Here is a 55,022-nt window from a genome sequence, read left to right as displayed (position 1 = left end):
GGCGGTCGCCCTGACCGGACGCTCACCGGATTCGACGGCGGCGGCCAGTTCGGGGGCGACGAGGTGGGTGATGCCGCCCTGGAAGATCGGCGACGGAGGGAACGTCGGCGACCAGGCCCAGGACAGATCGAGCAGCTTCGCGCCCTGGGCGGTGTGGACGCCGTGAGCGGGTTGGAGGTCGCCGTGGACCCATGCGGCGGAGTGCAGTTCGGCGACGGCCCGGCACAGGGCGATGGCTCCGGCGAGGGCCTGCGCGGGGTCGCCGCCGTCGGCGCGGATGGGCTTGAACAGGTCCCAGGTGGACGGTCCCGCGAGCCAGGGGGTGACGTACCAGACGCCACCGGCGTAGCGGCCGGCGATGACGGTATAGCCGGGCAGCTGGTCCAGGACGGCGCTTTCCCGGGCAGTGATCTCCTCGCCCTCGCCGTGGCCCGCCTTGATCGCCACGGAGCCCCGGACACCGGTCGCCTTCCAGACGGCCGAGCCTCGTCGGTCGGTGATCCCGGTGAGAGTGACCGGACCGAAGATCGACTCGGCGGCCTTCACCGCTTCGCCGGGGCAGAGCGTGAACTCGCCCATGCCTGTACCGCCTTCCTAGTTACAGGGGATGCGCTCGAACGCGTCGCGGCCGTCGTCGGTCGCGGCAGCGAGGGCCCGTGCTGTTGCGAGCGCGGAGCGCCCCGGCCGTGTGCCGGGGCGCTCCGCTGATCCGGGTCATGGTCACGCGGTAGCCTCGCCCGGGACGACGGCTTCGTGGTCCGGTCACCGGCCCAGGGCGCCGACCGGGCTGCTGGGGTCGTCCAGCCAGACGGTGTTGGCCTCCGGGGTCACCGTGAGGCCGTAACGCTCAAGCACGGGACGGCCGTTGGAGATCCACGCCGTGGCCGCCGCCTCCAGCTCGGACCAGAGGGAGCGCGGGCCGCCCTGGAAGGCGCGCGTGGTGCCGTCGGGTCGGCTCTCCAGGACCGCCCATGATCCGTCCGCATGGAGGAACCACCGGCCCGCGACGCCGTCGGCCACCAGGCGCAGCCGGGTCGTGCCGGGCATGGCGATCTGGGCGGTCCACAGGAAGGACGGGTCGTCCAGGGTGTCGGGACGGACGGTGGTGTCGAGGCCGGCGGTGTCGTGGCGGGCTCGGACGGCGGCGCGCATGAGGGGACCGATCGGGGGCCGCCGGGTCTCGCGGGAGAGCATGAACGAGACGTCGGAGTCGATGAACCGGCCCTGCGCTTCGCCGCCGTCGCCGACCCGCAGCTTCACGTACCCGTAGGCGTCGAGGCCGCCGACCAGCGACACCAGGATGATGGCACCGGGCCGAGCCTGGGCCGGCCAGGCGGGCGGGACGTGGTCGGGTGAGTACGTGGCGATGATCCGGTCGTACGGTCCGCCGTCCGGGCAGCCCTTGGCGCCGTCGCCGACGACCAGGCGGGGCCGGTGGCCGAGGGAGGCGAGCCGTTCGCCGTCCGCGGCGGACAGGACGGCGTCGTGCTCCACGCTGGTCACGTACCGGTCGCCGAGCCGGGCGCACAACAGCGCCGTGGAGTAGCCGGTGCCGGTTCCGACTTCTAGTACGTTCGCGCCGTCCGGGACGTCGAGGTCTTCGAGCATCCGGACGACGACGCCGGGGAGGGTGGAGGAACTGGTGGGCGTCCCGGTGCGGGGTTCGGCATGCGGCCGGGGGAGGGTGCCGTGGTCGAGCTGGGTGACCCACGTGGTGTTCTCGTAGGCCAGCCGCAGCCACCGTTGCGGGTCGGTGTCCCGGCTGACGGCGGTGTAGCGGGTGATGCCGTCCGGGCCGTCCGCGGCGGTGTAGAAGGTCGGCAGGAAGACGTACCGGGGCACCGCCAGCACCGCGTCCCGCCACTGCGGGCTGCGCAGCGAGCCGTCGCGCGCCAGTTCCTCGGTGAGTTCGGCGCGCAGTCGGTGCGCCGTCCCGTCGGTCCCGTCCAGGTTCTCACTCACCTGTGCTGCCCTTCTCCAGAAGATCCGCGATGGCGCGCGAGACCGGCACGCCGGTCCTGTGCTCGATCCACGACCACTGCCCGTTGGGGTTCACTTCGAGGAACCGCCATTCCCCGGCCGGGGTCACGATGAAGTCGAAGGCCCCGAAGACGAGCCCGAATTCGCGCATGAACGCCGAGACGCGGTCGCGAACCGGGCCGGGGACGGTCGTCGGCCGGTAGGTGAGGCTCTTGTAGTCGGTGCGCCAGTCGATGCGGGCGGCCTCCGAGCCGGCGTGGATCTCGACGGGGAAGAAGTGGTCGCCGACCACGGTCAGCCGGACCTCGTGGGCCTTGTCGATCCACTCCTGGAAGAGGTGGGCGCACAGCCGCACCGAGTCGTCCAGGGCCGCGGGGTCGATCACGACGGTGTCCACGGGGGCGCCCAGGCTCTTGGTGATGACCGGGACACCACCGAGGTCGGCGGCGAAGCGCCGGCCCGCCTCGGGGTCGTTGGTGATGATGCTGCGCGGTGGATTCAGCCCCAGCCGCCGGGCGACCGCGAGTTGCCACGGCTTGTGGTTGGCATCGAGGTCCCGCGCGGGGTGGTTGATCCACAGGCAGGGAAGAGAGACGGCGACACCGACGAAGCCGGCCCGGGACTGGGCGGCGGCGAACCGCCGCCCAGCCTCGGACATGCCGTCGGGCAGCCGGAACTCCTCGGGCCTGCGGAAGTACACCGACCGGACCCGGGACAGGTCGAGCGTGCGGTGCCCGTTGTCGAGCACCCCGGCCCAGCCGTCCTCCAGGGTTGCGGCCAGGGTGAGTTCGGTCGGGAACTCGGCGGTGTCGCAGCGGAACACCGGGACGCCCCGGTCGTTCAGGTGCTCGACCACCAGATCCGCAGTGGAGTCGAGGCGGTTGGTGAGAACCAGCACCGCCTCGCCGTCGGGTTCCGTCACCTCGGTTCTCCTAGTAGAAGTCGGTGCCTTCGTCGTTCTTGCTGTCGGAGTTGGTGTTGCTGCTGGTCTCGCCGCTGGCGGTGTGCGCCCAGGGGTTGCCGTCGGAGGTGACGGCGATCTGCAGGGCGTGGTCGTACGTGACGCCGGCGGCGTCGGCCGGCTCGCTGGTCTGGCGAGCGGCGAAGCGCATGGCGAACGGCTGTTGGGCCGTGGAGGCGGTGGGCATGGAGGTCTCCTCTCGTGCTCGAAGCGGTGGATGCTGCCGGCGCCGGTGTCTGCGGGGATCGGTGTCCTCGCGCCGGGCGGCATCACCGACGGTATGGAGTAATTGACCCGGTACTCAACGTACTTGCGGCTTCTTGCGCGGATTCACCCAAGTGCAGCGAGCGCGGATGCGATCAGCGTTCTCACGTCGTTGCCGTGGACAGCCATCCGGTTCAGCTCGGCGAACGCTCGTGCGTAGTCGGCGACTTCTCGCGGTTGGGTGACGTCGATTCCTGCCGTCAGAGTCTCCACCATGACGTGCTCGTCGTTGTGAAGGTAGAAGGCTTCCAGGGGCCAGACGGTTCGTTCCGCGCCGAATGGGATGACCCCGAGCGAGACGGAGGCGAGCGGCAGGACGGCAAGCAGATGCCGCAACTGGCCGGCCATCTCTTCTGACCTGCCGATCCGATGCCGCAGGACGCCCTCTTCCATCACCACGGCGAAGCGGTGTCCGCCCTCGTAGAGGAATCGGCTGCGGGCGATCCGGGCTGCGACCGCTTCGGTGACGTCGTCGGGGTGGCCCTGGAACTGGCGGATACTGCGCATCAGCGCGGTGGCGTAGGCGGGTGTCTGGAAGAAGCCCGGGACTACGTTGGAGACGTACACCCGTGTCAGCGCCGTCCGCTCGTACAGGGCGTTGATGGTTTCCTGCGCCTTGCGCATTCCATTGCGCTGGATACGCCGCCACTCCATGTACATCGACTCGACAGCGCGGGTGGTGGCGACGAGGTCGGCGGCCTGATCGTCGGCGCCGCAGGCAGCGCACCATGCCCGGATGTCAGCGTCGGACGGCGGCATCTTGGCGTTGATGATGCGGGAGGTCTTGGACTCGTGCCAGCCACACCGGACAGACAGCTCCTGCCCCCGGAGCCCCGCGTCCAGCATCAACTCCCGAAGCCGCGAAGCGACTGCGCGCCGGGCGGCCTGGGCGCTGGAGGACGGAGAGGAGGGCATGGGTGTCTGACCTGCGAGTTGGCGCTACACCGTGTATTCGTCGTGGTCGATGCCGCGCTCCCATACGGCCTCGAAAGCCGAGGCGCAGAGTTTCACCACAGCCGGGTCCTCGGTGAACGTGAGTCGCGGCTCCGCCCACGCGCCATCGCCGGCGAAGTGGTTGAACAGCACGGCGGTGCCGTCGAACAGCCAGAAGTCGTTGCCCGGCAGGGCGATGTCGGAGGAGCCGCGGCGGGGAAGCCAGCGGACCTGCTCGCCCAGTGCCAGGTTCGCGACGGTCAGGGCATGCTCGTAGCGGATGTAGTCGGTGACCGGCTCGGACACGATCCGGGCTCGACGCATCTGCACACCACGGTTGGTGGCCGCACGTACCATCGCCCCCCACCGGGTCCAGTGCTGTGACTCCGGATCGTTGTCGGCGTACCCGCTGCGAAGGTACTCGGCGAAGCCGCCGCTGTCCTGGCCGGCGTAGGTGTCCCGCATCTCCAGGTGAACTGCCGAGTGCTGAGCGCCCTCCAGCAGGTCGGCGAAATCCGGCACCTTACTGGCGCTCCGCGTCATCGCATGCCTTCCTCAAGATCGGAACCATCCTGGCCGGGATACGGACCACGGCTTCGGGGTCGGGAATGCCCTTGGCATGGCCGGGTGCCCACTCGGTGTCGATGATCTCGCTCAGCAGGGCGGCATCCGGGCGCCATCCCTGGATCACGATCTCCCGCGTCTCGTTGTCCACCCACACCGTGGGCGATCCCTCGTGCTCGGTGTTCGGATCAATGCCCGCGAACTGTAGCGCCATGGTGGTGCCCTCCTGTAGCGAGCCACACTTGCCGGTACTTGCGCGACGGTTTCGCGGAGTTGGCGACCAGTCAAGAGGCGTACGGGAGCGCACGAGCGGAGCGCTCGCACTGGTAGGCGGGCGGCCCCGCGTGGTGCGCGGGGCCGCCCGGGAGGTGCTTCAGAGGGTGGTGGGGAAGTCGTCGGAGCGGATGCCGGCGAGGAAGGACTGCCAGGCCTCGGGGGTGAAGGTGAGGGCGGGGCCGTGGGGGTCCTTGCTGTCGCGGACCGGGATGATGCCGGTGATGCCGTCGGCGACTTCGACGCAGTTGTCGTTCGGGTTGCTGGCAGTTGCTTTCTTCCACTGCACGGGGAGTGCGGAGGCGACTTCGATGCAGTTCCCGCCCTCGCTGCCGCTGTAGCTGCTCTTGCGCCATGTCGGGTCAGCTAGCACGTGGACGACCTCCTGCAGTGGCCAGTTGGTTGTGGGCTGCCCCGCGCGGCGCGGGGCAGCCCACGGTACTGGCCTAGCTGGAGACCGGGAACTCGCCGGCTTGGATGCCGGCGAGGAAGGACTGCCAGGCCTCGGGGGTGAAGGTGAGGGCAGGTCCGTGGGGGTCCTTGCTGTCGCGGACCGGGATGATGCCGGTGATGCCGTCGGCGACCTCGACGCAGTCGCCGCCAGCGGCGTTGCTGTAGCTGCTCTTGCGCCACTTCATGCTTCGTACCCTTCTGTTGCCAGCTGGCGCATCCAGGACAGGGAGTCGTCAGGAGTCATCGCCAACGAGGCCAGTTGGTTGAAGACGGTCTCGTGCCGAGTGATGTCAGCCTCCTTCTCGATGTAGATACTGCTGGTGACTGACTCGGAGAAGGCGATCTCACCCGGCACATCCGAGAAGGAGAGGATGCGGAAGTTCGTGCCCATTGCCGCGTGAGCGCCCGCGCTGAACGGAAGGACCTGGATGGTGATGTTGGACAACTGAGCAGCATCGATCAGCTTGCTGACTTGCTCAGTCATCACGTCGGTTCCGCCGACCGCGCGGCGGAGGACCGCCTCGGAGAGCACGGCGTGCACAGCGAGTGGTTCCGGGTTCCGGATGAGTTCTTGGCGTTGGAGTCTGAGTTTGACCCGGCGTTCGATGACCTGGTCACTGTCCGAGTGGAAGGTTCGGAAGATTTCGCGTGCATAGCCAGCGGTTTGAAACAGCCCAGGAACCAACTCGGACTCATAGGAGCGAATCCGGGCGGCGTCGGCCTCCAGGCCCACATAGGTCTGGAACCAGTCCGGCAAGGTATCGCCGTAGTCGTGCCACCATCCGCGCTGTGTGCTGCGACGGGTCAGGGAGATGAACTGGTGAAGTTCGGCCTGGTCGCCGACGCCGTACAGTTCGAGCATCGCTCGGACGTCGGATTCCTTGAGCGTCGTCTGACCTGACTCGATGCGCGACACCTTGGTCGCGCTGAACCCGAGCGCATCTGCTGCGGACTTGGCCTGCATCCCGGTCCGTTCGCGCAATCGTCGCAGCTCGGAGCCGAGCCTACGGCGCAGCACGGTTGGACTGTCCACGCTCGTCGCTCCCTCTTGGTTGACGTCGGGTCACAGTCTGCCACCTCCCTTGGTGATCACAAGAGTCTTGCGGCGCCACGCAATTGCGCGGAGATGCGCTTGCGCGATGTAGCTATTGCGGAGCATCCTACAGAGAGTAGTCCGGCGGATCGCCTGAGTGATCAAGATCGGATCTGCGACCGGGCATCCCCATGCCGTCGCCCGGTCCTCGCATGGCTTCAACCCCTCTCCCCGGAAGGTGAATTCGCCATGTCATCCACCTCCTCCACCATCTGGTTGCCGCGTAGCCGTCGATCCCCGGCCGAGGCCCGCCGCCGGCTCTCCTCCCTCCTCTCCGCCGTCCCGGACGGGGAGCGGTTCCAGGACTCCGGGCTGCTCGCCGTCTCGGAGCTGGTCACCAACGCCGTCCTGCACGGGACGCCGCCCGGCTACCTCATCTACCTCTCGCTCGACGTCGACCCGACCCGCCTCCGGATCGAGGTGCACGACGCTCGGCGGGACCGCGTGCCCGTCCTCTCTGCGCCCGGCCTCGCCTCCGAGGCCGGGCGCGGGCTGCACCTCGTGACGTCCGTCGCCAAGCGCTGGGGCTGCTGCCCGCGCGAGCCCCGGGGCAAGATCGTCTGGTGTGAGGTGGCCGCGTGAGGGCCGATCACGACGTCCTCGTCGAAATCCCGGGCGTCAGGCCGCCGGTCGTCGTCACCCTCGATCCCAGAGCTCTGGAGAGGATCTGGGCGGTGATCTGCCACCTCCCGATGCCCAGACCCCAGCACCACGCCCTGGAGCGCCGCCTCACCGGCCCCTGCGCCAAGCGCGACGTGATCCGGGATCTCGCCGCCGACCCCGTCCTCGTCCTCCCCGCCGGCGACCGTGAAGTCCGCATCCGCTGGGCGAACCCCTCCGAGGAGCCCGCGTGATCCGGGACTGGTGGTTCCTGCACTGCTCCCGCAGTCGCCTCGCTCGACTCTTCCGTGCCGAGCGGCGCCGCCTCGACGCCGAGCTGGCGTGCTGGCTGGCCGAGGCGTCGGCGGCCGTTCGGCGACGCGTCCTGGCCGGGATCGTGGGCGAGCGGCCGCCGGGATAGTGGCGTGTCGGACGATCCCCTGCATGCTAGGTTCGAACGCGTTCAAAAGTTCAGGCGCGTGCAGGGGGAGTCATGGATGCGGTGCCGGTGAGTGCCCGGTGGCTGTCCGGGCTGGGGTGCGTCGCGTTCCTGCTGCCGGTGGTCGCCGTCGCGGACGGGTTCGGTACGGCCGGAGTGTTCCTGTACGCGGCCGGGCTGCTCTGTGTCGTCGCCTGTGCCGTGCCGCCCTTCTTCCGCGACCCGAAGCGTTTCCGGGTCGCCTGTGCGGCCGCCGGGATGGGCGTCGCGGCGGTGTCGATCCCCTCGGGCCTCGTCGGCCTTCTGTTCGCGGTGACGATCGAGGCCTGGCCCCTGTACCTGGCCTTCCTCGCCCTGCCAGCCACGGCGATCGCCGGCCTGATCGCCGCGTTCCAGCGCGCCCGCGGCCGCAGTCGTGGCCGCCGGGCCGCTGTGGTCGCCTGGGGGTGTGCGGCGGCCACAGCGGCCGGCTGGTCGGCCGTCACCCTGTGGGCGCTGTCGGTCTGAGAGTCAGCCCGCGAAGCGCTCGCGCAGGGCGGCGAGGCCGGACGCGAAGACGCCGCGCACCAGGTCGCCCGACTCCTTCCGGTGCGCGGCCTCCGCGTCGTACCTCGCGTACCACTCCACGAAGCTGGCGCCCAGCTCGGTGACCGGGGTGACCCTGAGTGTCGCCCGGTAGCCGTCCAGGTGGAACGTCCCGTCGGGGAAGCTGTACGTGTAGCTCCGGGCGTCCTCGTCGTAGCCGAGCAGGGTCTCGTGCAGCACGGTGCCGTCGAACTCGAACACCCGCACCGCGCCGATCGCGTTGCCCGTCAGCTCGTTGCCGAGGCTGCTCTCGGGCAGGTCGGGGTGCCAGCCGCCGAGGCCGTGAAAGCTCCCGATCAGCTTCCACACCCGCTCGGCCGGGGCCTCCACCACCGTGCTGACCTTCGTCTCCGCCATGGTCGTCGCCACCCTTCCGATGTTCCGCCAGGACGGAACTCATCCTCGGGCGCGTGACGGGGCGGGCGCCAGTGGGGCAAGCCGTAGGATCGCCGGATGATCACCGTACCGGCCGGCCGGGTCACGCTCTCCGACCGTCGCACCCAGCGCAGTTGGGCCGTCGACGTCGCCTCGTTCGAGCTGGCGGCCTGTCCGGTCACCCGTGAGCAGTACGAGGGCGTGGCCGGTGACCGCCACCCAGCGCACAGCGTGTCGTGGCACGACGCCGTCCGGTACTGCAACGAGCTCTCCCGCCGCGAAGGCCTCACCCCCGCCTACGAGTCGGACGGCGAGGACGTGGTCTGGGACCGCGCCGCCGACGGCTACCGGCTGCCCACCGAGGCCGAGTGGGAGCACGCCTGCCGCGCCGGTACGGACGGCCCGCGCTACGGCCCGCTGGACGAGATCGCCTGGCACCGCGCGAACTCCGGCGAGCGCCCGCACGAGGTGGGCGAACTCCTCCCGAACGCCTACGGGTTGTACGACCTCCTCGGCAACGTGTGGGAGTGGTGCTGGGACCTGTACGACCCCGAGGTGTACGGCAGCTACCGCGTCCTGCGCGGCGGCGGCTGGTTCGACGAGCACTGGAGCTGCCGCGCCTCCGTCCGCCGCCGCAGCCACCCGATGCTGGGGATCGACGACGTGGGATTCCGGGTCGCCCGCTCGATTCGCGCGTGCAGCCCGACGTCAGGCGCAGTAAAGGGAATTCGGGCGCGGTAAAGGGGCTCCAGCGCAGTAAAGAGAATGTCAGCGCAGTAAATCCGCGACGAAAAGAGATCTGCCGGAATTCCTCGGCCAATTGCGGAACCGCCGCGCCCGAGCGGGCGTTCTCGCAGGCATGAACCAGGAACAGATCGCCCTGCGCCCGATATCCGAAGCCGACTTCCCGCAGTTCCTCGCCCTCCTGAACGACCCCGAGGTCATGGGCGAGCACCTGTGGTCCGGCTGGCGGCAGCCGGACCGCATCCGCCGGGTCTGGGGTGAGAACGGGCTGCTCACGGACGAGCAGTGGACGCTCGCGGTCACCGCCGACGGCGAATTCTGTGGCTATGCCGCCGCCATGCGGGAAAGCGCGTCCCCGGCCGCCCCGTACTGGAATCTGGGCGCGCAGCTGCTGCCCGGGGCGCGCGGCCGGGGTATCGGCACCCGGGCCCATCGGCTGTTCGTCGATTACCTGTTCGCGCATTCGCCGGTGATGCGGCTGGAGGCGGAGACCGAGTCCACCAACCGTGCCGAGCAGCGCGTGCTGGAAAAGGTCGGCTTCACCCGCGAGGGCGTGCAGCGGGCGCAGACCTTCCGCGACGGCGATTGGCGGGACGTGGTGCTCTACAGCCTGCTGCGCACCGACCCCCGGCCCGCGCGCTGAGGAACCGCTGAGGAACCGACGTACGGGTGAGGGCCGTTGGGGTCGGTATGACCGACGAACCGACCGCCCTCAGCCCGATCGCCGAGACCGACCTCCCGCAGCTGGACGCGCTGGTCGCCGGCCCCGAACAGTTGGCTCCGTTCCAGTGGTTCGGCTGGCGTGACCCCGGCCGGTTCCGCCGGATCTGGGCCGAGAACGGCCTGTTCTCCGACGAGCAGTCGGCGCTGGCGGTCCGGGCCGGGGGCGAGTTCGCGGGCTTCGTCTCCTGGCGTCGGGTGAACGCCGGGCCGAACACGTCCTACTGGAACATCGGCATCCAGCTCCGCGCGGAGTTGTGCGGCCGGGGTATCGGCACCGAGGCCCAACGGCAGCTGGCGCGCTACCTGTTCGCGCACACGACGGTGATGCGGCTGGAGGCGGACACCGAGGTCACCAACGTCGCCGAGCAGCGCGCCCTGGAGAAGGCCGGCTTCACCCGCGAGGGCGTGCGGCGAGGCGCCACCTTCCGGGACGGCGAGTGGCGGGACGGGGTCGTCTACAGCCTGCTGCGCACCGATCCGAAGCCTTGAGCCACCCCGAACCACTCCTCGGCGAGGTCGTCCAGCGTGCGCGCCGTCGGCTTCAACTCCCGTAGGTACCACGGCAGATTGCTGTAGACGTGGAGCAGGGTGTACGCCATCAGCAGGCGGGGGTCGAAGGGGCGGCCGTACGCGGCCAGCAGTCGGCCGAGCAAGCCCGGGTCGGCGCGGGTGGTGAAGAGGCCGACGGCGACCAGGTCGTAGGCCGGGTCGCCGATCATCGCGGGCTCGAAGTCGAACAGGCCGGTGAGGCGCCAGCCGGCGGCCGGGTCGGTGAGCAGGTGCTCGCGCATGAACTCGGTGTGCAGCAGGGCGCGTCCGGGGGCCGCCGGGAGCGGGGCGGCGGCGAGGAAGTCGGGGATCTGCTCCGCCCAGGCCTCCGGCAGGCCGCGCTCGCGCTGCCGGGTGACGGCGCCGGCCCGCTGGCGGGCGAGGAAGGCGGGCCAGTCGCCGGGGCCGAGCGCGTCGGCGAGCGGTTCGGGGTCGAGGGCGTGCAGGGCGGCGAGCGCCTCGCCGCAGTCGTGGGCGATCCGTTCGCGGTCGGGCCGCGGGATGCGCGGCCAGGCGGGTGCGAGGCCCTCGCCGGGCAGCCGGGACATCAGGACGTAGTGCCAGCCGTTGACGTACGCGCCGGCCGCCCGGACCTCCGGGGTGGGGATCGGCAGCGCTCCCCGGAGGTGGCCGAGGACGCGCTCCTCGGTGCGGCCGTCCCGGGCGCTGGGGGCGGGGAACAGCTTGAGGACGTGCTCGTCGCCGACGGCGTAGACGGGGACGGAGCCCTCCGCGAAGCGTTCCAGCGGCAGGCCGCCGACGCCGAGCCGGGCGCAGAGGGTCGCGGCGCCGGGGCGCATCACCGCTTCGTCGGGGACGACCGCGTCCCAGTCCTCGTCCGTCTCCACCAGGGGCAGCATGGGCGCACGGTAGGCGGGGCGGGGCCGGCGCGCCAAACCGTTTTCACCCGCGTTCACCGGCTCCGCAGGCGTCGGCGTCGGGGGAGACCGGCTCGGGCCCGCCGGCCGGGTCGCGGGTGAGCAGGTAGCGGGCGCCGGGGCCGGCCTCGGCGGCGCGGTCGCCGGCGTTGTAGAGGGCGCAGCGGGACAGTGAGAGGCAGCCGCAGCCGATGCAGCCGGACAGCTTGAGCTTCAGCAGTTCGAGTTCGGCGATCTGTTCGTCGATCCGGCTCTGCCAGGACTCGGCGACCCGGTCCCATTCGGCGCGGCTGGGCGCCGGGCGGTCGGGGAGGCGGTCGAGGGCGACCCTGGCCTCGTCCAGGGAGAGGCCGACCCGTTGGGCGGCGCGGACGAACGCGATCCGGCGCAGCGTGCCGCGGGTGTAGCGGCGCTGGCCGCCGGAGGTGCGGGTGGCGTGGATCAGGCCGAGGGTCTCGTAGTAGCGCAGCGCCGATGCGGCGAGGCCGCTGCGGTCGGCGAGTTGGCCGATGGTGAGCAGGTCGCTGTGGTGCGGGCCGGGGGCTCGGTGGCTGTCCGGAAGGGTGGTCATGGGCACCCACTGTAACCGCTTGACCTCAAGTCGGCTTTAAGTTGCACCATCGTGGTCATGACGACGAACGCAACCGCGGACACCGTGACCGACGCCCGTTCCGAGGACCTGCCGGAGGCCCGTCCCGGCACCCGGTTCGAGGACCTGCCGGCGCTGATGGGCCGGATGACCGGCGCCGAGAAGCACGGGCCGGCCGCCACCTCCACCCTGGACGTGCTCTGGGTGCTGTACGACCGGGTCCTGCGCGTCACCCCGGCCACCGCCGAGGACCAGGACCGCGACCGCTTCCTGCTCTCCAAGGGCCACGGCCCGATGGCGTACTACGCGGTGCTGGCGGCCAAGGGCTTCATCGACCCCGAGGTGCTGGCGAGCTTCGGCGGCTACGACTCGCCGCTCGGCCACCACCCGGACCGCACGCTGGTCCCCGGCGTGGAGATCTCCTCCGGCTCGCTCGGGCACGGGCTCCCGCTGGGCGTCGGCACGGCACTCGGGCTGCGGGCGCAGGGCCTGGCCGACCCGGCGGTGTGGGTGCTGGTCGGCGACGCCGAGTTCGACGAGGGCTCCAACCACGAGGCGGTGGCCTTCGCCGGGGCGTCCGGGCTGGACCGGCTGCACGTGGTGGTGATCGACAACACCTCGGCCACGCACGGCTGGCGGGGCGGCATCGCCCAGCGCTTCGCGGCCGAAGGCTGGTCCACCGCGACGGTGGACGGCCGCGACCACGAGGCGCTGCACCGGGCCTTCACCGCGGAGCACCCGGGCCGCCCGCACGTGGTGGTCGCCCGGGTGGAGCCCAAGGAGAACCACTGAGCGTCCGGCCGTAACCCGCACGCCAAACCGAGAGCCCCGAAAGGAACTTCACCGATGGACACCATGCGCGACCGCTTCGTCGACGTCACCTCCCGCCTGCTGGACGAGGACCCCCGGCTGGCCGTGGTGCTCGCCGACATCACGGCGGCCGCCTTCACCCCGGCCCAGGAGCGCCATCCCGACCGGGTGGTCAACGTCGGCATCCGGGAGCAGCTGCTGATCGGCGCCACGGGCGGCCTCGCGCTCACCGGGATGCGCCCGATCGCCCACACCTTCGCCAGCTTCCTGATCGAACGGCCCTTCGAGCAGGTCAAGTTGGACCTGACCCACCAGGGCGTCGGCGCCGTCCTGGTCAGCGCGGCCGGCTCCTACGACTGGCCGGCCGGCGGCCGTACCCACATGTCCCCGGGCGACGTCGCCCTGCTGGACACCCTGCCGGACTGGACCGTCCACGTCCCCGGCCACCCGGACGAGGCCGAGCAACTGCTGCGGCACGCCTACGCGGACGGCGACCGCAATGTGTACGTCCGGCTCTCGGCGCACCAGAACGCGGAGCCGGTGGCGGTCGAGCCGGGCCGCTTCACCACCGTCCGCACCGGCTCGCGCGGTGTGGTGCTGGCCGTCGGGCCGATGCTGGACGCGGTGCTCGCGGCCACCGAGGGCCTGGACGCCACCGTGCTGTACGCGGCGACGGTGCGCCCCTTCGACGCGGCCGGGCTGCGTGCGGCGGTCGGGGACCGGGCCGACGTGGTGCTGGTCGAGCCGTACCTGGCGGGCACCTCGGCGAACGCGGCGCACGAGGCGCTGGCCGACCGCCCGCACCGGGTGCTGGGACTGGGCGTGCCGCGCGAGGAGCACCGGCACTACGGCTCGATCCCGGAGCACCTGGCCGCCTACGGCCTGGACGCGCCCGCGCTGCGGGAGCGGATCGGCACCTTTCTCTGGTGAACCAGTCCTGCGTGGGCTACACCGCGACCACGGCCACGGCGTCCGCCGCCAGCCGTACCGCGGTGCCGTCCAGCGCGGCCGGGCCGAAGGCCGCGACCAGCTCCCGCCCGGCGGCCCCGAGCGGCAGCGCGGCCTCCCGCGGCCCGAGGTTGACCGCGACCCGGTACGGTCCGCGGTGCACCACCAGCCAGCCGGCCGTCTCGTCGAAGTCCGCGCGCACCGCGCCGAGGTCGGGATCGGAGAGCTCCGGCCGGTCGCGCCGCAGCCGGATCAACGTCCGGTACCAGTCGAGCAGTTCGGCGTGCGGGGTGCGCCGGGGCTCGGTCCAGTCGAGGACCGAGCGCAGGACGGTGGCGGGCTCCTGCGGGTCGGGGACATCCTCGGCGGACCAGCCGTGTTCGGCGAACTCCCGTCGCCGGCCCTGTCGGACGGCCTCCGCGAGGCCGGGGTCGGTGTGGTCGGTGAAGTACTGCCAGGGGGTCGCGGCGCCCCACTCCTCGCCCATGAACAGCATCGGGGTGAACGGCGAGGTGAGCACCAGGGCGGCGCCGCAGGCGAGCCGGCCGGCGGGGAGCGCGGGGGAGAGCCGGTCGCCGAGCGCCCGGTTGCCGATCTGGTCGTGGGTCTGCAGGTAGCCGAGCAGCCGGTGGCCCTCGCCGGTGGGGAACGGGCGTCCGTGGCTTCGGCCGCGGAAGGAGGACCAGGTGCCGTCGTGGAACCAGCCCCGGGTGAGCGTCTTGGCGACGGCGGCGAGCGGCTCGTGCGCGAAGTCCCCGTAGTAGCCCTGGGATTCGCCGGTCAGCGCGCAGTGCAGGGCGTGGTGGAAGTCGTCGCTCCACTGGGCGGTGAGGCCCTGGCCGCCGGCCTCGCGGGCGGCGGTGGTGCGCGGGGTGTTGAGGTCGGATTCGGCGACCAGGAACAGCGGGCGGTTCGTGGCGACGGCCAACGTCCGTACCTCGGAGGAGAGTTCCTCCAGGAAGTGGACGGCCCGGTCGTCCGCGAGGGCGTGCACGGCGTCCAGCCGCAGGCCGTCGATCCGGTAGTCGCGCAGCCAGGCGAGCGCGCTGCCGATCAGGTAGGCGCGCACCTCGTCCGAGCCGGGGGCGTCCAGGTTCACCGCGGAGCCCCACGGGGTGTGGTGCCGGTCGGTGAAGTACGGCCCGTACGCGGGCAGGTAGTTGCCGGACGGGCCGAGGTGGTTGTGCACGACGTCCAGGACGACGCCGAGGCCCTTGCGGTGGGCGGCGTCGACGAAGCGCTTGAGTCCCTCGGGCCCGCCGTAGGGCTCGTGGACGGCCCAGAGCGAGACCCCGTCGTAGCCCCAGCCGTGCCGGCCGGGGAACGGGCAGACTGGCATCAGCTCGACGAAGTCGACGCCCAACTCGACCAGGTGGTCCAGGTGTTCGGCGGCCGCGTCGAAGGTGCCGCGCGCGGTGAAGGTGCCGATGTGCAGCTCGTACAGCACCGCGCCGGGCAGCGCGCGGCCGCGCCAGCCGGTCCGGGACCAGCGGAACGCGGCGTGGTCCACCGGGCGGCTCGGGCCGTCCGGGCCGGCCGGCTGCCACGGTGAGCGCGGGTCGGGCAGCGGCGGGCCGCCGTCCAGGCGGAAGGCGTAGTCGCCCGCCGGGGCCTCGCCGGACCACCAGCCGGACCGGTCCGCGCAGCGGGCCAACGCGTGTGCCACACCGTCGACTTCGACGTCGACCCGGGATTCGGCGCGGGGTGCCCACACCTCGTAGGCCGGCATTCAGCCCCTCCTCGTCAGCAGTGCCACCGGGAGGGTCGCCAGCAGCTCGGCCACCGGCACCGGGCCCGCCGGGAAGTTCCGCAGGGTCAGCTCGTCCGTCCACGGCCCGCCCGCCGGCAGCTCCAGCTCGGTGCCCCGCCAGCCGCCGGCCCGCTCCAGCCCGTACGGCAGCCGGGTGACGGCGGTGACCACGTCCTCGCCCCGGGCGAAGGCCGTCAGGTGGTCGGCGGCGGGGCCGACGGCGGTCAGCGGCCGGTACGGGCCGAGAGGGCGGGCCCGGCGCAGGTGCAGCGCGGCGGCGGTGAGGTGCAGCTTCTCGCGGGCGAGGTCGCCGGGCCGGGGGGTGGCCGAGTCGGTGAGCCGCACGGCGAGCGCGCCGAGGTCGACCAGGCCCCGGTTGTCCGGGTCCACCAGGGTGTACAGCGGCTCCTCGCTGCCCTGGTAGAGGTCGGGCACGCCCGGCACGGTGAGGTGCAGCAGGGCGGCGGCGAGGGTGTTGGCGCGGGCGTAGGGGGCGAGGGCGCGCACCGTGCCCTCGATCCGGGCGAGCAGCCCGGCGTCGTCGTGGACGGCGCGGGCCCGGGCCTCCAGGGCGCGTTCGTAGGGCGGGTCCGGCTCGGTCCAGGAGGTGTGCAGCTTGGCCTCGCGGACGGCCTTGAGGAGGGCGGCGACCAGCCGGTCCGGGGTGATCGGCCAGGCGGCGACCAGGGTGTGCCACAGCAGCCAGTCGGCGTCGCGGTCGAGTCCGGGGGCCGCCGGCCCTGCCGCGGCGGACCAGGCGGTGGCCTCGGCGGCCCAGGCCTCGGGCTGCTCGGCGAGGACGGCGAGCCGGGCGCGGGCGTCGGCGCTGCGCTTGGTGTCGTGGGTGGAGAGCACCGTCATGCCGTGCGGCCAGTCCCGCTCCTGCCGGCGGCACCAGTCGTGGAACTCCGCCGGGCTCAGCCCGGGCCGGGAGGGCTCGCCGCCGACCTCGTTCAGCCCCGGCAGCGCGTTCCAGCGGTAGAACGCGGTGTCCTCGACGCCCTTGGCGGCCACCGCCGCGGCGGTCTGGGCGAAGCGCACGCAGAACTCGTCGTGGTCCGGGCCGCGCCCCAGTTCGCCGAGCGCCAGGGCGGCCACCAGCCGGTCGGTCGGGTCGGTGGAGCCGTCCAGGGCCGCCCGCAGCTGCTCGCGGGAGACCGCCGGCGGCGTCTCGCCGGGCCGGGCGTACGGCCGGTACGCCGGGTAGCCGGTGAGCAGCCGGCCGAGCGCGGCGCGCAGCTGCCAGGGCGCGTGGTCGGCGTGCGCGGGCTCGGCGGCGCCGATCCGCAGGGCCGTCCGCACCAGCCGCTCGACCTCGGCGGCGAGCTCGCCGTGCGGCCCGGTCATGTCGGCCCGTCCGCGCCGGGCCTCGGCCACCGCCGGGTGCGGGTCCGCCGAGAGGTCCCGGTCCGGCTCCTCCGAGAGGTCCCGGTCCGGGCCGCCGCGCAGGAAGGACTCGTACGCCCCGGCCAGCCTCCGGGCGCCCGCCGGGTCGGTGAGCAGGCCGTCGATCCGGCGCAGCGCGTCGTAGCCGGTGGTGCCGGCGACCGGCCAGTCCTCGGGCAGCCGCTCCTCGCCGGTGAGGATCTTCTCGACCACGATGTACGCGCCGGGGGCGGTCACGGACGCCCCGCCGGTGGTCCCCGACGCCCCGCCGGTGGCCGCGGCGAGGCGGCGCAGGTAGCCGCGCGGGTCGGCGAGCCCGTCCGGGTGGTCGATCCGGAAGCCGTCCAGGACGCCGTCGGTGTGCAGCCCCAGCAGCACGGCGTGGGTGGCGGCGAACACCACCGGGTCCTCGACCCGCAGGGCGATCAGCTCGTTGACGGTGAAGAAGCGCCGGTAGTTGAGCTCGGTGCGGGCCAGCCGCCACCAGGCGAGCCGGTACCACTGGCGGCCGAGCAGCTCGGGCAGCGGCAGGTGCTCGGTGCCGGGCCGCAGCGGCAGCTCGTGCCGGTGGTAGCGCAGGACGGCGCCGTCCACGGTGAGCTGGTCGAGGACGGCGCCGAGCCGGTCGCCGAGCAGCGGCAGCAGCACCCGGCCGCGCCCGGGGGCGTCGGCGGGGCCGGGCTGGGCGGTCCAGTCGATGTCGAACCAGCGCGCGTACGGCGAGTCGGGCCCGTCGCGCAGCACCTGCCAGAGCGGCCGGTTGAGCCGCTCGGGGACGGGCACGGCCATGTGGTTGGGCACCACGTCGGCGATCAGCCGCAGGCCGTGCGCGTGCGCGGCGGCGGCCAGCGCGCGCAGTGCCGGCTCGCCGCCGAGCTGCTCGCTGATCCGGGTGTGGTCGACGGTGTCGTAGCCGTGGGTGGAGCCGGGGACGGCCTCCAGCAGCGGGGAGAGGTGCAGGTGGGAGACGCCGAGGGCGGCCAGGTAGGGGACGGCGGCGGTGGCGTCGCGCAGGGTGAAGCCGGGCTGGAGCTGGAGGCGGTAGCTGGCGGTGGGCGGGCCGTCGGGAGGGGCGGGCGGGCCGCCGGGGCGGGGGGCGGCCGGGCGGGGCTGCGCGGGCTCGGCGGCGGAGGTCATAGCTCCATAGGTACCCGGGGGAGCCCGCCGCCAAGACCCGCTGCTGATCCGAACAGGTGAACGCCCGGCCCCCGCGCCCGGCCCCCGCGCCCGGCCCCCGCGCCCGGTCACCCCGGCGGGCCTCAGGCCGGCCGCTGCAGCACCATCAGCGAGCGGTCGGTGAGCCACAGCGTGTCCCCCGCCTTGACCCGGGCCCCCGTCCCCGGGGCGGGCAGCCGGGGCTCGGCGGTGTCGACCACGACCTGCCACTCCTGCCCGTGGCCGGCCGGCACGGTGAACTCCAGCGGCTCGAAGTGCGCGTTGAACATCAGCAGGAAGGAGTCGTCGACGATCCGCCCGCCGCGCCGGTCCGGCTCGGAGATGGCGTAGCCGTTCAGGAAGACGGTCAGCGACTTGGCGTAGCTGGCGCCCCAGTTGCGCTTGGTCATCTCCTCCCCGGTCGGGGTGAACCAGGCGATGTCGGTGAGGTCGTCGAAGCCGCCGGAGGCCGACACCGGCCGCCCGTGGAAGAACCGCCGCCGCCGGAACACCGGGTGGTCGCGGCGCAGCCAGATCATCCCCTGGGTGAACTCCAGCAGCCGGGCCGCCGGCCCGTCGCCCTCGGGCCAGTGCACCCAGGAGAGTTCGTTGTCCTGGCAGTAGGTGTTGTTGTTGCCCAGCTGGGTGCGGCCGAGTTCGTCGCCGTGCGAGAGCATCGGCACGCCCTGGGAGAGCATCAGGGTGGCGATGAAGTTGCGCTGCTGGCGGGCCCGCAGCTCCTCGACGGCCGGGTCGTCGGTGGGGCCCTCGACGCCGCAGTTCCAGGAGCGGTTGAAGGATTCGCCGTCGCGGTCGTCCTCGCCGTTGGCCCGGTTGCGCTTCTCGTTGTAGGAGACCAGGTCGCGCAGGGTGAAGCCGTCGTGGCAGGTGACGAAGTTGATGGAGGCGATCGGCCGGCGGCCGTCGTCCTGGTAGAGGTCGGAGGAGCCGGTGAGCCGGGAGCCGAACTCGGCGAGGGCCGCGTTCTCGCCGCGCCACAGGTCGCGCACGGTGTCCCGGTACATGCCGTTCCACTCCGTCCACAGCGGCGGGAAGTTGCCGACCTGGTAGCCGCCCTCGCCGAGGTCCCAGGGCTCGGCGATCAGCTTGGCCTGGGAGACCACCGGGTCCTGCTGGACCAGGTCGAAGAAGGAGGAGAGCCGGTCCACCTCGTGGAACTGCCGGGCGAGGGTGGCGGCGAGGTCGAATCTGAAGCCGTCCACGTGCATCTCGGTGACCCAGTAGCGCAGCGAGTCCATGATCAGCTGGAGCACGTGCGGGCTGCGCATCAGCAGGCTGTTGCCGGTGCCGGTGGTGTCCTCGTAGAAGCGCTGGTCCTGGGCGAGGCGGTAGTAGGAGACGTTGTCCAGGCCGCGCAGCGAGAGCGTCGGGCCGAGGTGGTTGCCCTCGGCGGTGTGGTTGTAGACGACGTCCAGGATCACCTCGATGCCGGCCGCGTGCAGCGCCTTGACCATCGACTTGAACTCCTGCACCTGCTGGCCGCGGTCGCCGGTGGAGGAGTAGGAGGAGTGCGGGGCGAAGAAGCCGACGGTGTTGTAGCCCCAGTAGTTGGCCAGGCCGAGGTCGCGCAGCCGGTGGTCGCGGACGAACTGGTGGACCGGCATCAGCTCGATCGCCGTGACGCCGAGCTTGGCCAGGTGCTCGATCACCGCCGGGTGGGCCAGGCCCGCGTAGGTGCCGCGGATCTCCTCGGGGATGCCCGGGTGCAGCCGGGTGAGGCCCTTGACGTGGGCCTCGTAGATGACGGTCCGGTGGTAGTCGGTGCGCGGCGGCCGGTCGGTGCCCCAGTCGAAGTACGGATTGATCACCACAGAGTGCATGGTGTGCGGGGCGGAGTCGAGGTCGTTGCGGCGCTCGGGTGCGCCGAAGTGGTAGCCGTAGACCGACTCGTCCCAGTCGATGTTCCCGCTCATCGCCTTGGCGTACGGGTCCAGGAGCAGTTTGGCGCTGTTGTGCCGCTGGCCCAGGCCCGGGTTGTACGGGCCGTGCACCCGGAAGCCGTAGCGCTGGCCGGGCTGGACGCCGGGCAGGTAGGCGTGCCGGACGAAGGCGTCCGTCTCGCGCAGTTCGACGGCCGTCTCGGAGCCGTCCTCGTCGAGCAGGCACAGCTCGATGCGGTCCGCGCTCTCGGAGAACACGGCGAAGTTGGTGCCGGCCCCGTCGTAGGTGGCGCCGAGCGGGTAGGGCGTACCGGGCCAGACCTGCATGACTCCTCAACTTCCTTACTGCAGACGGAAACTGACAGGTAGTCCGACTAATGGTCCGACCGTCTGCCCGGACCCGGACGCTCTTCTGCCCGGCCGGGCGGCCGGGCACGCGCGCCGTGACGCACGGCACAGCCCGCATACTCCCCGAGCCCTTCCCCGGCGGCCGGGAGAACCGGCCCGGGTTGGTCCGAACGAGTGTCCGGCGGGCATTCGTGTGAAGAGTGATGCCGCTGGTGCGGGCGCGGGCGGGCTTCGGCGTGGGGCCCGGCCGTCGACCATCCGGCTGCGGTCGGCTCTCGACGGGCAGTACCCTTGATCGTCCGGCCGTCCCGGCCGACCCGGTGCTAGTCAACGGCCCGTCAACGGTCCCCGCGTCCGCGGGGGTCAGCCGCAGATGAGGTGGCGCATGGTGTTCCCCGCTGGCGGCCGTGGCTCCGGTCCCGACGGCCCCCACCGGGGCGCGGCCCGCAGCGAGGCGCCCACGGTGGTCATGCGCCCCACCCTGACCGGCCGCGCGCTGGTGCCCGCCCAGAGCGGCCCGGTCGAGATACCCGCGCTGGCCTGGTCCGCCGCCGAGTGGGAGGACGCCTACCAGCGGGTACGGCTCTCCGGCCGCGCCTACGTCTGGCTCAACCTGGTCGAGCAGCGGCTGCGCTCCCTGGTGGACGAGGTGCTGCACCCGATCTACGCCCCCGCGCACGGCGAGGACTGGGTCACCGCCGCCGCCGGGCCGGCCGGCGAGGAATGGGCGCACCGGGCCGGCGCGGTGCGCGAGGTCAGCCGCCGCAAGGGCTACCTGCTCGACCCGGCCGACGACGACCCGCTGGTCTTCCTCACCCTGCCCCAGCTGCGCGAACTGATGGTCCAGCACTGGCCCTGCTTCGAGCCGTACCTGGCCGACCGGCGCGAGATAGAGCTCGCCCTCGACGAGCTGGAGGTGGCCCGGCACGTCGTCTCCCGCAACCGGGTGCTCACCCAGACCGTCCTCGCCCAGACCGAGCGGGCCGCCGCCCGGCTGCTGGCCGTCCTGGACGGCGGCGCGGGCGGGGTGCCCGCCGACGTGGTCGAGTCCCTGGTGGCCGGGCGGTACGCGGACGTGGTCGCGGTGCACGCCGACCGGGTCCGGCTGCAGCGCGACCTGCCCGTGGAGGACCTGCTGGACGGCGCCCGGCGGCTCGACGCGCTCGGCATCGGCCTCGGCATGCTCTGCCAGAACTACACCGGCAAGCGCCTGGTGAAACTGGCCGGCGAGGGCTGCCGGGTACGGCTGCTGTTCCTCAACCCGGCGAGCAGCGCGGTGCGCCGCCGCGAACGCGAACTCGGCCTCGGGCGGAACGAGTTGTCCCGCTCGATCGAGATGAACATCATGCACGTGCGCCGGGTCCGGGCCCGGCTGCGCGACCAGGGCGGCTTCGAGATCAGGGTCTTCGACGAGACCCCGCGCTTCACCGCCTACCTGGTCGAGGGCCCCCGCACCACCGGCCAGGCGGGCGGCCGCCGGCAGGGCCGCGACCTCGGCGTCATCCAGCCCTACCTGCGCCGCGCCCGCGGCATGGAGTCCCCGGCGCTGGTGCTGCGCGGCGGCGCCGGCCAGCAGCCCGGCGGCACCGAGCCGGGGCTGCTGGAGGTCTACCGCGAGGAGTTCGAAGGGGTCTGGGCGGACTCCCGGCCGGTGTCCTGAGGACCGCACCCCGGGAACTGCGTCCTGAGGACCGTCCAGGGGACCGCATCCTGAGAAAAGGCCTGGTCGCGGCGGTGACGGCGCTGCCAGACTGCGGGCCGTGAACAGTCTTCCCGCCCTTCCTGCCCTTCCCGCCTGGACCCTGGAACCCGCCGCGCCCGAGGACCTCGAACGCGTCACCGACCTCAAGAACCAGGTCATGCGCGCCGACCTGGAACGCCTCGGCCGCTGGCACCCGGACCGCTCCCGCCGGCGGGTCGCGGACGCCTTCTCCACCAGGTGGACCTCCCTGCTGCTGGTCGAAGGAGCCTTCGCGGGCTCCGTCACGGTCCGCCCCGACGGGCACGGCGGGCGCCACCTGGAGATGTTCTACCTCGCCCCGCACCTCCAGGGCCGCGGCCTCGGCACCGACGTGCTGCGCCACCTCCTCGCCGAGGCCGACGCCGCCGGGGAGCCGGTGCACCTCGTCGTCCTGCGCGGCAGCGCCGCCCAACGGCTGTACGAGCGGCACGGATTCACCGTCACCCAGCAGGACCAGATCGACGTCCACCTGTCCCGCCCGGCGCCCCGGCCCGTGCCGTAGCCGGACCGCCCGCGACCGTTCCGCGACCGTTCCGCGACCGCCTCCCGACCGGGGTGCGGTGGGCCTGCGGACCGGGTTGTCGGTGGGGCGGGTGATGATAGGGGCTGTTTCGAGCCGTAGGACGGAAGGACACACCTGATGAGCTGGTGGCAGCAGCCACTGGTCGGCTTCGACCTGGAGACCACGGGCACCGACCCGGCCGTGGACCGCATCGTCACGGCCGCGCTCGTGGACACGGTCGGGGCCGCCCGGGTGGGGGCCGCGCACTGGCTGCTCGACCCCGGGGTGCCGATACCCGCCGAGGCGGAGGCGATCCACGGGATCGGGGACGAGGTCGCGCGGGGCAAGGGCCGGCCGGCCGCGGAGGCCGTGGAGGAGATAGCCGCCGGGCTGTGCGAGCGGATCGCCGCCGGGCGGCCGGTGGTGGCGTTCAACGCGCCGTTCGACCTGTCGCTGCTCGACGCCGAGCTGCGCCGGTACGGGCTGGCGACGCTCGCCGAGCGCCTGGGCGGGCCGGTCGGGCCGGTGCTGGACGCGCTGGTGATCGACCGGGCCGTGGACAAGTACCGCAAGGGCTCGCGCACCCTGCAGCGGGTCTGCGAGGTGTACGGGGTGGAGCTGACGGACGCGCACGAGGCGGGCAGTGACGCGCTGGCCGCCGTCCGGGTCGCCGTCGCCCTGGCCGGGCGCTACCCGGCCGAGGTGGGGGAGGTGGCGCCGGGCGAGCTGCACCGGCGGCAGATCGACTGGTACCGGGACTGGGCGGAGGGCCTGCAGGCCTGGCTGCGCCGCGGCAAGGACCCGCAGGCGGTGGTCGACCCGCGCTGGCCCGCCCGCTAGTCGGCCCGCCCGCTAGTCGGGCGGGCGGGCCCCGGCCCGGCCGGGCCGGCGCTACTGCAGGTCCAGGCCCACCGGGTGCGCGAGGTCCGTCGGGCAGACGAAGACGCGCAGTTCGCCGAAGCGTCCCACGGACACGTCCGGGGCGAGGCCGCTGTCCACGGTCAGCAGGTGGACCATCCGGGCGCCGCAGCCGCAGTCGACCGGCGCCAGGTCGGTGGAGTGCCAGGACGGCCAGCCGCCGAGCTTCCAGCCCTCGGCGCAGGACAGCGCGCGGTGGTACTCCAGGCCGTACCGCTGGGCGAACTCCTCGGCGGCCTCGTGGAGTTCTTCCGGCAGCTCGTCCTGGTCGGGCAGGTCCAGGATCTGCTCGGGGCGCAGCGCGCACGGCGTGGGCAGGTATCCGTCATCGCTGCGCCGGGGCGCCGGGGGCGTGACCGGGGCGAGGTCGGCGGCGCGCTGCCAGTGGAGTTCGACGTTCGGGCCGTAGTAGTAGCGGGTGTTCGGGAGCTCCCGGTGGTCGTTGGGGCACCAGAGCACCTGGAGCCGGTCGGCGTCCTCCGGCCAGGGCAGGTGCGGGGCGTCCTCGGCGCGGACGTGCGCGAGCGGCACCAGGGCGGTGTCGGCGGCGGGCCGCTCGGCGACCTTCCGGTGGGTGTGCCACGCGATCAGGTCGATGCTGTCGGCACCGTCCATGATCCGGCGCTGCTCGGCGGCCTCGTCGGGGGTGACGACGTGCACGCCGCCGTTGCTCCGGGCCCGTTCGCGCTCCGCCCGGGCGATGGCCTCCCAGATCGCGCGGTCGGCGGCGGAGACGTCCCGGTACTCGTCGGCCAGGTGCTCGGCGGTGCACCGCGGCCAGGGCGCGCCGGCCGGCCACAGCGCGGGGCCGCCGATCCGGCTCGCCCGCGGGTCGGGTGTCGCGGCGTACGGGTGGAGCAGGGTGGCGGGCCGCAGGTACGGGGCCAGTCCCGGTACGGCGGCGACGAGTCCGGTGGTGGTGGGGCCGGTCATGCGGGCCACCCTACGGTCGGCCCCGGCCGTCGGGGAGGGCCGGCCTTTCAGGAGACGGGCTTCAGGCCGCCGGGAAGTCGAAGGCGTACCCCTGGGCGACCAGCCAGGGCAGCAGCTGCTTGAGCGCGGCCACGGTCTGGCCGCGGTCGCCGCCGCCGTCGTGCAGGAGGATCACGCCGCCCGGCTTGAGCTGCTTCTGCACGGTGGAGACGATGGCCGGCACGCCGGGGCGGGACCAGTCGCGAGGGTCGACGGACCAGCCGAGCGAGGCCATCCCGAGGCCCGCGGTGATCTGCTCGTTGTCGGCGTTGAAGCCGCCGCCGGGGGCGCGGAACCAGTGGACCTCGGTGCCCGGGCCGCCGGCCTGGACGATCATGTCCCGGGCCGCGGTGATCTCGTACACGGCCTTGTCGTGCGGGAGCTTCGCGAACGGCTGGGGGTGGTGGACGCTGTGGTCGCAGAGCCGGTGCCCGGCGGCCAGGACGCGCTTGACCAGGGCCGGGTTGGCGGCGGCGTTCTGGCCGATCTGGCAGAAGGTCGCCTTGGCGTGGTACTGCGCGAGCAGGTCGAGGATCTGGCCGGTCGCGGGGCCGGGGCCGTCGTCGAAGGTGAGCGCGACGGTCCGGCCGCCGGAGGCGGTGGAGCCGATCACCGGGCCGGCTCCGGGGTGCGCGGGCGGCGGGGCGGGCGAGGAGGACGCGGCCGGGGCGGTCGGCGACGCGGGGGCGGAGGGGGCGTTCTCCGGCGAGGGGGTGCCCGTCGGCGAGGGCGTGCGCGGCTTCACGGGGGCGGCCGGGGCGGACGGCGTGGCCGGGGTGGTGGCGGGCGCGGAGCCGGTGGCCGGCGGGATCCCGTCGGAGCCGGGGGCCGGGGCGATGGTGGTGGCCGCGGTGCCGCTCGGCTGCGTGGCGCCGCTCGGCTGCGCCGCGGTGCTCGGCGGCTGGAGGGCGCCGCTGGCGGTCCCGCACGCGGTCAGTCCCAGGACGGCGGCCACCGCGACGCAGCCCGCGATCAGCCGGCGCCGGGAGCGGGACGTGGGCGGGGTGGAGGGGCGGCGGGAGGTCCGGTGCATGGCGGCGGCTCCTGAGGTGCGCGGGCGGTGCCGATCTCTCGGGGCGGGGCTCTCGGGGTCTCTCGGGCGGGATGACTGTCCGATAGGACGCCCACCGTACGTGCCCCGGTTGCGGGCCGGAACGCTCCCGCCCGGGAGACTTCTCACACCCGCCCCGGGAGGCGCCCGCGCGCCGGAACAGGTACGGGCCCGCCGTCAGAACGGGTACCAGCGCACCTCGGTGGCCCCGTCCCGCAGGGAGTCGACCCGCCGCCGGAACTCCGCGAGCGCGGCCAGGTTGCTCGCCGCCTGCTGCGCCACCCAGGAGGCGCTGGCGGTCTCCCGGGCCCCGCGCAGCACGGTGAACCCGGGCCACTCGCGCACGTCCCAGCCGTACGCCTCGGTGAACGCCTCGTACTCATCGCCGGGCACGCCGTAGCGGTCCTGGGCGAGGGCGAGGACCACCAGGTCGTGCTCGCGCAGGTCGTCCGCGACGAATTCGAGGTCGAGCAGGACCGGCCCGTCCGGGCCGACGTGGACGTTGCGCGGCAGCGCGTCGCCGTGGATCACGCCGGGGTCCAGCCGCGGGGCGAGGCCGGGCAGGGCGGCCTCGAAGGCGTCCCGGCGGTCGCGCAGGAAGGCGACGTCCGCGGGGTCGACGTGCCCGTCGGCGGAGGCCAGCCAGCGCTCGACCGGGGCCAGCAGGTCGCGCCGGCCGAGCGGCACGGGCGGCACCGGCAGCCGGTGCAGGGTGCGCAGCAGCGGGGCGAGGTCGACCGGCCGGGCGGGGCGGACGGCGGGCGCGAGCCGGTGCCAGAAGGTGACCGGGTGCCCGTCGGCGAGCCGCGGCTCGGGCGCCACCGCGTCGTACGGGCGCACCACCGGGACGTCCTGCCCGGCCAGCCAGTGGGCGACGGTCAGTTCGCGGTGCGCCCGGTCGGACAGCTCGGGGGCGCGGCCGACCTTGGCGACCACGGCCGGGTCGCCGAGGTCGAAGACGGCGTTCTCGCCGAGCGCGAGCAGCCGGGCGTCGCCGGGGGCCGGGAGTCCGGCGCTCTCGCAGGCCAGGGCGAGCAGCAGCCGGGCGCGGCCCTCGTCGAAGGGGGTCATGACTGGGCTCCGTTCCGGCGGTGTCCACCCGGGGGCCCGGGCGGTGATCATCATGCCGCACGGACGCCGGGCCCCGCTCGCTGCGGGGCCCGGCGTGGTTCGCGTCACCGCGGTCGGGTCACACCTCGATCCTGCGGTGCCGCGCCCCCTCCGGCGCGGGGGCGGGGGTGCCGGGCTGCCCCGGCAGGGTGCTCGCGGCGCCGAGCGGCGGCACGGACTCGCCGTGCGAGAGGTCCGGCAGCCAGCCCAGCCAGCGCGGCAGGTACCAGTTGCGCTCGCCGAGCAGGGTCATCACCGAGGGCAGCAGCACCGCGCGGATCACCGTGGCGTCGATCAGTACGGCGACCGCCAGGCCGACGCCCATCTGCTTCATCGCCTGCATGGACAGGGTGCCGAAGACCGCGAACACCGCCACCATGATCACCGCGGCGCTGGTGACGACCCCGGCCGTGGAGCGGATGCCGTGGGCGATCGCGGCCCGGGTCGGCAGCCCGCGGTCGCGGCCCTCCTTGATCCGGGAGACCACGAAGACGTGGTAGTCCATCGAGAGCCCGAAGAGGATCACGAAGAGGAACAGCGGCACCCAGGACTCCACCGCGCCGACCCCGGCGGTGCCCAGCAGTGAGGCGCCCACGCCGTGCTGGAAGACCAGCGTCAGCACCCCGTACGCGGCGCCCACCGAGAGCAGGTTGAGCGCCACGGCGGTGCCGGCCACGGCCAGCGAGCGGAAGGAGGTGAGCATCAGCAGGAAGGCGAAGAGCACCACGAAGCCGAGCACCAGCGGCATCGAGCCGGTCATCTGGGCGTTGAAGTCGTACGACCCGGCGGTGCGCCCGGTGACCGGGGCCTCGGTGCCGGGCACCTTGAGGACGGTGGCGGGCACCAGGTCCTCGCGGAGGGTCTTCAGCGCGTCGTTGCTGGTGGCGTCGTTGCCGGTGCCGTTGAGCGGGATGTCGACGGTGGCGATGTTCTTGTCGGCGTGCACGGCGACCTCCACCGGGCCGTGCATCCGGCCGCTGGCCAGCGCCTTGGCCTTGAGGTCGGCGATCGCGGCGGTCATCGCGGGGGAGTCGATGTCGGCGGCCTTGATGACGACGGTGGCCGGGGCGGGGCTGCCGGGGAAGGCGGCCTCGATCTTCTGCGAGGCGGCGACCAGCGCGTTGCCCGCGGGCAGCTGCTGCCGGAAGGTGAGGTTGGCGGTGTGCATGGTGAGCAGCGGCGTGGCCAGGGCCAGCAGGAAGGCCCCGGCGAGCAGGGTGGCGGCCAGCGGGCGGCGCAGCACCGGGGTCAGCACCGCGTTCCAGAAGCGTCCCCCGGTCTGGGCGGCGTCCGGGCGGCGGAGCTTGCCGAGCAGGGGCAGCCGGCCCTTGTCGACCCGGTCGCCGAGCATGGACAGCAGCGCGGGCAGCACGGTGAGCGAGCCGAGTACGGCGGTGATCACGACCAGGATGGTGGCGAAGGCCATCGCCCGGAAGTCGGCGATCCCGGTGAGGAACATGCCGGCCATGGCGACCACCACGGTGACGCCGGAGACCAGCACCGCCCGGCCGCTGGTGGCGGCGGCGACGGCCAGCGCGGTCCGCGCGTCGCGCCCGGCGGCCCGCTCCTCGCGCTCGCGCCGCAGGTAGAAGAGGCAGTAGTCGACGCCGACGGCGAGGCCGACCAGCAGCATCACCGAGCTGGCGTCGTCGCTGGTGTGCAGCAGGCCGCTGGTGAGCGCGACCAGCCCGCCGGCCGCGATGAAGGCGGTGAGCGCGAGCACCACCGGCAGGACGGCGGCGACCAGCGCGCCGAAGGCGACCAGCAGGATGCCGAGGGCGAGCGGCACGGCCGTCCACTCGGCGCGGGCGAAGTCGTTCTTGAACTGGTCCTTGATCCACTTGCCGGAGCTGGCGTCGCCGAGCTCGACCACGGTCAGTCCGGGGTTCTGCCTCTGCACGCCGGCCACCGCGTCCAGCACGGCCTGGACGTTCTCGACCGCCTCGTCCTGGTCGCCCTTGAGCGTCACCAGCACGAGCGCCGAGTGGCCGTCCTGGGAGACCGCCTTGGTCTCGTACGGCGAGCGGACCTCGGCGGCCTTGCCGGTGCCGTTCACGGCGGCGGTCACCTGGCCGACGGCGGTGCGGAACTCGGGGTCGTCGGCGCTGCGGGTGGGGCTCTGGACCAGGACGGTCTCGCTCGCCGGGCTCTTCAGCCCGGCGTCGTCGAGGATCCGCGCGGCCCGGGCGACCTGCCCGGGCATCGACTCGGCCTCGGTCACCTTGGTGCTGCCGTGCGCGCCGCCGAGCACGGTGGCCAGCACGACGAAGAGCAGCCAGCCGAAGACGGCGGTCTTCCGGTTCCGGGCGCTCCAGGCGCCCATCGCGGCGGCCATGCCGAGTCCGGGTTTCGCGGGTCTGGCCTGTACGGGCTTCACGGGTGCTTCCCCCCTGGGAGTACGGCGTTCGTCGCCGGACGGGAGCGGTGGCGGCGGTGGTCGCGGAGGCCGCCTCCGCTGCGCGCCGGCTGCGGTCCCGGCGTCCCAACAGACATTAGGGAGAAGGGGGTTGGGCGGTAATCCGGCTGGCGGGTGACCCGTCCCTGGGGCTTCCCTCGGGGGCGGGGTGGGGTTTTCCCTACCCCTCGACCCCGAGAACTCCACCTAGGGGGTAGGGGACGCGACTCCACCCTGAGGGGGAGATGACTCCACCCGGAGCACGAGGTCAAGCGGGGTGCGTTCGGGGGAAACTGGGCCGGGGCCGTTTCGGGGCGGTCCTGTACCGGGGGTTGGAATACGGGGGCTCCTTGCCGGGCGGCAAGCAAGTACTCGTAAGATGATGCCCGAACCTACTTACCTGCCGACCGGCAAGGGCGTGCGTCCGTGTACGCCCGGCCGGTCCTGCCGTCGCCCAGCGTCCCGTCCCCCAAGGGCTGCGGTGAACCATGCCCAGGAGGCACACGAGCATGTTCCACCGACTAGGACACTTCGTCGTTCGCCGTGCCTGGTGGGTGATCCTCGCCTGGGTCGTCGCGATGCTCGCCATCGTCGCGTCGGCCCCGAAGGTCACCTCCCAGACGGACGAGTCCGCATTCCTGCCCAAGCACTACGAGTCGATCCAGGCGGCGCAGCTCCAGGAGCAGGCGTTCCCGTCCAGCTTCACCCCCGCCGCGCTGCTGCTCTTCGAGCGCAACGACGGCCAGGCGCTGAACGACGCAGACCAGGCCTCGATGGACAAGGTCGTCAACGGTCTGACCGCCGCGCACATCCCCGCGGTCGAGAAGATCCTGCCGGTCGACGCCAAGGCCTCGAAGTCCAAGGACGGCAAGTACGCGCTGTCCATGGTCGCCATCGACAAGACCAAGATGCAGACCGAGGAGTACCCCGACGCGGCCAAGAAGCTGCGTGAGGAGGGCTCCAAGCTCGCCGACGGCACCGGGCTGAAGTTCCAGGTCGGCGGTCAGGCCGCCAGCTCCCTGGACCAGAAGGACGCCTCCGGCTCCACCGACGCCATCGTCATGGGCCTCAGCCTGGTGCTGGTCATCCTGATCGTCGGCATCATCTTCCGCAGCATCCTGGCCGGCCTCCTGCCGGTCCTGCTCTCGCTGGTCATCGCGATGCCGGTGGCCAACGGCCTGATCGCCGACGCGATCAAGATCTTCGACCTCAAGTCCTCCCCGATGACCTCCGCGATCCTGATCATCGTGGTCCTCGGCGTCGGCACGGACTACTTCCTCTTCCTCGCCTTCCGCTACCGCGAGCGGCTGCGCCTGGGCGAGGACCGCAAGACGGCCGTGGCCAACGCCGTCGGCCGGGTCGGCGAGGCGATCGCCTCCGCCGCCGGTGCCGTCGCCGTCGCCTTCGCCGTGCTGATCCTCTCCAGCCTGGGCATGTTCACCGCGCTCGGCCCGGCGCTGGCCATCGCCGTCATCGCGACCGCCCTGGTCTCGCTGACCCTGGCCCCGGCCGTGCTCGCCGTCATCCCGTCCAAGGGCGTCTTCTGGCCCGGCAAGAAGTGGATGCAGGAGCCGAAGAACGCCCGCTTCGCCGCGTTCGGCCGGATGACCGGCAAGAAGCCCGGCCTGGTCGCCCTGGTCTCCGGCGGCATCCTGCTGGTGCTGACCCTGGCCGGCGTCAACTACAACGGCACCTACGACCTGGCCGGCAGCTCCATGCCCAAGGGCAAGGAGTCGATGGTCGTCCAGGACAAGCTGATGACCGCCTTCTCGGCCGGCGCCGCCGACCCGAGCCACGTCTACCTGACCAGCACCAACGGCGCCAAGCTCAGCGACTCCGCGATCAAGGACTTCGCCGGCAAGCTCCAGGGCGTCCCCGGGGTGGCCTCCGTCGTCACGCCGAGCACCGAGAACAAGGCGATCAACGCCGAGGGCACCACCGGTGACTTCACGGTGATGCTGAACGACGCGCCGGCCTCCAACAAGGCCATCGACACCATCGAGAAGGTCCGCGACACCGCCCACGCCTCGGCCCCGGCCGACAGCAAGGCCCTGGTCGGCGGCATCACCTCGGTGTACAAGGACATCAACACCGCGATGGTGCACGACTACACCCTGGTCTTCCCGATCGCGGCCCTGATCATCATGCTCATCCTGGGCCTGCAGCTGCGCAGCGTGGTCGCGCCGTGGTACCTGATGGCCTCGGTCGGCCTCGGCTTCGGCGGCACCCTCGGTGCCACCACCCTGGTGTTCCAGAACATCAAGGGCGAGCAGGGCCTGATGTTCATGCTGCCGATCTTCATCTACCTGTTCGTGGTGGCGATCGGCACGGACTACAACATCCTGATCATCTCCCGCCTCCGCGAGGAGGCCCGCGAGGGCCGCAGCCCGCGCGAGGCGGCCAGCGAGGCCGTCAAGCACGGCGGCCCGACCGTCGCGGCGGCCGGCTTCATCCTGGCGGCGTCGTTCGCGACCTTCATGCTCGCGGGCAACGTCCTCTTCATGGAGCTCGGCTTCTCGCTGGCCTTCGGCATCGTGCTGGCGGCCTTCGTGATGGCGATGTTCTTCACCCCGGCGCTCACCGCGCTGCTCGGCCACCGCGCCTGGTGGCCCGGCCACGCCGACGAGCCCGGCCACGGCCACGGCCACGGCGACGGTCCGGCCCCGCTGGCGGGCACGCACGGCGTCCCGGAGCCGGCCGGCCGGCACTGACCGCGGCCGTCCCGGAACGATCCCCGGCCGGTACCGGAGGGATCCCGGACCGGCCGGGGATCCACAGGCGGCGCCCCGCTTCGGCGGGGCGCCGCCTGCCCTGTTCCCGGGGGCGCCAAACGTGATCTGTTCGGCGGAAAATCCCCGGTCGCCCGGGGTGTCACCGTGCTACAGTCGACTCAGTTGCAGTTTTGGTTCCCATGAACGTGTATGTGCGCCTGCTGGTTCCAACCAACAGGCGCATTTGTTTTGTCCGGTGTTTCAGTCTCCGGATGGGGATCGCGGCTACTTGGGGATCCACGAGGTGTGGGTCCCTGATGCCCCAGTATGAGGAGACGGTTATGGCTACCGGCACCGTGAAGTGGTTCAACAGCGAAAAGGGCTTCGGCTTCATCGAGCAGGATGGTGGCGGCGCTGACGTCTTCGCCCACTACTCGAACATCCAGGCTCAGGGCTTCCGTGAGCTGTTCGAGGGCCAGAAGGTCGAGTTCGACGTGACCCAGGGCCAGAAGGGCCCGCAGGCCGAGAACATCCAGATCATCGGCTGACGTCAGCCTCCACGCTGACTCGCGATAATCGCGAAGCGGGGGCCCGCACCGCACGGTGCGGGCCCCCGCTCATGCCGCAGTACGGCCGGGGCGGCGCACTCACTTCCGACGGCCGACCAGCCCGCACCGCGGGCTGCCGACCGACCGACGGAGATCCTGTGACCACCCCTGCCCGCACGCCGCGCGACCGCGGCCCCCGCACCACCGACCGCACCGCCCGCGGCACCGACCCGGCCCGCCGCACCGGCGACGGCGACCGCCCGCGCAAGCCCCGCGGCCGCAACGGCGCCCCCAAGCAGGGCGCCCCCAAGCAGAGCCGCGCCGCCGTGCCCGAGGCCACCGACTTCACCGTCGTCCAGGGCACCCCGCCCCGGCCCCCGGCGGCCACCTTCGCCGAGCTCGACCTGCCGAAGGGCATCCTCTCCGCGCTCACCCGCGAGGGCGTCACCGAGCCGTTCCCGATCCAGGGCGCCACGCTGCCCGACTCGATCGCCGGCCGCGACGTCCTCGGCCGCGGCCGCACCGGCTCCGGCAAGACCCTGGCCTTCGGCCTGCCGCTGCTCGCCCGCACCGCCGGGAGCCGCGCCGTCGCCCGCCACCCGCTGGCGCTCGTCCTGGTGCCCACCCGCGAGCTGGCCCAGCAGGTCACCGACGCGCTCACCCCGTACGCCACCGCCGTCAACCTGCGGATCACCACCGTCGTCGGCGGCATGTCGATCAACCGGCAGGCCAACGCGGTGCGCCGCGGCGCCGAGGTCCTGGTCGCCACCCCGGGCCGGCTGGACGACCTGATCGGGCGCGGTGACGTCAACCTCTCCGACGTGGCGATCACGGTCCTGGACGAGGCCGACCAGATGGCCGACATGGGCTTCCTGCCGCAGGTCACCAAGCTGCTGGAGCAGGTCGCCGAGGGCGGGCAGCGGATGCTGTTCTCCGCCACCCTGGACCGCAACGTCGACCGGCTGGTCAAGCGCTTCCTGACCGACCCGGTGACCCACTCGGTCGACCCGTCGGCCGGCGCGGTCACCACCATGGACCACCACGTCCTCCAGCTCGACCAGACCGACAAGGCCTCCGCCACCGCGCACATCGCCTCCCGCGACGGCCGCGTGATCATGTTCGTGCACACCAAGCACGGCGCGGACCGGCTCGCCAAGCAGCTGCTCGCCAACGGCGTCAAGGCGGCGGCCCTGCACGGCGGCAAGTCCCAGCCGCAGCGCAACCGGGTCCTCGACCAGTTCCGCGACGGCCACATCACCGCGCTGATCGCCACCAACGTCGCCGCGCGCGGCATCCACATCGAGGGCCTCGACCTCGTCGTCAACGTGGACCCGCCGGTCGACCACAAGGACTACCTGCACCGCGGCGGCCGCACCGCCCGGGCCGGCGAGTCCGGCACGGTCGTCACCCTCGTGCTGCCCGAGCAGCGCCGCGAGGTCAACCGGCTGATGACGGTGGCCGGGATCCGCCCGACCGTCACCAAGATCCGCCCCGGCGACGCCGACCTGGCCCGGATCACCGGCGCCCGCACCCCCAGCGGCGTCCCGGTCACCCTGGCCGTGCCGGTGGTCCAGGCCGCCGCCTCCGCCCCGGCGGACGAGACGGCCGGGCGCGCCGGAGCCAAGGGCGCCCCGCGCCGCCGCGCCGGCAAGCGCTCCGGCCTGCCCGCCGACGTCGACATGAACGGCAACCCCCGCCGTCCCCGCCCCAAGCAGCGGATGGGCGCGGCCGGCGCCGCCCAGGCCGACCGCCCCCAGGGTGACCGCCCCCAGGCGGCCGGCTTCATCGGCCGCTCCTCCGGGCGCGCCAAGCCCGGCAGCGGCTCCAAGTCCGGCTCCAACTACGGGAGCGGGCGCCAGCGCCGCAAGTTCGACTGACGCTCCGCCCGAACGGCCCGGCCCCCTCGTCACCACGGGGGCCGGGCCGTTCGGCGTCTCCGGGGCGTCCGGGACCGGCCACCGGACCGGCCGGGACCGGCCACCGGGGCGTCCTCGGTGCCGGTCCGCCGCCCCGGCACCCGCGTCGGGGCGGCTTCGGGGCGGCGGGCCCCCAACTCAGACCGTCGCCGCCACCGCCGGGGCCGGCGCCAGGGCGCGCAGCCGCTGCTCCGTCTCGGCGTCCCGCGGGGCCATCACGATCAGCTGCAGGCCCTCCGTGGCCAGCAGCACGTGCTGGTCGATCCGCAGCTCGCCCACCACCTCGTGGCGGATCACCTTCCGCGCGCCGCCGCGCTCCGCGACCTGGTGCTCGTCCAGCCAGCGGTCCGCCTCCGGGTACTCGCCGCGGACCTGCTGGATCATCCGGGCCAGGTGGCGCCCGACGGCCGTCGCCTCCCCGCCGCGCTCGGCGTAGGCGGAGCGCAGCTGCGCCAGGAAGTGGCGGGCGTGCACCTCCCACTGCTCGACCCGGGCCCGGTGCACCGCGTTGCCGAACACCACCCAGGCCAGGTTGCACTCGTCCGGTGCCCGGCCGGTCAGGCCGAACAGCGCGTCCGCGCCCGGGTTCCAGGCCCGGATGTCCCAGTTGGCGTCCATCACGAAGGACGGCGCCGGCCACTGCGCGCGCATCAGCCGCAGCAGCGGCACCGGGACGTCCCCCGGCGCCGCCACCTCGCCGTCCCGCGGGTGGCTGCCCGCCAGCCGGAACAGGTACGCCGTCTCCGCCCGGTCCAGCCGCAGCGTCCGGGCGAGGCTCGCCAGCACCTCCGGGGACGGGTGGATGTCCCGCCCCTGCTCCAGCCACGTGTACCAGGTCACCCCCACCCCCGCGAGCAGCGCCAGCTCCTCCCGCCGCAGCCCCGGAGTGCGCCGCCGCACCCCCGGCGCCAGCCCGACCTCCTTGGGCGTCAGCCGCGCCCGGCGGCTGCGCAGGAAGCTCGACAGCGCCGTCCGGCGCTCCTGGGCGTCGTCAACGTCCACCATGTCCCCCGTCCTCCCTGGTAGTCGAACTACCAGTACTCCCACGCACTGCTGCGGCCCGCCCGTCCGCGCGAGGCTTGATCACGTCAACGGACCGCACGCGCAGAGGAATTCCGATGAGCAACCGTCAGCACCGTACTCTCCGCCGCACCCTGGTCGCGGGCGCATTGACCACCCTGATCGGCGCCGCCGGCGCACTGCCCGCGGCCCCGTCCGCCGCCGCGGCCGCCGCCTCGCCCGCCGGGCGCCCGGCCCCGGCCGTGATCACCGGCCACGCGCCCACCCTGGTGCCCGAGGCGGGGGCCTGGGACGCCTCCCACCACCGCTTCCTGCTCGGCTCGCTGCGGCACGCGACCGTCTCCGCCGTCGGCACCGACGGGAGCGTGCGCACCCTGGTGCGGGACCCGGCCCTGACCGAGGTCGCCGGCCTGCGGGTCGACCCCGTCCACCGCCGCGTCCTGGTCACCGACCTCGACAACGGCGTCGGCGAGCACAGCAGCCCGGCGACCTTCGGGAAGATCGCCGGGATCGGCGCCTACGACCTGGACACCGGCCGCCGCCTCTTCTACACCGACCTCGCCGCCGTCGCCGCCGACGGCGGCGACCACCTGGCCAACGACATCGCGGTCGGCCCCGACGGCACCGCCTACGTCACCGACTCCTTCGCCCCGGTCGTCTACCGGGTGGCACCGGACGGCACCGCCTCCGTCCTGCTGCGCGACCCGAGGCTGGCCCCCGCCCCGGGTGCGTACGGCCTGAACGGCATCGTCCTGCGCGAGGGCCGCCTGGTCGTCGGCAAGTGGGACGACGGCACGCTGTGGCAGGTCCCGCTCTGGGACCCGGCCGCCGTGCGACAGGTCGAGGTGGCCGACGGCGCCGCGTCCCTGCTCCACCTGGACGGCCTGCTCGGCCGACCGGACGGCTCCGTCGCGGGCGTCACCAACGCCCTCCTGGGGGCCGGCCGCGACGCCGAGGTCGAACTGCGCTCCGAGGACCACTGGCGCACCGCCCGGCTCACGGCCGTCCGGCCCTCCGCCGACCCCACCCCGACGGCGCTCATCGCCGGTCCGGCGGGCCGGGTCTACCAGCTCTCGGCCGGCCTCGCGGACGCCGTCGCGGGGCACCCGTCGGACGCCTTCACCCTGCGTCGGATCTGACCCGCCATCCGCTCGGCCCCGGATCGCCTGACGGCCCGGCTCCCGCTCGTCCGGGGGCCGGGCCGTACGCGATCAGGCCGGATCGGCCGCGCGTCCGGCCTGCCCGGGGCGTTCCGAAGCCGTGTCGTACACGCTCCGTGCGTGGACGGACCGGTGGCGTGATCTTCACCCCACCCGTTGACCGTGGACACGACCTGCCCGAAGCTTTCGCGCGGCCCACATGAAGATCGCATTATCACCACGATTGCTTCACATGCGGGCCGGTCGGTTCACCCTCCCCGGAAGGACTCTCCCCGTGCGTCGTACCGCCGCCCTGTTCGCCACCGCCCTGCTCGCCGGTGCCGCCGCGCTCACCGCGCCCGCCGCCGCCGGAGCCGCCGAGAGCACCACCCGGAACGCGGCGTCCACCACCGTCCCGGGCCCGGGCGGCGTCGGGAGCTGCACCGTCACCGACGTCGACCTGGTCCCCAACGGCAGCTGCTCGGGCCTCGACCCGCAGCAGACCTGGCGCGTCGCGGTCGATTGCGCGGGCTACGACTGGACCTGGCACGTGCCCATCTACTCGGGTGCGGTCAGCGACTGGGTCACCGGCAGCGGCACCGCCAGGACCGGGTGCATGTACCCGCTGATGCCCGGTGCGGGCCGGATCGAGTTCGGTCCGGCCGTTCCGGCGGGCCCGGTCGGCCAGATCACCGGGATCGCCGGCAAGTGTCTGGACGTGCGGGGCGGCAGCACCGCCAACGGGACCCAGACCCAGATCTGGGACTGCCTGGGCAACGTGAACCAGACCTGGAAGGTCGGCGCCGACGGCACCGTCCGGGCCGTCGGCAACTGCCTGGACGTCGAGGGCGGGCGGACCGGCAACGGCACCCTGGTGCGGACCTGGGAGTGCAACGGCAGCGGCGCCCAGCAGTGGCGGGCCCGTCCGGACGGTTCGCTGGTCAACCCGCAGTCCGGCCGCTGCCTGGACGTCCGGGGCGTCTCCAGCGCGAACGGCGCGGTCCTGCAGATCTGGGACTGCTTCGGCGCCACCGCCGCCAACCAGGTCTGGCACCTGCCCGCCTGATGCCCCCGGCAGTACCGACCGATTCCCCCTCACCCCCAAGGAGCCCCGCCATGCGCCGTACCGCCACCCTGCTCACCACCGCCCTGCTCGCCGGAGCCGCCGCGCTCACCGCGCCCGCCGCCGGTGCCGCCGAGAGCGCCGCTCAGAGCGCGCCGTCCGCCCAGACCGCCGCGAGCTGCACCGTCGGCAGGAGCGGCGTCGGCTTCCTCGGCACCTGCTCGGGCATCGACCCGCAGCAGACCTGGCGGCTCGCGGTCACCTGCCAGGGCTTCGACAGCAACGGGTTCCCCACCTTCTCGGGTTCGAGCAGCGGCTGGGTCACCGGTAACACCAGCGCTTACGCGGGCTGCTTCTACCCGATGATGGCGACCGGCGGCTGGATCGTGAACGGTTCCCCCGTCCCGGCGGGCCCGGTCGGCCAGATCAGCGGCTACGCGAACAAGTGCGTGGACGTGCGCGGTGGCAGCACCGCCAACGGGACCCCCGTCCAGATCTGGGACTGCCTCGGCAACGTCAACCAGACCTGGAAGATCGGCACCGACGGCACCATCCGCGCCCTCGGCAAGTGCCTGGACGTCCAGGGCGGACACACCGGCAACGCCACCGTGGTCCAGACGTACGACTGCAACGGCACCGGCGCCCAGCAGTGGCAGGTCCGCCCCGACGGCTCGCTGCTCAACCCGCAGTCCGGCCGCTGCCTGGACGACCTCGGCTTCTCCACCACCAACGGCAACCAGCTCGGCATCTGGGACTGCAACGGCGCCGCCAACCAGAAGTGGAACCTGCCGGCCTGACCGGCACCGCCCCCACGGCGCGCGCGGCCCCCGCCGCGCGCGCCGTCACTGCTCCCGGGCGCCGTCATTCGTCCGAGTGACGGGAAGCCAGTCGCGTGCGTGTGCCGGTGGCAGGCTTCATTGCGGAACGAACGGAGGGCAGCGGGTGACGGACGACGACGCGGGGGCGGAAGCGACCGCCGAGCACGACAGGGTGTGCGGGACGACCGCCGGCTCCGAGCCCGCCGAGTCGGTGATGATCACCACTTCGCTGCGGCTGCCGAAGCCGGTGATGGACGAGGTGCGGCGTCGGGCTCGGGAGCGGGGGTTGAAGCCGACCGCCATCATGCGGGAGTGGATCGAGGCCGCCATCGCGGACACGGACGAACCGCTGCCGTTGAGCGTGATCGCCGCAGCGGTCGCGCGGTACCAGCAGCACCGGAAGCAGGAGCGTGCGGCCCGGATCGCCTTGACCTTCGAGCAGGCACCGAGTTGGGATGCCGTCGGGCGCGCCGAACGCATGCACGAGGCGGAGAAGAGGTCTCGGTGACCCCGTCCCCGCTCAGGCGGTGAGGGCCGGGACGGCCGACGCCGTGTGGCGGGCCTCGTCGTAGCGCTCCAGGAGGAGGGCGGCCAGTTCGGGGGCGGGGCCGAGGACGTCGGCCAGGACGTCGGCGCCGTCCGATGCCGCCGCGATGCGGTCGGGCAGGAGGCCGGGGGCGAGCAGGTAGGGGGCGACGGCCGTGCGGGTGGCGCCCGCGGCGCGCAGGGCGGCGAGGGCGTCGGGGACGCGGGGGCCGGCGGCGGAGGCCTGGGCGACCTCGACGGCGGCCCAGCCGCGGGTGCGCCGCCACTCGGCGGCCACCGCGCGGGTCGCGGCGCCGGCGGCCGGGTCGGAGGAGCCCGCGGCGGCGAGCACCACGCCGGTGCTGGAACGGACGGCAGGGGAGGAGACGTCCAGGCCGGCTGCGGCGAGCCGGCGGTCCAGGGCGGCGAGCAGCAGTGGGGACGGACCGAGCACGTCCGCGACCGGCAGTCGGGAGCCGGCGGCGCGCAGGGCGGCGGGGATGTCGTGCTTGGCGTGGAACGCCCGGTTGAGCAGCAGTGGGACGGCCACCGCGTCCGCCAGCCGGCCGACCACCTGCGGGATCCGCGGCGCGCAGTGGTCCAGATAGGCGGTGGCGACCTCGACGCCGGGCCGCTGGGCCCGCACCTCCTCGACGAGCGCGGCCACGGTCGCGGCGTGGCGCGGGTCGCGGCTGCCGTGGGCGATGAGGAGGAGGGCGGGCATCAGCGGTGCCTCACTTGCCGGTGGCCAGCAGGCCGCGGTTGCGCAGCACCCGGCGCTCGACCGGGGTGAACACCAGCAGCTCGATGGCGATGCCGACGAACAGGATCAGGATGATGCCGAGCAGCACCCCGGACATGTCGGAGAACTCGCGCTGGTCCTCCAGGAAGCGGCCGAGGCCCCGGCCCAGGTCGGGGGAGGAGGCGACCAGTTCGGCGGCCATCAGCGAGCGCCAGGAGAACGCCCAGCCCTGCTTGAGGCCGGCCAGGTAGCCGGGCAGCGCGGCCGGGATCAGCACGTGCCGGGCGCCGGTCAGGCCGGTGGCGCCGATGGTGCGTCCGGCCCGCAGGAACAGCGGCGGCACCTGGTCGATGCCGGCCACCAGGCCGTTGGCGATGGAGGGGACGGCGCCCAGCAGGATCACCGCGTACATCATCTGGTCGTTGATGCCGAGCCAGATGACCGCGGCGGGCACCCAGGCGACCGAGGGCAGCGACTGCAGGCCCTGCAGGACCGGGCCTATCGCGGTGCGCACCGGCCTGATCCGGGCGACCACCAGCCCGATCGGGGTGCCGATGACCACGGCGAGCAGGAAGCCGGACAGGCCGCGCCAGACGCTGGTCCAGATGATCGAGAACAGCGTGCCCTGGTACCAGAGGTCCTGCGCGGAGCGCCACACGTCCGCCGGGCTGGGCAGCTTGTACGACGAGGTGACGTGCAGGCTGTACGCCCCCTGCCAGAGCGCGAGCACGACGAGCACGCCGATCAGCGGCGGCAGCGCCTTGGTCCGCAGGGCCTGGCCGATCGAGCCGCGGTGGGCGGTGACGGTGTCGAGGGCGTCCAGGCCCGCGCCGACGTCGGCGGTGTCGCTCGGGGCCTTCCCGGCCCGGTCGGTCTTCTCCAGGACGGGGGTGGTGTCAGTGCTGGCCATGGCGACGGATCTCCCCACGCAGTTCTTCGGTGATCTCGATGGACAGGTCGGCGACGCCGGAGGACTCGATGCGGCGCGGCTGCGGCAGGTCGATCCGCCACTCGCGGGCGACCCGGCCGGGGCGGGAGGAGAGCAGCACGACCCGCTGGGCGAGCCGTACGGCCTCGCGGACGTTGTGGGTGACGAAGAGGACGGAGAGCTGCCGTTCGGCCCAGATCCGGGTGATCTCGTCGTGCAGCACGTCGCGGGTGATGGCGTCGAGCGCGGCGAACGGCTCGTCCATCAGCAGCACCTTGCTGCCCTGGGCGAGCGCCCGGGCCATCGCCACGCGCTGGCGCATGCCGCCGGACAGCTCGTGCACCCGCTTGCCGTACGCGCCCTGCAGGCGGACGAGTTCGAGCAGCCGCTCGGCTTCGGGGCGGCGCTCGGGGCGGGGCAGGCCGGCCAGCTTGAGGGCGAGTTCGATGTTCTTCCCGGCGGTGAGCCAGGGGAACAGCGCGTGCTCCTGGAACATCAGGGCGGGGCGGCCGCCGGTGACCTCGATGGCGCCGGCGCTCGGCTTGTCGAGGCCGGCGACCAGGTTGAGCAGGGTGGACTTGCCGCAGCCCGAGGCGCCGAGCAGGGTGACGAACTCGCCGGGCGCGACGTCGAGGGTGATGTCGTCCAGGACGTGGGTCTGCGCTCCGGGGCGGCCGAAGGACTTGTGCACGTGCGAGATCCGGACGGCGGGCGCGCCGCCGTGGGCGTCGGCGCCGGGGGCGTCCGCCGAGGTGGTCAGTGCCGTGGTCATCCGGGCACCTCCTGGTGAGTGGTCTGCGGGGCTGCGGGGCTACGGGGCTGCGGGTCGGGGCCGTGGCCCGGGCCCCGCCCGTCCCGGTGGGCATCGATCGGGGATCGACCGGGGGCGGGCGGGGGCCGGACCGCGGAGTCGGGGACGAACGGCGGTGCCTCGGGCGTTACTTGGAGCCGAGCCCGGCGTCCGCCACGGCGGCCTGGCCCTGGGCGGCGAGGACCTTGTTCAGCAGGGTGAGGTCGTAGATGCCGTTGAGGCTGGGCTTCTTGAGGAGCCCGGCGGTGACGGCGTGGTCGGCCTCGGTCTGCAGGGTGTTCGCCAGCGGGTCGTCCAGGAAGTCGATGTCGGCCCAGGCCGGGTCGAGGACGGCCGGCTCCAGCGCGTTCCCGGCTTCCTTCTTGATCGCCTCGTTGGCGTCGGCCTTGGCCTTGTCGGAGTTGGCCTTGATGAAGGCGTTGGTCTTCACCGAGCCGCGCAGCACGGCCTCCACCACGTCCGGGTGTTCCTTGAGGAACTTCTGCGAGACGATGATGTTGGTGATCACGAACTTCTTGTCCGGCCAGACGTCCTTCTCGTTGAGCAGGACCTTCGCGCCGAGCGTGACCAGCTTGGAGGCGGTGGGCTCGGGGACCCAGGCGCCGTCGATGGAGCCGGACTTGTAGGCGTCGGGGGTGACCTTGTTGTCGGTGCGCACCACCGAGACGTCGCCCGCGCCGGAGGCCGCGTCGACCTTGTAGCCCTTGCCCGCGAGGTAGTTGAGCAGCGCCACGTCCTGGGTGTTGCCCAGCTGGGGGGTGGCGATCTTCTTGCCCTTGAGGTCGTCCAGGGAGGAGACCTTGTCCGGGTTGACCACCAGCTTGACCCCGCCGGAGGCCGAACCGCCGATGATCTTCAGCGACTTGCCCTCGGACTTGGTGTAGCCGTTGATCGCCGGGGAGGGGCCGATCCAGCCGATGTCGATCGAGCCGGCGTTGAGCGCCTCGATCTCGGCGGGGCCGGCGTTGAAGACCTGGGTCTTGACCTGGGTGGCGCCCAGCTCCTTCTGGAAGAAGCCCTCCTGGAGGCCGACCAGCGGGGTGCCGTGGGTCAGGTTGGCGAAGTAGCCGATCTTCACGGTGTCGGCGGACAGCTTCGCGCCGGAATCCCCGGCGGTGGCCGCCGCGTTGGCCTTGGTGTCGGAGGACTTGTCGGCCTTGGAGCCGTAGCTGCAGGCCGACAGCAGGGCCACCGCGGTGAGGCCGGCCGCCGCGGCCGCCGCCGTGCGTCTGATCCGGCCGGCGTTGGGGCGGGTGCGCCCATGGGAGGAAATGCCGTGGGAAGGTGCCTGGTTCGGTGCCATGGTGAGTCCTGTTCGCGGACGGACCGTCAGGAGGCGGTCCCGGGTGGACGGGCGGAAGGTGGTGCGCGCGGCAGCGGAGTGCCGGGGCAAGCCGGGCGGCTGTGGGGGAAGACAGCCCGGTGACAGGGCGTTCTCAGCCCTGTCGGCCCGCACATCGGGTCAGGCCGCCCTGGCCGCTGCCGAGGACGCCGCTGCCGATGCGGCCGCCTTCCTTGTCCATGCCCGAGAACGCCTCGCTGGGCATCAGACCCAGTCCTCCTCTTGGGGTGCGTCGGGTGCGTCGGTGGTGCGTACGGTCTCGAAGGCCTCGCCCGCCATGCCGGCGGTGAGGGTGGTGCCGTCGGCCGGGTCGATCAGCAGGAAGGAGCCGGTGCGACGGTTGGCGGAGTAGGTGTCGAGGGCCAGCGGCTCGGCGGTGCGCAGCACCACGTGGCCGATGTCGTTGACGTTCAGCCCCTCGGCGCCGGACCGCTGTTCGAGCGTGTCGCCAGGCTTGGTCGGCAGAGCGATCCGGTAGGAGATCTCCTTGACGAGGGCGCGCACGGTCCGGGTGGTGTGCTTGAGCAGCACCTTGTCCCCGGCGCGCAGCGGCCGCTCGTTGAGGTGGCTGACGGTGGCCTCGATGTCCTTGGTCGGCGCGGGGGCCGGGCCGGCGGCGAGCAGGTCGCCGCGGGAGATGTCGAGGTCGTCGGTGAGCCGGACGGTGACGGACTGCGGGGCCCAGGCGATGTCGGTCGACCGGCCGAGGGCGTCGATGCCGGCGACGGTGGTGGTGAGGCCGGAGGGCAGCACGGTGACGGGGTCGCCGACGCGCAGCACGCCGGAGGCCAGCTGGCCGGCGTAGCCGCGGTAGTCGGGGTGCTCCTCGGTCTGCGGGCGGATCACGTACTGGACCGGGAAGCGGGCCGGTTCGGCGCTGGGGTCGCTGCCGACCGGCACCGTCTCCAGGTGCTCCAGCAGGGTCGGGCCGCCGTACCAGTCCATGTGCGCGGAGGGCTCGACGACGTTGTCGCCGGCGAGGGCGGAGATCGGGACCGCCAGCACGTCCTTGACGCCGAGCGAGGCGGCGTAGGCGGTGAACTCCGCGGCGATGGCGGCGAAGACGGGCTCCGCGTAGTCGACCAGGTCCATCTTGTTGACGGCCAGCACCACGTGCGGCACCCGCAGCAGCGCGGCGACGGCGGCGTGCCGGCGGGTCTGCTCGACGACGCCGTTGCGGGCGTCGACCAGGACGACGGCGAGCTCCGCGGTGGAGGCGCCGGTCACCATGTTGCGGGTGTACTGCACGTGCCCGGGGGTGTCGGCGAGGATGAACCGGCGCCGGGGGGTGGCGAAGTAGCGGTAGGCGACGTCGATGGTGATGCCCTGCTCGCGTTCGGCGCGCAGGCCGTCGGTGAGCAGCGCCAGGTCGGGCGTCTCCTGGCCGCGGTTGCGGGAGGCGTGCTCGACGGCCTCCAGCTGGTCGGCCAGCACCGACTTGGAGTCGTGCAGCAGCCGGCCGACGAGGGTGGACTTGCCGTCGTCGACGGAGCCGGCGGTGGCGAAGCGCAGCAGCGAGGTGGCGGTGGTCTCGATGGTCGTGCTCATTAGAAGTACCCCTCGCGCTTGCGGTCTTCCATCGCGGCCTCGGACAGTTTGTCGTCGGCGCGGGTGGCGCCGCGCTCGGTGAGGCGGCTGGCGGCGATCTCCGCGATCACGGCCTGGATGGTGGTGGCGTCGGAGTCGACGGCGCCGGTGCAGGACATGTCGCCGACGGTGCGGTAGCGGATCAGCCGCCGCTCGACCGGCTCGTTGTCCTTGGGGCCGCCCCACTCGCCGGCGGTCAGCCACATGCCGCTGCGGGCGAAGACGTCGCGCTCGTGGGCGTAGTAGATCTCCGGGAGCTCGATGCCCTCGCGCTCGATGTACTGCCAGACGTCCAGCTCGGTCCAGTTGGACAGCGGGAAGACCCGCACGTGCTCGCCGACGGCGTGCCGGCCGTTGTACAGCGACCACAGTTCGGGGCGCTGGCGGCGCGGGTCCCAGGCGCCGAACTCGTCGCGCAGGGAGAAGACGCGCTCCTTGGCGCGGGCCTTCTCCTCGTCGCGGCGGCCGCCGCCGAAGACCGCGTCGAAGCGGTTGGACTCGATGGCGTCCAGCAGCGGCACGGTCTGCAGCGGGTTGCGGGTGCCGTCCGGGCGCTCGCGCAGCCGGCCGTCGTCGATGAAGTCCTGGACGTGGGCGACGTGCAGGCGCAGGTTGTGCTCGGCCGCGACGCGGTCGCGGTAGGCGATGACCTCGGGGAAGTTGTGCCCGGTGTCGACGTGCAGGAGGGAGAAGGGCACCGGCGCGGGCGCGAAGGCCTTGAGCGCCAGGTGCAGCATGACGATGGAGTCCTTGCCGCCGGAGAAGAGGATCACCGGGCGCTCGAACTCCCCCGCGACCTCGCGGAAGATGTGCACCGACTCGGCCTCCAGCGCGTCCAGGTGGGACAGCGCGAAAGGCCCCCCTGAATTCTGGCCGGGGTCGTCGGTACGGACCGGGCTGTCGGTCGCGGTGGTCATGCGAGGCCCCTCTCGGTCAGGAAGGCGTGCAGCTCGGCGGCGCTCTCGGCCACCGCGCGGCCCTGGGTCTGCAGCCGCAGCTCGGGGTCCACGGGCGCCTCGTACGGGTCGTCCACGCCGGTCAGGCCGGAGATCTCGCCGGCCGCCTGCTTGGCGTACAGGCCCTTGACGTCGCGTTCGGCGCACAGCTCCACCGGGGTGGCGACGTGGATCTCCAGGAAGTCGGTGCCGGCCGCGGCGTGCCGTTCGCGCACGGCGGCGCGGGAGTCGGCGAACGGGGCGATCACCGGGGCGAGCACCTTGACGCCGTTGGCGGCGAGCTTCTCGGCGACGAAGCCGATCCGGGTGACGTTGGTGTGCCGGTCCTCGCGGGAGAAGCCGAGGCCCTTGGAGAGGAACTCGCGGATCTCGTCGCCGTCCAGGACCTCGACCTTGTGGCCCTCGGCGCGCAGCCGCTCGGCCAGCGCGAAGGCCAGCGTGGTCTTGCCGGCGCTCGGCAGCCCGGTCAGCCACACAGTGGCGCCGCGCTCGCAGGGGCCGGCCGTGGGGGCCGCCTCTGCGGCTCCGTCGGCGGCCAGGGTGTGAGCTGTCACGGTGTCAGTCCTTACGGGGTGGTCGGGCGGGGTGGTCGGGCGAGGCGGTCGAGCGGGTGGACGGGCGGGGTGGTCGGGCGGGTGGCCGATCAGGGTGGTCAGAGGTGGATGCCGCACTCGGTCTTGCCGGAGCCCGACCAGCGGCCGGCCCGGGCGTCCTCGCCCTCGGCGGGCTTGCGGGTGCAGGACAGCGGCGAGCAGCCGATCGACGTGTAGCCCTCCCACAGCAGCGGGTTGAGCAGCACGCCGTTGGCGGCGACGTAGGCGTCCACGTCCTCCTGCGTCCACCGGGCGATCGGCGCGATCTTGACCTTGCGGCGCTTGGGGTCCCAGGAGACCACCGGGGTGTTCGCCCGGGTCGGCGACTCGTCGCGGCGCAGGCCGGTGGCCCAGGCGTCGTACCCGCCGAGACCGCGGTTGAGCGGCTCGACCTTGCGCAGCGAGCAGCACAGGTCCGGGTCGCGGTCGTGCAGGGCCGGCCCGTGCTCGGCGTCCTGCTCGGCCACCGTCTTCAGCGGGGTGAGCGTGATGACGTTGACCGGCATGGTCGCGGCCACCGCGTCACGGGTGCCGATGGTCTCCGGGAAGTGGTAGCCGGTGTCCAGGAACACCACGTCCACACCGGGGAACACCGAGGAGGCGAGGTGGGCGACGACCGCGTCCTCCATGGAGGAGGTGACGCAGAACCGCTTGCCGAAGGTCTCGGCGGCCCAGGCCAGGATCTCCTGCGGGGTCGCCTCCTCCAGCTCGCGACCGGCCCGGACGGCGGCCGCCTCGTGGTCAGTCGCGGTGCTGCTCATGGGACGTCCCCCCGTGGTTGGTAGGTGACAGCAGGCCGAGGAACTTCAGCTGGAAGGCGCGGCGGCAGCCGTGGCACTCCCAGGCGCCGTGCCCGGCCTCGGAGGGGCGCAGGTCCTCGTCCCCGCAGTAGGGGCAGAAGAAAGGGGCGGCTCGCTCGCTCATGCGCCCACCTCGTTTCGCCGGCTGTGCCCACTCACGACAGCTGCTCCTCGTTGGCCCGGGCCGCCCACTGGGCGAAGCGCTCGCCCTCGGTGCGGTCGGCCTGGTAGCGGGTCAGCACGCGCTCGACGTAGTCGGGCAGGCCGGCGCTGGTGACCTTGAGGCCGCGGACCTTGCGGCCGAAGCCGGCCTGCAGGCCGAGCGCGCCGCCGAGGTGCACCTGGTAACCCTCGACCTGCTCGCCGTTCTCGTCGGTGACGAGCTGGCCCTTGAGGCCGATGTCGGCGACCTGGATGCGGGCGCAGGCGTTCGGGCAGCCGTTGATGTTGATGGTCAGCGGCTCCGCGAAGTCCGGCAGGCGCTGCTCCAGCTCGTCGATGAGCGTGCGGCCGCGCTCCTTGGTCTCGACGATGGCGAGCTTGCAGTACTCGATGCCGGTGCAGGCCATGGTGCCGCGGCGGAACGGCGAGGGGGTGACCCTCAGGTCGAGCTCCTCCAGGCCGGCCACCACCGACTCGACGTGCTCCTCGGCGATGTCGAGGATCAGCATCTTCTGCTCGGCGGTGGTGCGCAGCCGGTCGCTGCCGTGGGCGGCGGCGAGGTCGGCGATCCGGCCGAGCAGCTTGCCGTCGACCCGGCCGACGCGGGGCGCGAAGCCGATGTAGAACCTGCCGTCCTTCTGCGGGTGGACGCCGACGTGGTCGCGCCAGCGGCCGGCGGGCTCGGCCGGGGCGGGGCCGTCGACCAGCTCGTACTTCAGGTACTCGTCCTCCAGCACCTTGCGGAACTTCTCCACGCCCCAGTCGGCGACCAGGAACTTCAGCCGGGCGCGGTTGCGCAGGCGCCGGTAGCCGTAGTCGCGGAAGATGCCGATGACGCCGCCGTAGACGTCGGCCACCTCGTCCAGCGGGACCCAGGCGCCCAGCCGCACACCCAGCTTGGGGTTGGTGGACAGGCCGCCGCCGACCCACAGGTCGAAGCCCGGGCCGTGCTCGGGGTGGACCACGCCGACGAAGGAGATGTCGTTGATCTCGTGCGCGACGTCCAGCAGCGGGGAGCCGGAGACCGCGCTCTTGAACTTGCGCGGCAGGTTGGAGAAGTCCTTGTTGCCGATGAAGCGGCGCTGGATCTCCTCGATGGCGGGGGTGCCGTCGATGATCTCGTCCACGGCGATGCCGGCCACCGGGGAGCCGAGGATGACGCGCGGGGTGTCGCCGCAGGCCTCGGTGGTGGAGAGGCCGACGGCCTCCAGCTTCTGCCAGATCGCCGGGACGTCCTCGATCCGGATCCAGTGGTACTGGATGTTCTGCCGGTCGGTCAGGTCGGCGGTGCCCCGGGCGTACTGCTCGGAGACCTCGGCGACCGCCCGCAGCTGCGGGACGGTCAGCTGCCCGCCGTCGATGCGCACGCGGAGCATGAAGAACTCGGCGTCCAGCTCGTGCGGCTCGAGGATCGCGGTCTTGCCGCCGTCGATGCCTTCCTTGCGCTGGGTGTAGAGGCCCCACCAGCGCATCCGGCCGCGCAGGTCGGCGGGGTCGATCGAGTCGAAGCCGCGGTGCGCGTAGATCGTCTCAATACGTGTCCGCACATTGAGACCGTCGTCGTCCTTCTTGAACTGCTCGTTGGCGTTCAGAGGAGTGTGGTGCCCCATGCCCCACTGGCCCTCGCCGCGGTGGCGGGTCACCTTGCGGGCCGCGGCCGGGCGGTGCTCGGCGGGGCGGTCGGCCGTGGGCTCGACGGTCTCGGGAGAGGTGGCCATGGTGAAGTCCTTCGGGCAGGTGGCGCTGGCGCTGGTCGGGTCGCGGGGCGTGCTCGGCCGTGCGGCACTGCTCTGACCTGCGGGTTTCTCAGGACCGGGAGGGCAGTGACCGTGGCCGGGCGGGCGCCTGCGCATCCGCTGCGGCGGGGCTGGCGGGAACGGGCGGCGCCGGGTGCGGTGGTGCGGCGGGGATGGGCTCAGGTCACCGGACAGATGGCGCTGGACACGCGAAGGAGATCGACGTGAAGTCGACCTACTAGGGTGGTTCCGGCGCTACGCATGGCAAGAGATTCGCACGGCCCGGGACTCGCGGTCCACTAACATCCGAATACTGGACTCTAGGGTTTCGATATGTGGGACGTCCGGAGGTTCCCGCCGCTCCCCGCCCGGGCACCCGGCCACGCGCCCGCACCCCGGGGAGATCAACCGGAGTGCCCCGGCCCGATACCGTTAGCCCTGTGCAAGCAGCAGGCGATACGAGCAGACCGGCCCCCGAGCGGCCCTCCAGGCGCCGGGGCAAGGGCTCCCGGCGCGCGGCCAAGCGGGCCGGCTGGCGCCGTACGGCGTGGGAACTGGTCAAGGACACCACCAACACCTGTGTGGAGTACCGGGTCACCGGCCTCGCCGCGGAGGCGGCCTTCTTCACCCTGCTGTCGATCCCGCCGCTGCTGCTCGGCCTGGCCGGCACCCTCGGCTACCTGGACGAGTTCCTCGGCGCGGGCACCATCGACCGGCTCAAGCACGACATCGTCTCGGCCTCCGGGACGGTGCTGTCGGACTCCTCCGTCAAGGAGGTCGTGGTCCCGCTGCTGAACCAGGTCTTCGACCACACCCGGCCCGACCTCGTCTCGATCGGCTTCCTGCTGTCGCTGTGGTCGGGCTCCAGGGCGCTCTACATCTTCATCGACACCATCACCGTCATGTACGGGCTCGACGGCAAGCGCGGCATCGTCAAGACCCGGATGCTGTCCCTCGGCCTCTACCTCGGCGCCCTGGTGATCGGCTCGCTGGTGCTGCCGCTGCTGATGGCCGGTCCGGGACTGGTGGAGAACGCCGTACCCGGCATCGCCGGACTGGTCGGCGCCGCCTACTGGCCGGTCGCGATCGTGCTGCTGATCGTCTCGCTCACCACGCTCTACCACCTGGCCGTCCCGGTCTCCACCCCCTGGCGCGAGGACCTCCCCGGCGCCCTGGTCGCCCTGGTGGTGCTGGTCTTCTGCAGCGTCGGCCTGCGGGTCTACCTGGTCAGCTCGGTCGAGGGCCCCTCGGTGTACGGCTCGCTGGCGGCGCCGGTGGCCGTACTGCTGTGGATCTTCGTGGTGGCCCTCGCCGTCCTCATCGGCGCCGCCATGAACGCCGCGATAGACCGCCGCTGGCCCACCCTGGAGACCGCCGACGCCCGCGCCGAGAACGAACGCGCCCACGAGGAGGCCGCCGCCGCGGTGGTCCGCGAGGTGGCCGCCCGGCGGGCCGTCGAACGGGCCCGGCGCGCCCGCGAGCTCGGGCTCGCCGACGGCGTCGAGGAGGAATGGGGCGACGAGGACGGCGAGGACGTCGACGTGCCTTCCGAGTACCCGGAACGGTGGGCCGACGTGCTGGCCGCCGACAACGTGCGCGGCCGGCTCACCGCCCGCGGCGGGCCCCACCACCGGCCCGCCCCGCCGCCGCCGGACAGCGACCGGCCGTCCGGGCCGCCGCCGGGCGCGCCCGCCGGGTCCTCGCAGGTGCCGCCGGGGCTGTCCGGGCCGCCGGGGCAGGAGGTGCCGGGGTACCCGCCCCGACCGCCCCGGCCGCCGTGGGAGCAGCGGTAGGCGGAACGGGTGATGGACGGGCGGGGCCTCTTCCGCGGGTGCGGGGGAGGCCCCGCCCGTTTTCCGTCCGCGGGGTGTCAGATGGTGGCTCCGCCGGGGTCAGAGGGTGGCGGCGGGCCGCTGTGGGGTGGCGGACGGGAGGGGCGTCGCTCCGGCGGGCGTGGGTCCGACGGGGGTGGATCCGGCGGGCGTGGATCCGGCGGGCGTGGATCCGGCGGGCGTCGCTCCGATGGGCGTGGATCCGGCAGGGGTCGGATCGCTCTCCGTGGGGCGGGCCCGGACCGGGGGCGGCTCGGGGGAGGCGGGGGCCGGCTCCAGGGCGGTGCGCCCCGAGGAGTCGCTCAACTTGATCAGCAGCGCGACCATCAGCCAGTTCGCCAGCAGCGAGGAACCACCGGCGGCCAGGAACGGCAGCGCCTTCCCGGTCAGCGGGACCAGCCCGCTCACCCCGCCGACGACCACGAAGACCTGCAGCGCCAGCGCCGCCGACAGGCCGGTGGCCAGCAGCTTGCCGAACGGGTCGGTCAGGCCGACCGCGGTGCGCAGGCCGCGCTGGATCAGCAGCACGTAGACCAGCAGCACGGCCGTCACCCCGGCCAGGCCCAGCTCCTCGCCGATGGTGGTGAAGATGAAGTCGCTGCGCCCGGCGAAGCCGATCAGCCAGGGTCGGCCCGACCCCAGTCCCGTCCCGGTCAGGTGCCCGGTGCCCAGGCTGAACAGCGCCTCGGCGGGCTGCTCGGAGATCGCCTTGTCGTGCACCGGCTTGTAGTAGTCGAGCGGGTGGAGCCAGGCCTCGACCCGGCCGTGCACGTGCGGCTCCACGGTGCCGACCACCGCCGCGCCGCCGACCGCCATCAGCAGGCCGAGCACCACCCAGCTGGTGCGCTCGGTCGCCACGTACAGCATCACGATGAAGACGCCGAAGAAGATCAGCGAGGTGCCCAGGTCGCGCTCGAAGATCAGCACCAGCAGGCTGACCACCCAGATCGCCAGCACCGGTCCGGCGTGCCGGCCGCGCGGCAGGGTCATCCCCCAGATCTTGCGGCCGGCCAGCGCGAGCGCGTCCCGGGACGCCGTCAGGTAGCCCGCGAAGAAGATCGTGATCGCGACCTTCACGAACTCGTCGGGCTCGAAGGAGAGGCCGAACAGCCGGATCCAGCGCTTGGCGCCGAAGCTGTCGCTCGGCGAGGCCACCGGTGCGGCCAGCAGGATCAGCGCGCCCGCCATCAGCAGGTAGACGTAGCGCTGGAAGAACCGGTGGTGCTTGACCAGCACGATCAGCGCGAGCGCCACCGCCACCGAGATGAACACCCACATCAGCTGGGAGGGCGCGGCCGGGAGCTTCTGGTAGTCGCCCTTGGCGCTGTGCGCGGCCTTGTAGCTGAAGTCCAGGCGGTCCAGCAGCACCAGTCCGAAGCCGGTCAGGAAGACGCCCAGCGGCAGGATCAGCGGGTCCGCGTACGGCGCGAACCGGCGCACCGCCAGGTGCGCGGCCCCGGCCAGGGCGCCCAGCGACAGGCCGTGCACCAGCAGCCCGGGCGGCATCGAGCCGGTCAACGCCAGATCGGCCTCGATGTGTCCGGCCAGACAGACGGCCACCGCGAGTGCCAGCAGGCCCAGCTCGATGTTGCGGTGGCGCGCGGCCAGCCGGCGGCCGTCGCCGCGTGCAGTGCTTCGCACCTCGTGTCGTCCCCTTGTCACCCCCCGTGGCGGGTGTCGCCGACGGGCATCCTGCCAGACGTCCCGGTCTCCGCGGCGGTTGCGGACGGAGGGGATCCTGGGGCAGAACTTTGCCTGGGCAAAGCATTGTTGGGGCTGGGTAAAGCCTTGTTCAGGGGCGGGTATAGAGGCGGGCCCCGGGTGCGGCGGGCCGACGGGGGAGGCACATCATGAGCCGGTCGGGGTGGCGCGTCACGAGCCGGCCGGAGAGGCGCGTCAGGAGCCGCTCAGGGAGGCGCGTCATCGGCGGGCGGGACGAGCCGCTCGGGGTGGCACGTCATCGGCGGGCGGGCCGAGCATGGCGAGCGGGATTCGCGGGACTCGCGGGACTCGCGGGACGAGCAGGGCGAGCGGGACTCGCGGCACGAGTGAGGTGGACGGACGGATGGACGGCACGGCCGGCGGCGGAGCCGTCGCACTCGCGTACAGCGGGCCGCCCCCGTGGCAGTGGTCGGACCTGGCCACCTCCTGGACCGCCGAACCGCTGGTGCTCACCCTCTCGGTGCTGCTCGGCGCCTGGTACCTGACGGCGGTGCGCACCGTCCACCGGTCCGGCGGCGAGCGCTGGCAGCCCAGCCGCACCACCGCGTTCCTCGGCGGACTGCTGCTGTGGATCTGGTGCACCTGCTCCGGACTCGGCGTCTACGACCGGATCCTCTTCACCGACCGGGCCGTGCAGGTCGTGCTGCTGCTGATGGTCGTCCCGCTGCTGCTGGCGCTGGGCGCGCCGGTCTCGCTGCTGCTCGGCGCCGCGCCGCCGGCCCGGCGGGAGCGGATCCTGCGGGCGCTGCGCAGCCGCCCGTCCAAGGTGCTGATGTTCCCGGCGGTCTCCACCGCGCTGCTGATGGCGCCGCCGTGGCTGCTCTACTTCACGCCCTGGTACGAGGAGTCGGTGTCCAGCGGGTTCGGGAACGTGCTGCTGCACGTGACGCTGGTGCTGCTCGGCCTCGCCTACTTCTGGCCGCGACTGCAGATCGACCCGGTCGGGCACGAGTACCCGGACCTGGTCGGGCTGTTCATCACCTTCGCCGAGGTGATCTTCGACGCGGGGCTCGGGATCGTGCTGATCTACGGCGGCCACCTGGTCGCCGAGCACCACTACGCGGCGCTCGGGCGGCCGTGGGGGCCGAGCCTGGCGCAGGACCAGACCTGGGGCGGCAACGCGTTCTGGGTGCTGGGGGACCTGGTCGGGCTGCCGTTCCTGGCCGCGCTGGTGCGGCGGATGGTGGTGCGGGGCCGGGAGGAGATCCGGGTCGTGGACGCCGAGCTGGACGCCCGCTTCGAGGCGGCGGCCGAGGAGGCGCGGGCGGCCGGGCGGCCCGAGGAGGAGGAGACGGGGATGCGGCCGTGGTGGCTGGACGACCCGAACCTGAAGCACCGGTACGGCGGCGGGTAGGGCCCTCGTGTTCGATGGGCCAACTTTGGCCCCTCGATGAGTTCCTGGCCGCCTGCCCAGCGCGTTTTCGCAGGTCAAAAATAGGTTGGCGGGCTCGGGACGCTCCGCTAGCGTGTGACGTGTTCGGTTCGGGGGCCATTGGGCCGCCCGAGGAGTAGAGAGCAGGAGGTGAACCCCCGTGGTCGTTGTCGCCCCGATAGCTGCCCAGGGCAGCGCTCGCGTTCACCTCCTCTTCCCGGCCGCCGGCTGAGCCCTTCGCGCCAGTCGTAGCCCGCCGGGACCATCTCCCCCGAAGGGCCACTGCGTTGATCAACGCTGCCTCCGTTCCGTCTTTCTCCTCTTCCTCTTCTTCTTTCCTCTCCTCTTCCCCGGAGTCCGCCGAGGGCTCCGTGCTCGCCGGCTACGGCTGGACGTCCGAGCTCGAGGAGTCGTTCGCCCCGCTCGGCGAGGCCGGGCTGGTTCCGGCCCGGATCGTCCGGGTCGACCGCGGCCAGTGCGACGCCGTGATCGCCGACCCGGAGACGGGCGAGCCGCGCACCGTCCGGTTCGACACCCGGCCGGTGGGCGACGCCGACATGATCAACTGCCCGTGCACGGGCGACTGGGCGGCCGTGGACCTCCACGCCCAGCCGATGGCGGCCGTCGTCGCGCTGCTGCCGCGCTCCACCGCGATCATCCGCAAGGTGGCCGGCAAGCGCTCCGACGGCCAGGTGCTGGCGGCCAACGTGGACACCGTCCTGATCGCCTCCTCGCTCGCGACCGACCCCGACCTCGGGCGGATCGAGCGCTTCCTGGCCCTGGCCTGGGAGTCCGGCGCCGACCCGCTGGTCGTCCTCACCAAGGCCGACCTGGTGGACGACGCCGACTTCATCCGGGCCGACGTCGAGGGCATCGCGCCCGGGGTCACGGTGCTCGTCGTGAGCGCCGAGACCGGTGAGGGCATGGACGTGCTGCGCGCGTGCACCCCCGGGACGACGGCGCTGATCGGCCAGTCCGGCGTCGGCAAGTCCACGCTCACCAACGCGCTGGCCGGCGCTGCGGTGATGACGGTCCAGGAGGCCCGCGAGGTCGACCAGAAGGGCCGCCACACCACGACCACCCGCGAGCTGATCCCGCTGCCCGGCGGGGGCGTGCTGATCGACACCCCCGGGCTGCGCGAGGTCGGCCTCTACGGTGGCGGGGGCGTGGACCTGGCCTTCGCCGACATCGCGGAGCTGGCCGAGGAGTGCCGCTTCCAGGACTGCGGGCACCACACCGAGCCAGGCTGCGCGGTGCAGGCGGCGCTGGCCGACGGCACCCTGCCGCAGCGCCGGATGGACAGCTACCTCAAGCTCCAGCGCGAGAACGAATGGATCGCCTCGCGCACGGACGCCCGGGTGGCCAAGGCCCGACTGCAGAGGTGGAAGACGATCCACAAGTCGATGCGGGCCGCGGGAGGCACGATGAAGCGTTGACCACGGATCGTCGCCCGCCACCCGCGGGGGCCGGCCGACCGCCGTCCGGCGGTCACCGGCCGACCCCCGCGGGGGCCCACCCGGCTCAGCGGAGGTCGGCCACCAGGCGGAAGCGCTGCAGGACCAGCGGAGTGGCGTCGTCCACGGTGAAGTCCGGGTCGTCGAGGGCGGCGAGCATCTCCGGACTGCGCCAGAAGCCCTCGTGGGTCGTACGCCACTCGGCCACGCTCTCGTACCCCTCGCCCTCGTCCAGGGCGTGCCGCAGATCGACCT

The 55,022-nt window shown here is 73.0% G+C and carries 56 protein-coding genes (2 of these 56 cut by a window edge); 22 read left to right on the top strand and 34 right to left on the bottom strand.

The features are described 5' to 3' along the window. The 10 genes from ACYP53_RS30710 to ACYP53_RS30665 all read right to left on the bottom strand — a co-directional run. Positions 1 to 579 carry the 5' portion of a protein kinase family protein gene (locus ACYP53_RS30710; protein ID WP_459649766.1) on the bottom strand. Its footprint begins 258 nt before the window's first position, so only the first 579 of its 837 coding nucleotides appear in the window; it begins with the start codon at positions 577 to 579; its stop codon lies beyond the left edge, outside the window. Positions 580 to 762: 183 nt separating this feature from the next. Next, on the bottom strand, positions 763 to 1,962 hold the full coding sequence (gene tgmC / locus ACYP53_RS30705) for an ATP-grasp peptide maturase system methyltransferase (protein WP_459649765.1): 1,200 nt from the start codon (positions 1,960 to 1,962) through the stop codon (positions 763 to 765). Further along, positions 1,955 to 2,902: an ATP-grasp ribosomal peptide maturase gene (gene tgmB, locus ACYP53_RS30700; protein WP_459649764.1), complete on the bottom strand. Its 948-nt coding sequence runs from the start codon at positions 2,900 to 2,902 to the stop codon at positions 1,955 to 1,957. Before tgmB ends, tgmC begins: the two co-directional genes overlap by 8 nt. Before the next feature lie 10 nt (positions 2,903 to 2,912). Continuing rightward, positions 2,913 to 3,128 (bottom strand): putative ATP-grasp-modified RiPP, encoded by a 216-nt coding sequence (gene tgmA / locus ACYP53_RS30695; protein ID WP_189914929.1) that lies wholly within the window; start codon positions 3,126 to 3,128, stop codon positions 2,913 to 2,915. A 143-nt stretch (positions 3,129 to 3,271) separates the two neighbouring features. Beyond that, positions 3,272 to 4,120, bottom strand: coding sequence for a helix-turn-helix domain-containing protein (locus ACYP53_RS30690; RefSeq protein ID WP_459649763.1), 849 nt, complete (start codon positions 4,118 to 4,120; stop codon positions 3,272 to 3,274). Between the two features lie 24 nt (positions 4,121 to 4,144). Further along, a complete protein-coding gene (locus ACYP53_RS30685) occupies positions 4,145 to 4,681 on the bottom strand; it encodes a DUF6879 family protein (RefSeq protein ID WP_189914924.1) in 537 nt (178 codons plus the stop codon). Then, entirely contained in the window at positions 4,662 to 4,916 is a 255-nt protein-coding gene (locus ACYP53_RS30680; protein WP_459649762.1) for a hypothetical protein, read from the bottom strand. Before ACYP53_RS30680 ends, ACYP53_RS30685 begins: the two co-directional genes overlap by 20 nt. A 159-nt stretch (positions 4,917 to 5,075) precedes the next feature. Next, entirely contained in the window at positions 5,076 to 5,348 is a 273-nt protein-coding gene (locus ACYP53_RS30675; RefSeq protein ID WP_459649761.1) for a DUF397 domain-containing protein, read from the bottom strand. Positions 5,349 to 5,421: 73 nt separating this feature from the next. Continuing rightward, positions 5,422 to 5,613, bottom strand: coding sequence for a DUF397 domain-containing protein (locus tag ACYP53_RS30670; RefSeq protein WP_459649760.1), 192 nt, complete (start codon positions 5,611 to 5,613; stop codon positions 5,422 to 5,424). Continuing rightward, complete coding sequence (locus tag ACYP53_RS30665) at positions 5,610 to 6,461, bottom strand: helix-turn-helix domain-containing protein (protein ID WP_459649759.1); 852 nt, start codon at positions 6,459 to 6,461, stop codon at positions 5,610 to 5,612. The genes ACYP53_RS30670 and ACYP53_RS30665 overlap by 4 nt, the downstream gene beginning before the upstream one ends. Before the next feature lie 249 nt (positions 6,462 to 6,710). Here ACYP53_RS30665 and ACYP53_RS30660 point away from each other — a divergent pair, with 249 nt between their 5' ends. From ACYP53_RS30660 to ACYP53_RS30645, 4 genes are all read left to right on the top strand, one after another. After that, entirely contained in the window at positions 6,711 to 7,103 is a 393-nt protein-coding gene (locus ACYP53_RS30660) for an ATP-binding protein (protein ID WP_459649758.1), read from the top strand. Further along, on the top strand, positions 7,100 to 7,375 hold the full coding sequence (locus ACYP53_RS30655; RefSeq protein ID WP_459649757.1) for a hypothetical protein: 276 nt from the start codon (positions 7,100 to 7,102) through the stop codon (positions 7,373 to 7,375). The genes ACYP53_RS30660 and ACYP53_RS30655 overlap by 4 nt, the downstream gene beginning before the upstream one ends. Next, the gene (locus tag ACYP53_RS30650) at positions 7,372 to 7,542 is read left to right on the top strand and encodes a hypothetical protein (RefSeq protein ID WP_459649756.1); all 171 of its coding nucleotides are present in this window, start codon (positions 7,372 to 7,374) and stop codon (positions 7,540 to 7,542) included. Before ACYP53_RS30655 ends, ACYP53_RS30650 begins: the two co-directional genes overlap by 4 nt. Positions 7,543 to 7,614: 72 nt before the next feature. Next, a complete protein-coding gene (locus ACYP53_RS30645; protein ID WP_459649755.1) occupies positions 7,615 to 8,067 on the top strand; it encodes a hypothetical protein in 453 nt (150 codons plus the stop codon). 3 nt (positions 8,068 to 8,070) lie between these two features. Here ACYP53_RS30645 and ACYP53_RS30640 read toward each other — a convergent pair whose 3' ends face one another. Continuing rightward, on the bottom strand, positions 8,071 to 8,514 hold the full coding sequence (locus ACYP53_RS30640) for an SRPBCC family protein (protein ID WP_459649754.1): 444 nt from the start codon (positions 8,512 to 8,514) through the stop codon (positions 8,071 to 8,073). A gap of 84 nt (positions 8,515 to 8,598) precedes the next feature. On the opposite strand from ACYP53_RS30640, the gene ACYP53_RS30635 reads away from it, so the two are divergent. From ACYP53_RS30635 to ACYP53_RS30625, 3 genes are all read left to right on the top strand, one after another. Beyond that, the gene (locus ACYP53_RS30635) at positions 8,599 to 9,261 is read left to right on the top strand and encodes a formylglycine-generating enzyme family protein (RefSeq protein WP_459649753.1); all 663 of its coding nucleotides are present in this window, start codon (positions 8,599 to 8,601) and stop codon (positions 9,259 to 9,261) included. Positions 9,262 to 9,379: 118 nt separating this feature from the next. Next, on the top strand, positions 9,380 to 9,907 hold the full coding sequence (locus tag ACYP53_RS30630) for a GNAT family N-acetyltransferase (RefSeq protein WP_459649752.1): 528 nt from the start codon (positions 9,380 to 9,382) through the stop codon (positions 9,905 to 9,907). Between the two features lie 47 nt (positions 9,908 to 9,954). After that, positions 9,955 to 10,476, top strand: coding sequence for a GNAT family N-acetyltransferase (locus tag ACYP53_RS30625; RefSeq protein WP_459649751.1), 522 nt, complete (start codon positions 9,955 to 9,957; stop codon positions 10,474 to 10,476). Here ACYP53_RS30625 and ACYP53_RS30620 read toward each other — a convergent pair. Both ACYP53_RS30620 and soxR read right to left on the bottom strand, forming a co-directional pair. After that, the gene (locus ACYP53_RS30620; RefSeq protein WP_459649750.1) at positions 10,443 to 11,396 is read right to left on the bottom strand and encodes a phosphotransferase family protein; all 954 of its coding nucleotides are present in this window, start codon (positions 11,394 to 11,396) and stop codon (positions 10,443 to 10,445) included. The genes ACYP53_RS30625 and ACYP53_RS30620 overlap by 34 nt on opposite strands. Before the next feature lie 43 nt (positions 11,397 to 11,439). After that, a complete protein-coding gene (gene soxR, locus ACYP53_RS30615) occupies positions 11,440 to 11,985 on the bottom strand; it encodes a redox-sensitive transcriptional activator SoxR (protein WP_189914887.1) in 546 nt (181 codons plus the stop codon). A gap of 57 nt (positions 11,986 to 12,042) precedes the next feature. Between soxR and ACYP53_RS30610 the strand changes: the two genes are divergently transcribed. Continuing rightward, positions 12,043 to 12,795: a transketolase gene (locus tag ACYP53_RS30610; protein WP_189914885.1), complete on the top strand. Its 753-nt coding sequence runs from the start codon at positions 12,043 to 12,045 to the stop codon at positions 12,793 to 12,795. 54 nt (positions 12,796 to 12,849) lie between these two features. Continuing rightward, positions 12,850 to 13,743, top strand: a complete 894-nt coding sequence (locus ACYP53_RS30605; RefSeq protein ID WP_459649749.1) for a transketolase family protein — start codon at positions 12,850 to 12,852, stop codon at positions 13,741 to 13,743. 16 nt (positions 13,744 to 13,759) lie between these two features. Here ACYP53_RS30605 and treZ read toward each other — a convergent pair whose 3' ends face one another. The 3 genes from treZ to glgX form a co-directional block, all read right to left on the bottom strand. Further along, a complete protein-coding gene (treZ, locus tag ACYP53_RS30600) occupies positions 13,760 to 15,490 on the bottom strand; it encodes a malto-oligosyltrehalose trehalohydrolase (RefSeq protein WP_459649748.1) in 1,731 nt (576 codons plus the stop codon). Next, positions 15,491 to 18,034 carry a malto-oligosyltrehalose synthase gene (gene treY / locus ACYP53_RS30595; RefSeq protein ID WP_459649747.1) on the bottom strand — a complete coding sequence of 848 codons (2,544 nt, stop codon included), beginning with the start codon at positions 18,032 to 18,034 and terminating at the stop codon, positions 15,491 to 15,493. Positions 18,035 to 18,156: 122 nt separating this feature from the next. Next, positions 18,157 to 20,280 (bottom strand): glycogen debranching protein GlgX, encoded by a 2,124-nt coding sequence (glgX, locus tag ACYP53_RS30590; RefSeq protein WP_189914876.1) that lies wholly within the window; start codon positions 20,278 to 20,280, stop codon positions 18,157 to 18,159. Positions 20,281 to 20,686: 406 nt separating this feature from the next. On the opposite strand from glgX, the gene ACYP53_RS30585 reads away from it, so the two are divergent. The 3 genes from ACYP53_RS30585 (at position 20,687) to ACYP53_RS30575 (ending at position 23,384) form a co-directional block, all read left to right on the top strand. Next, complete coding sequence (locus ACYP53_RS30585) at positions 20,687 to 21,961, top strand: SAV2148 family HEPN domain-containing protein (RefSeq protein WP_373313689.1); 1,275 nt, start codon at positions 20,687 to 20,689, stop codon at positions 21,959 to 21,961. 100 nt (positions 21,962 to 22,061) lie between these two features. Beyond that, positions 22,062 to 22,544 (top strand): GNAT family N-acetyltransferase, encoded by a 483-nt coding sequence (locus ACYP53_RS30580; protein WP_459649746.1) that lies wholly within the window; start codon positions 22,062 to 22,064, stop codon positions 22,542 to 22,544. A gap of 138 nt (positions 22,545 to 22,682) precedes the next feature. Further along, a complete protein-coding gene (locus tag ACYP53_RS30575) occupies positions 22,683 to 23,384 on the top strand; it encodes an exonuclease domain-containing protein (RefSeq protein WP_189914874.1) in 702 nt (233 codons plus the stop codon). A gap of 51 nt (positions 23,385 to 23,435) precedes the next feature. On the opposite strand, the gene ACYP53_RS30570 is transcribed toward ACYP53_RS30575, so the two are convergent. The 4 genes from ACYP53_RS30570 to ACYP53_RS30555 all read right to left on the bottom strand — a co-directional run bounded on the left by ACYP53_RS30570 (position 23,436) and on the right by ACYP53_RS30555 (position 28,930). Further along, positions 23,436 to 24,395 carry a hypothetical protein gene (locus ACYP53_RS30570; RefSeq protein WP_459649745.1) on the bottom strand — a complete coding sequence of 320 codons (960 nt, stop codon included), beginning with the start codon at positions 24,393 to 24,395 and terminating at the stop codon, positions 23,436 to 23,438. Positions 24,396 to 24,456: 61 nt separating this feature from the next. After that, the gene (locus ACYP53_RS30565; RefSeq protein WP_189914870.1) at positions 24,457 to 25,467 is read right to left on the bottom strand and encodes a polysaccharide deacetylase family protein; all 1,011 of its coding nucleotides are present in this window, start codon (positions 25,465 to 25,467) and stop codon (positions 24,457 to 24,459) included. 195 nt (positions 25,468 to 25,662) lie between these two features. Continuing rightward, positions 25,663 to 26,556: a phosphotransferase enzyme family protein gene (locus ACYP53_RS30560; RefSeq protein ID WP_459649744.1), complete on the bottom strand. Its 894-nt coding sequence runs from the start codon at positions 26,554 to 26,556 to the stop codon at positions 25,663 to 25,665. 118 nt (positions 26,557 to 26,674) lie between these two features. After that, the gene (locus tag ACYP53_RS30555) at positions 26,675 to 28,930 is read right to left on the bottom strand and encodes an MMPL family transporter (RefSeq protein WP_459649855.1); all 2,256 of its coding nucleotides are present in this window, start codon (positions 28,928 to 28,930) and stop codon (positions 26,675 to 26,677) included. A gap of 569 nt (positions 28,931 to 29,499) precedes the next feature. Here ACYP53_RS30555 and ACYP53_RS30550 point away from each other — a divergent pair. The 3 genes from ACYP53_RS30550 (at position 29,500) to ACYP53_RS30540 (ending at position 34,126) form a co-directional block, all read left to right on the top strand. Beyond that, on the top strand, positions 29,500 to 31,701 hold the full coding sequence (locus tag ACYP53_RS30550; RefSeq protein ID WP_459649743.1) for an MMPL family transporter: 2,202 nt from the start codon (positions 29,500 to 29,502) through the stop codon (positions 31,699 to 31,701). Between the two features lie 341 nt (positions 31,702 to 32,042). Beyond that, complete coding sequence (locus ACYP53_RS30545; protein WP_030060364.1) at positions 32,043 to 32,249, top strand: cold-shock protein; 207 nt, start codon at positions 32,043 to 32,045, stop codon at positions 32,247 to 32,249. A 158-nt stretch (positions 32,250 to 32,407) separates the two neighbouring features. Next, the gene (locus ACYP53_RS30540) at positions 32,408 to 34,126 is read left to right on the top strand and encodes a DEAD/DEAH box helicase (RefSeq protein WP_459649742.1); all 1,719 of its coding nucleotides are present in this window, start codon (positions 32,408 to 32,410) and stop codon (positions 34,124 to 34,126) included. A 177-nt stretch (positions 34,127 to 34,303) separates the two neighbouring features. Here the strand turns inward: ACYP53_RS30540 and ACYP53_RS30535 are convergent, their stop codons facing one another. Next, on the bottom strand, positions 34,304 to 35,170 hold the full coding sequence (locus ACYP53_RS30535) for a helix-turn-helix transcriptional regulator (RefSeq protein WP_189914863.1): 867 nt from the start codon (positions 35,168 to 35,170) through the stop codon (positions 34,304 to 34,306). Between the two features lie 113 nt (positions 35,171 to 35,283). On the opposite strand from ACYP53_RS30535, the gene ACYP53_RS30530 reads away from it, so the two are divergent. From ACYP53_RS30530 to ACYP53_RS30515, 4 genes are all read left to right on the top strand, one after another. Continuing rightward, positions 35,284 to 36,324: a hypothetical protein gene (locus tag ACYP53_RS30530; RefSeq protein WP_459649741.1), complete on the top strand. Its 1,041-nt coding sequence runs from the start codon at positions 35,284 to 35,286 to the stop codon at positions 36,322 to 36,324. Between the two features lie 295 nt (positions 36,325 to 36,619). Then, positions 36,620 to 37,390, top strand: coding sequence for a ricin-type beta-trefoil lectin domain protein (locus ACYP53_RS30525; protein WP_459649740.1), 771 nt, complete (start codon positions 36,620 to 36,622; stop codon positions 37,388 to 37,390). A gap of 50 nt (positions 37,391 to 37,440) precedes the next feature. Beyond that, the gene (locus tag ACYP53_RS30520) at positions 37,441 to 38,184 is read left to right on the top strand and encodes an RICIN domain-containing protein (RefSeq protein WP_459649739.1); all 744 of its coding nucleotides are present in this window, start codon (positions 37,441 to 37,443) and stop codon (positions 38,182 to 38,184) included. Between the two features lie 145 nt (positions 38,185 to 38,329). Then, positions 38,330 to 38,713, top strand: coding sequence for a hypothetical protein (locus ACYP53_RS30515; RefSeq protein ID WP_459649738.1), 384 nt, complete (start codon positions 38,330 to 38,332; stop codon positions 38,711 to 38,713). A gap of 12 nt (positions 38,714 to 38,725) precedes the next feature. Here ACYP53_RS30515 and ACYP53_RS30510 read toward each other — a convergent pair whose 3' ends face one another. From ACYP53_RS30510 to ACYP53_RS30460, 11 genes are all read right to left on the bottom strand, one after another. Next, positions 38,726 to 39,454 carry a sirohydrochlorin chelatase gene (locus ACYP53_RS30510; RefSeq protein ID WP_189914855.1) on the bottom strand — a complete coding sequence of 243 codons (729 nt, stop codon included), beginning with the start codon at positions 39,452 to 39,454 and terminating at the stop codon, positions 38,726 to 38,728. Between the two features lie 10 nt (positions 39,455 to 39,464). Further along, positions 39,465 to 40,382, bottom strand: coding sequence for an ABC transporter permease (locus ACYP53_RS30505; protein ID WP_459649737.1), 918 nt, complete (start codon positions 40,380 to 40,382; stop codon positions 39,465 to 39,467). Next, the gene (locus ACYP53_RS30500) at positions 40,369 to 41,172 is read right to left on the bottom strand and encodes an ABC transporter ATP-binding protein (protein WP_189914851.1); all 804 of its coding nucleotides are present in this window, start codon (positions 41,170 to 41,172) and stop codon (positions 40,369 to 40,371) included. The genes ACYP53_RS30505 and ACYP53_RS30500 overlap by 14 nt, the downstream gene beginning before the upstream one ends. Positions 41,173 to 41,338: 166 nt before the next feature. Then, the gene (locus ACYP53_RS30495; RefSeq protein WP_459649736.1) at positions 41,339 to 42,514 is read right to left on the bottom strand and encodes an aliphatic sulfonate ABC transporter substrate-binding protein; all 1,176 of its coding nucleotides are present in this window, start codon (positions 42,512 to 42,514) and stop codon (positions 41,339 to 41,341) included. 243 nt (positions 42,515 to 42,757) lie between these two features. Then, on the bottom strand, positions 42,758 to 44,101 hold the full coding sequence (locus ACYP53_RS30490; protein ID WP_189914847.1) for a sulfate adenylyltransferase subunit 1: 1,344 nt from the start codon (positions 44,099 to 44,101) through the stop codon (positions 42,758 to 42,760). Beyond that, entirely contained in the window at positions 44,101 to 45,057 is a 957-nt protein-coding gene (gene cysD, locus ACYP53_RS30485; protein WP_189914838.1) for a sulfate adenylyltransferase subunit CysD, read from the bottom strand. The genes ACYP53_RS30490 and cysD overlap by 1 nt, the downstream gene beginning before the upstream one ends. Then, the gene (gene cysC, locus ACYP53_RS30480) at positions 45,054 to 45,635 is read right to left on the bottom strand and encodes an adenylyl-sulfate kinase (RefSeq protein ID WP_459649854.1); all 582 of its coding nucleotides are present in this window, start codon (positions 45,633 to 45,635) and stop codon (positions 45,054 to 45,056) included. The genes cysD and cysC overlap by 4 nt, the downstream gene beginning before the upstream one ends. A gap of 113 nt (positions 45,636 to 45,748) precedes the next feature. Beyond that, a complete protein-coding gene (locus ACYP53_RS30475) occupies positions 45,749 to 46,450 on the bottom strand; it encodes a phosphoadenylyl-sulfate reductase (protein ID WP_189914830.1) in 702 nt (233 codons plus the stop codon). Next, complete coding sequence (locus ACYP53_RS30470) at positions 46,431 to 46,613, bottom strand: hypothetical protein (RefSeq protein WP_030060859.1); 183 nt, start codon at positions 46,611 to 46,613, stop codon at positions 46,431 to 46,433. The genes ACYP53_RS30475 and ACYP53_RS30470 overlap by 20 nt, the downstream gene beginning before the upstream one ends. A 31-nt stretch (positions 46,614 to 46,644) precedes the next feature. After that, on the bottom strand, positions 46,645 to 48,369 hold the full coding sequence (locus ACYP53_RS30465) for a nitrite/sulfite reductase (protein ID WP_459649735.1): 1,725 nt from the start codon (positions 48,367 to 48,369) through the stop codon (positions 46,645 to 46,647). 197 nt (positions 48,370 to 48,566) lie between these two features. Further along, on the bottom strand, positions 48,567 to 48,650 hold the full coding sequence (locus ACYP53_RS30460; RefSeq protein WP_373313697.1) for a putative leader peptide: 84 nt from the start codon (positions 48,648 to 48,650) through the stop codon (positions 48,567 to 48,569). Between the two features lie 177 nt (positions 48,651 to 48,827). Between ACYP53_RS30460 and ACYP53_RS30455 the strand changes: the two genes are divergently transcribed. After that, complete coding sequence (locus ACYP53_RS30455) at positions 48,828 to 50,180, top strand: YihY/virulence factor BrkB family protein (RefSeq protein ID WP_189914826.1); 1,353 nt, start codon at positions 48,828 to 48,830, stop codon at positions 50,178 to 50,180. A gap of 99 nt (positions 50,181 to 50,279) precedes the next feature. On the opposite strand, the gene ACYP53_RS30450 is transcribed toward ACYP53_RS30455, so the two are convergent. Then, positions 50,280 to 51,860: an FtsW/RodA/SpoVE family cell cycle protein gene (locus ACYP53_RS30450; protein WP_459649734.1), complete on the bottom strand. Its 1,581-nt coding sequence runs from the start codon at positions 51,858 to 51,860 to the stop codon at positions 50,280 to 50,282. A 424-nt stretch (positions 51,861 to 52,284) separates the two neighbouring features. Between ACYP53_RS30450 and ACYP53_RS30445 the strand changes: the two genes are divergently transcribed. Continuing rightward, positions 52,285 to 53,295 (top strand): cytochrome c oxidase assembly protein, encoded by a 1,011-nt coding sequence (locus tag ACYP53_RS30445; RefSeq protein WP_189914824.1) that lies wholly within the window; start codon positions 52,285 to 52,287, stop codon positions 53,293 to 53,295. A 389-nt stretch (positions 53,296 to 53,684) separates the two neighbouring features. Continuing rightward, positions 53,685 to 54,749, top strand: a complete 1,065-nt coding sequence (rsgA, locus tag ACYP53_RS30440; protein ID WP_229928453.1) for a ribosome small subunit-dependent GTPase A — start codon at positions 53,685 to 53,687, stop codon at positions 54,747 to 54,749. Positions 54,750 to 54,834: 85 nt separating this feature from the next. Here rsgA and ACYP53_RS30435 read toward each other — a convergent pair whose 3' ends face one another. Next, positions 54,835 to 55,022 carry the 3' end of an ASCH domain-containing protein gene (locus ACYP53_RS30435; protein ID WP_189914822.1) on the bottom strand. 292 nt of this gene lie beyond the right edge of the window, so the window shows 188 of its 480 coding nt (coding positions 293-480); the start codon falls outside the window, past its right edge; its stop codon occupies positions 54,835 to 54,837.

The sequence above is a fragment of the Kitasatospora sp. Ki12 genome (assembly GCF_054601375.1).
Note: the sequence above shows the minus strand (reverse complement) of the source record. Positions and strands in the feature narration are given on the sequence as shown.

Coding starts and splice junctions, on each gene's coding strand:
- ACYP53_RS30545 (WP_030060364.1), top strand. CDS start 32,043: ATGGCTACCGGCACCGTGAAGTGGTTCAACAGCGAAAAGGGCTTCGGC.
- ACYP53_RS30645 (WP_459649755.1), top strand. CDS start 7,615: ATGGATGCGGTGCCGGTGAGTGCCCGGTGGCTGTCCGGGCTGGGGTGC.
- ACYP53_RS30490 (WP_189914847.1), bottom strand. CDS start 44,101: ATGAGCACGACCATCGAGACCACCGCCACCTCGCTGCTGCGCTTCGCC.
- ACYP53_RS30575 (WP_189914874.1), top strand. CDS start 22,683: ATGAGCTGGTGGCAGCAGCCACTGGTCGGCTTCGACCTGGAGACCACG.
- ACYP53_RS30495 (WP_459649736.1), bottom strand. CDS start 42,514: ATGGCACCGAACCAGGCACCTTCCCACGGCATTTCCTCCCATGGGCGC.
- treY (WP_459649747.1), bottom strand. CDS start 18,034: ATGACCTCCGCCGCCGAGCCCGCGCAGCCCCGCCCGGCCGCCCCCCGC.
- ACYP53_RS30510 (WP_189914855.1), bottom strand. CDS start 39,454: ATGCCCGCCCTCCTCCTCATCGCCCACGGCAGCCGCGACCCGCGCCAC.
- ACYP53_RS30470 (WP_030060859.1), bottom strand. CDS start 46,613: ATGAGCGAGCGAGCCGCCCCTTTCTTCTGCCCCTACTGCGGGGACGAG.
- ACYP53_RS30535 (WP_189914863.1), bottom strand. CDS start 35,170: ATGGTGGACGTTGACGACGCCCAGGAGCGCCGGACGGCGCTGTCGAGC.
- ACYP53_RS30460 (WP_373313697.1), bottom strand. CDS start 48,650: ATGCGTAGCGCCGGAACCACCCTAGTAGGTCGACTTCACGTCGATCTC.
- ACYP53_RS30625 (WP_459649751.1), top strand. CDS start 9,955: ATGACCGACGAACCGACCGCCCTCAGCCCGATCGCCGAGACCGACCTC.
- ACYP53_RS30555 (WP_459649855.1), bottom strand. CDS start 28,930: ATGGCCGCCGCGATGGGCGCCTGGAGCGCCCGGAACCGGAAGACCGCC.
- treZ (WP_459649748.1), bottom strand. CDS start 15,490: ATGCCGGCCTACGAGGTGTGGGCACCCCGCGCCGAATCCCGGGTCGAC.
- tgmA (WP_189914929.1), bottom strand. CDS start 3,128: ATGCCCACCGCCTCCACGGCCCAACAGCCGTTCGCCATGCGCTTCGCC.
- ACYP53_RS30475 (WP_189914830.1), bottom strand. CDS start 46,450: ATGAGCAGCACCGCGACTGACCACGAGGCGGCCGCCGTCCGGGCCGGT.
- ACYP53_RS30680 (WP_459649762.1), bottom strand. CDS start 4,916: ATGGCGCTACAGTTCGCGGGCATTGATCCGAACACCGAGCACGAGGGA.
- ACYP53_RS30605 (WP_459649749.1), top strand. CDS start 12,850: ATGGACACCATGCGCGACCGCTTCGTCGACGTCACCTCCCGCCTGCTG.
- ACYP53_RS30520 (WP_459649739.1), top strand. CDS start 37,441: ATGCGCCGTACCGCCACCCTGCTCACCACCGCCCTGCTCGCCGGAGCC.
- ACYP53_RS30585 (WP_373313689.1), top strand. CDS start 20,687: ATGGTGTTCCCCGCTGGCGGCCGTGGCTCCGGTCCCGACGGCCCCCAC.
- ACYP53_RS30660 (WP_459649758.1), top strand. CDS start 6,711: ATGTCATCCACCTCCTCCACCATCTGGTTGCCGCGTAGCCGTCGATCC.
- ACYP53_RS30670 (WP_459649760.1), bottom strand. CDS start 5,613: ATGAAGTGGCGCAAGAGCAGCTACAGCAACGCCGCTGGCGGCGACTGC.
- ACYP53_RS30500 (WP_189914851.1), bottom strand. CDS start 41,172: ATGACCACGGCACTGACCACCTCGGCGGACGCCCCCGGCGCCGACGCC.
- ACYP53_RS30445 (WP_189914824.1), top strand. CDS start 52,285: ATGGACGGCACGGCCGGCGGCGGAGCCGTCGCACTCGCGTACAGCGGG.
- ACYP53_RS30550 (WP_459649743.1), top strand. CDS start 29,500: ATGTTCCACCGACTAGGACACTTCGTCGTTCGCCGTGCCTGGTGGGTG.
- glgX (WP_189914876.1), bottom strand. CDS start 20,280: ATGCAGGTCTGGCCCGGTACGCCCTACCCGCTCGGCGCCACCTACGAC.
- ACYP53_RS30465 (WP_459649735.1), bottom strand. CDS start 48,369: ATGGCCACCTCTCCCGAGACCGTCGAGCCCACGGCCGACCGCCCCGCC.
- soxR (WP_189914887.1), bottom strand. CDS start 11,985: ATGACCACCCTTCCGGACAGCCACCGAGCCCCCGGCCCGCACCACAGC.
- ACYP53_RS30630 (WP_459649752.1), top strand. CDS start 9,380: ATGAACCAGGAACAGATCGCCCTGCGCCCGATATCCGAAGCCGACTTC.
- ACYP53_RS30560 (WP_459649744.1), bottom strand. CDS start 26,556: ATGACCCCCTTCGACGAGGGCCGCGCCCGGCTGCTGCTCGCCCTGGCC.
- ACYP53_RS30620 (WP_459649750.1), bottom strand. CDS start 11,396: ATGCTGCCCCTGGTGGAGACGGACGAGGACTGGGACGCGGTCGTCCCC.
- cysD (WP_189914838.1), bottom strand. CDS start 45,057: ATGACCACCGCGACCGACAGCCCGGTCCGTACCGACGACCCCGGCCAG.
- ACYP53_RS30565 (WP_189914870.1), bottom strand. CDS start 25,467: ATGCACCGGACCTCCCGCCGCCCCTCCACCCCGCCCACGTCCCGCTCC.
- ACYP53_RS30570 (WP_459649745.1), bottom strand. CDS start 24,395: ATGACCGGCCCCACCACCACCGGACTCGTCGCCGCCGTACCGGGACTG.
- ACYP53_RS30530 (WP_459649741.1), top strand. CDS start 35,284: ATGAGCAACCGTCAGCACCGTACTCTCCGCCGCACCCTGGTCGCGGGC.
- ACYP53_RS30635 (WP_459649753.1), top strand. CDS start 8,599: ATGATCACCGTACCGGCCGGCCGGGTCACGCTCTCCGACCGTCGCACC.
- ACYP53_RS30685 (WP_189914924.1), bottom strand. CDS start 4,681: ATGACGCGGAGCGCCAGTAAGGTGCCGGATTTCGCCGACCTGCTGGAG.
- ACYP53_RS30505 (WP_459649737.1), bottom strand. CDS start 40,382: ATGGCCAGCACTGACACCACCCCCGTCCTGGAGAAGACCGACCGGGCC.
- ACYP53_RS30690 (WP_459649763.1), bottom strand. CDS start 4,120: ATGCCCTCCTCTCCGTCCTCCAGCGCCCAGGCCGCCCGGCGCGCAGTC.
- ACYP53_RS30610 (WP_189914885.1), top strand. CDS start 12,043: ATGACGACGAACGCAACCGCGGACACCGTGACCGACGCCCGTTCCGAG.